This window comes from uncultured Lacinutrix sp. (assembly GCF_947500325.1).
Taxonomy (GTDB): domain Bacteria; phylum Bacteroidota; class Bacteroidia; order Flavobacteriales; family Flavobacteriaceae; genus Lacinutrix.
Genome location: NZ_CANMRQ010000010.1, coordinates 1 through 57671, shown reverse-complemented (window position 1 = coordinate 57671; position 57671 = coordinate 1). Strand labels below are relative to the sequence as shown.

Annotated in this window: 55 protein-coding genes (1 of these 55 running past the window's edge); 39 read left to right on the top strand and 16 right to left on the bottom strand. The window is 31.4% G+C overall.

Annotation, left to right across the window (positions count from 1 at the left end; all coding sequences use genetic code 11):
* The 3 genes in view from Q0997_RS12825 to Q0997_RS12815 are tightly spaced (at most 11 nt apart) and all read right to left on the bottom strand, a layout consistent with a single transcriptional unit that may run on beyond the window.
* Positions 1 to 242, bottom strand: partial view of a LemA family protein gene (locus tag Q0997_RS12825; RefSeq protein WP_299889485.1) — the 5' portion only. Its footprint begins 349 nt before the window's first position; 242 of the gene's 591 nt are visible here — the first part of the coding sequence; its start codon is at positions 240 to 242; the stop codon falls past the left edge of the window.
* 11 nt (positions 243 to 253) lie between these two features.
* Entirely contained in the window at positions 254 to 583 is a 330-nt protein-coding gene (locus tag Q0997_RS12820; protein ID WP_299889484.1) for a MerR family transcriptional regulator, read from the bottom strand.
* Positions 583 to 1554, bottom strand: coding sequence for a M23 family metallopeptidase (locus tag Q0997_RS12815; protein ID WP_299889482.1), 972 nt, complete (start codon positions 1552 to 1554; stop codon positions 583 to 585). The genes Q0997_RS12820 and Q0997_RS12815 overlap by 1 nt, the downstream gene beginning before the upstream one ends.
* Positions 1555 to 1683: 129 nt before the next feature.
* On the opposite strand from Q0997_RS12815, the gene alaS reads away from it, so the two are divergent.
* From alaS to Q0997_RS12800, 3 genes are all read left to right on the top strand, one after another.
* Positions 1684 to 4299: an alanine--tRNA ligase gene (gene alaS / locus Q0997_RS12810; protein WP_299889479.1), complete on the top strand. Its 2616-nt coding sequence runs from the start codon at positions 1684 to 1686 to the stop codon at positions 4297 to 4299.
* Between the two features lie 33 nt (positions 4300 to 4332).
* The gene (locus Q0997_RS12805) at positions 4333 to 5298 is read left to right on the top strand and encodes a GSCFA domain-containing protein (RefSeq protein ID WP_299889477.1); all 966 of its coding nucleotides are present in this window, start codon (positions 4333 to 4335) and stop codon (positions 5296 to 5298) included.
* Positions 5299 to 5568: 270 nt separating this feature from the next.
* Positions 5569 to 6174, top strand: coding sequence for a DUF4230 domain-containing protein (locus tag Q0997_RS12800; RefSeq protein WP_299889475.1), 606 nt, complete (start codon positions 5569 to 5571; stop codon positions 6172 to 6174).
* Positions 6175 to 6180: 6 nt separating this feature from the next.
* Here Q0997_RS12800 and Q0997_RS12795 read toward each other — a convergent pair whose 3' ends face one another.
* Positions 6181 to 6990 carry a hypothetical protein gene (locus Q0997_RS12795; RefSeq protein ID WP_299889473.1) on the bottom strand — a complete coding sequence of 270 codons (810 nt, stop codon included), beginning with the start codon at positions 6988 to 6990 and terminating at the stop codon, positions 6181 to 6183.
* Positions 6987 to 7541, bottom strand: coding sequence for an RNA polymerase subunit sigma (locus Q0997_RS12790; RefSeq protein WP_299889471.1), 555 nt, complete (start codon positions 7539 to 7541; stop codon positions 6987 to 6989). The genes Q0997_RS12795 and Q0997_RS12790 overlap by 4 nt, the downstream gene beginning before the upstream one ends.
* Before the next feature lie 171 nt (positions 7542 to 7712).
* Here Q0997_RS12790 and Q0997_RS12785 point away from each other — a divergent pair, with 171 nt between their 5' ends.
* The 3 genes from Q0997_RS12785 to Q0997_RS12775 all read left to right on the top strand — a co-directional run bounded on the left by Q0997_RS12785 (position 7713) and on the right by Q0997_RS12775 (position 14351).
* Complete coding sequence (locus Q0997_RS12785; protein ID WP_299889469.1) at positions 7713 to 10085, top strand: T9SS type A sorting domain-containing protein; 2373 nt, start codon at positions 7713 to 7715, stop codon at positions 10083 to 10085.
* A 77-nt stretch (positions 10086 to 10162) separates the two neighbouring features.
* Positions 10163 to 11422 carry a S8 family serine peptidase gene (locus tag Q0997_RS12780; RefSeq protein ID WP_299889467.1) on the top strand — a complete coding sequence of 420 codons (1260 nt, stop codon included), beginning with the start codon at positions 10163 to 10165 and terminating at the stop codon, positions 11420 to 11422.
* A 223-nt stretch (positions 11423 to 11645) separates the two neighbouring features.
* A complete protein-coding gene (locus Q0997_RS12775) occupies positions 11646 to 14351 on the top strand; it encodes a CHAT domain-containing protein (RefSeq protein ID WP_299889466.1) in 2706 nt (901 codons plus the stop codon).
* Between the two features lie 57 nt (positions 14352 to 14408).
* Here Q0997_RS12775 and Q0997_RS12770 read toward each other — a convergent pair whose 3' ends face one another.
* Entirely contained in the window at positions 14409 to 14720 is a 312-nt protein-coding gene (locus tag Q0997_RS12770; RefSeq protein WP_299889464.1) for a rhodanese-like domain-containing protein, read from the bottom strand.
* A gap of 2 nt (positions 14721 to 14722) precedes the next feature.
* Positions 14723 to 16486, bottom strand: coding sequence for an aromatic amino acid hydroxylase (locus Q0997_RS12765; RefSeq protein ID WP_299889462.1), 1764 nt, complete (start codon positions 16484 to 16486; stop codon positions 14723 to 14725).
* A gap of 125 nt (positions 16487 to 16611) precedes the next feature.
* Between Q0997_RS12765 and Q0997_RS12760 the strand changes: the two genes are divergently transcribed.
* The 19 genes from Q0997_RS12760 to Q0997_RS12670 all read left to right on the top strand — a co-directional run bounded on the left by Q0997_RS12760 (position 16612) and on the right by Q0997_RS12670 (position 31704).
* The gene (locus Q0997_RS12760; protein WP_299889460.1) at positions 16612 to 17181 is read left to right on the top strand and encodes a TetR/AcrR family transcriptional regulator; all 570 of its coding nucleotides are present in this window, start codon (positions 16612 to 16614) and stop codon (positions 17179 to 17181) included.
* A gap of 59 nt (positions 17182 to 17240) precedes the next feature.
* The gene (locus Q0997_RS12755; protein WP_299889458.1) at positions 17241 to 18308 is read left to right on the top strand and encodes a 2Fe-2S iron-sulfur cluster-binding protein; all 1068 of its coding nucleotides are present in this window, start codon (positions 17241 to 17243) and stop codon (positions 18306 to 18308) included.
* Positions 18309 to 18349: 41 nt separating this feature from the next.
* Positions 18350 to 19306: a 1,2-phenylacetyl-CoA epoxidase subunit PaaA gene (gene paaA, locus Q0997_RS12750; RefSeq protein WP_299889456.1), complete on the top strand. Its 957-nt coding sequence runs from the start codon at positions 18350 to 18352 to the stop codon at positions 19304 to 19306.
* An 84-nt stretch (positions 19307 to 19390) separates the two neighbouring features.
* Positions 19391 to 19681, top strand: coding sequence for a 1,2-phenylacetyl-CoA epoxidase subunit PaaB (paaB, locus tag Q0997_RS12745; RefSeq protein WP_299889454.1), 291 nt, complete (start codon positions 19391 to 19393; stop codon positions 19679 to 19681).
* Between the two features lie 27 nt (positions 19682 to 19708).
* Positions 19709 to 20059, top strand: coding sequence for a four helix bundle protein (locus Q0997_RS12740; protein ID WP_299889452.1), 351 nt, complete (start codon positions 19709 to 19711; stop codon positions 20057 to 20059).
* Between the two features lie 61 nt (positions 20060 to 20120).
* Positions 20121 to 20873 carry a 1,2-phenylacetyl-CoA epoxidase subunit PaaC gene (gene paaC / locus Q0997_RS12735; RefSeq protein WP_299889450.1) on the top strand — a complete coding sequence of 251 codons (753 nt, stop codon included), beginning with the start codon at positions 20121 to 20123 and terminating at the stop codon, positions 20871 to 20873.
* A 109-nt stretch (positions 20874 to 20982) separates the two neighbouring features.
* Entirely contained in the window at positions 20983 to 21483 is a 501-nt protein-coding gene (gene paaD, locus Q0997_RS12730; RefSeq protein ID WP_299889448.1) for a 1,2-phenylacetyl-CoA epoxidase subunit PaaD, read from the top strand.
* A 22-nt stretch (positions 21484 to 21505) separates the two neighbouring features.
* Complete coding sequence (locus Q0997_RS12725) at positions 21506 to 22285, top strand: enoyl-CoA hydratase-related protein (protein ID WP_299889446.1); 780 nt, start codon at positions 21506 to 21508, stop codon at positions 22283 to 22285.
* Positions 22286 to 23221: a threonine/serine dehydratase gene (locus Q0997_RS12720; RefSeq protein ID WP_299889444.1), complete on the top strand. Its 936-nt coding sequence runs from the start codon at positions 22286 to 22288 to the stop codon at positions 23219 to 23221. It begins immediately after the preceding gene.
* A 9-nt stretch (positions 23222 to 23230) separates the two neighbouring features.
* Positions 23231 to 24400, top strand: a complete 1170-nt coding sequence (locus Q0997_RS12715; protein WP_299889442.1) for a 3-hydroxyacyl-CoA dehydrogenase NAD-binding domain-containing protein — start codon at positions 23231 to 23233, stop codon at positions 24398 to 24400.
* Positions 24384 to 24698, top strand: a complete 315-nt coding sequence (locus Q0997_RS12710) for a hypothetical protein (protein WP_299889440.1) — start codon at positions 24384 to 24386, stop codon at positions 24696 to 24698. Before Q0997_RS12715 ends, Q0997_RS12710 begins: the two co-directional genes overlap by 17 nt.
* A 4-nt stretch (positions 24699 to 24702) precedes the next feature.
* Complete coding sequence (locus tag Q0997_RS12705; RefSeq protein WP_299889438.1) at positions 24703 to 25116, top strand: hotdog fold thioesterase; 414 nt, start codon at positions 24703 to 24705, stop codon at positions 25114 to 25116.
* 103 nt (positions 25117 to 25219) lie between these two features.
* Positions 25220 to 26425, top strand: coding sequence for a 3-oxoadipyl-CoA thiolase (pcaF, locus tag Q0997_RS12700; RefSeq protein WP_299889436.1), 1206 nt, complete (start codon positions 25220 to 25222; stop codon positions 26423 to 26425).
* 2 nt (positions 26426 to 26427) lie between these two features.
* On the top strand, positions 26428 to 27030 hold the full coding sequence (locus tag Q0997_RS12695) for a short chain dehydrogenase (RefSeq protein ID WP_299889434.1): 603 nt from the start codon (positions 26428 to 26430) through the stop codon (positions 27028 to 27030).
* A gap of 7 nt (positions 27031 to 27037) precedes the next feature.
* Entirely contained in the window at positions 27038 to 29584 is a 2547-nt protein-coding gene (paaZ, locus tag Q0997_RS12690; protein ID WP_299889432.1) for a phenylacetic acid degradation bifunctional protein PaaZ, read from the top strand.
* Between the two features lie 93 nt (positions 29585 to 29677).
* Positions 29678 to 29962: a GIY-YIG nuclease family protein gene (locus Q0997_RS12685; protein ID WP_299889430.1), complete on the top strand. Its 285-nt coding sequence runs from the start codon at positions 29678 to 29680 to the stop codon at positions 29960 to 29962.
* A gap of 52 nt (positions 29963 to 30014) precedes the next feature.
* Positions 30015 to 30767 carry an enoyl-CoA hydratase/isomerase family protein gene (locus Q0997_RS12680; RefSeq protein WP_299889428.1) on the top strand — a complete coding sequence of 251 codons (753 nt, stop codon included), beginning with the start codon at positions 30015 to 30017 and terminating at the stop codon, positions 30765 to 30767.
* The gene (locus tag Q0997_RS12675) at positions 30768 to 31106 is read left to right on the top strand and encodes a n-acetylglutamate synthase (protein ID WP_299889426.1); all 339 of its coding nucleotides are present in this window, start codon (positions 30768 to 30770) and stop codon (positions 31104 to 31106) included.
* Position 31107: 1 nt separating this feature from the next.
* Positions 31108 to 31704, top strand: coding sequence for a transferase hexapeptide repeat family protein (locus Q0997_RS12670; protein ID WP_299889425.1), 597 nt, complete (start codon positions 31108 to 31110; stop codon positions 31702 to 31704).
* Between the two features lie 3 nt (positions 31705 to 31707).
* On the opposite strand, the gene Q0997_RS12665 is transcribed toward Q0997_RS12670, so the two are convergent.
* A complete protein-coding gene (locus Q0997_RS12665; RefSeq protein WP_299889423.1) occupies positions 31708 to 32181 on the bottom strand; it encodes an Lrp/AsnC family transcriptional regulator in 474 nt (157 codons plus the stop codon).
* Positions 32182 to 32421: 240 nt separating this feature from the next.
* Here Q0997_RS12665 and Q0997_RS12660 point away from each other — a divergent pair, with 240 nt between their 5' ends.
* The 5 genes from Q0997_RS12660 to Q0997_RS12640 all read left to right on the top strand — a co-directional run bounded on the left by Q0997_RS12660 (position 32422) and on the right by Q0997_RS12640 (position 38551).
* Positions 32422 to 32739, top strand: a complete 318-nt coding sequence (locus Q0997_RS12660; protein ID WP_299889421.1) for a GIY-YIG nuclease family protein — start codon at positions 32422 to 32424, stop codon at positions 32737 to 32739.
* The gene (locus Q0997_RS12655) at positions 32732 to 34066 is read left to right on the top strand and encodes a dihydrolipoamide acetyltransferase family protein (protein ID WP_299889419.1); all 1335 of its coding nucleotides are present in this window, start codon (positions 32732 to 32734) and stop codon (positions 34064 to 34066) included. Before Q0997_RS12660 ends, Q0997_RS12655 begins: the two co-directional genes overlap by 8 nt.
* Positions 34067 to 34078: 12 nt before the next feature.
* Positions 34079 to 35146: a branched-chain amino acid aminotransferase gene (locus Q0997_RS12650; protein ID WP_299889418.1), complete on the top strand. Its 1068-nt coding sequence runs from the start codon at positions 34079 to 34081 to the stop codon at positions 35144 to 35146.
* A 218-nt stretch (positions 35147 to 35364) separates the two neighbouring features.
* The gene (locus tag Q0997_RS12645; protein WP_299889416.1) at positions 35365 to 37416 is read left to right on the top strand and encodes a thiamine pyrophosphate-dependent enzyme; all 2052 of its coding nucleotides are present in this window, start codon (positions 35365 to 35367) and stop codon (positions 37414 to 37416) included.
* A gap of 31 nt (positions 37417 to 37447) precedes the next feature.
* Positions 37448 to 38551 (top strand): bestrophin family protein, encoded by a 1104-nt coding sequence (locus tag Q0997_RS12640; RefSeq protein WP_299889414.1) that lies wholly within the window; start codon positions 37448 to 37450, stop codon positions 38549 to 38551.
* A gap of 59 nt (positions 38552 to 38610) precedes the next feature.
* On the opposite strand, the gene Q0997_RS12635 is transcribed toward Q0997_RS12640, so the two are convergent.
* The 3 genes from Q0997_RS12635 to Q0997_RS12625 all read right to left on the bottom strand — a co-directional run bounded on the left by Q0997_RS12635 (position 38611) and on the right by Q0997_RS12625 (position 41440).
* On the bottom strand, positions 38611 to 39156 hold the full coding sequence (locus Q0997_RS12635) for a DUF4136 domain-containing protein (RefSeq protein ID WP_299889412.1): 546 nt from the start codon (positions 39154 to 39156) through the stop codon (positions 38611 to 38613).
* 18 nt (positions 39157 to 39174) lie between these two features.
* A complete protein-coding gene (locus Q0997_RS12630) occupies positions 39175 to 41160 on the bottom strand; it encodes a urocanate hydratase (protein WP_299889410.1) in 1986 nt (661 codons plus the stop codon).
* Positions 41161 to 41287: 127 nt separating this feature from the next.
* Positions 41288 to 41440: a DUF5522 domain-containing protein gene (locus Q0997_RS12625; RefSeq protein ID WP_299889408.1), complete on the bottom strand. Its 153-nt coding sequence runs from the start codon at positions 41438 to 41440 to the stop codon at positions 41288 to 41290.
* A 49-nt stretch (positions 41441 to 41489) separates the two neighbouring features.
* Here Q0997_RS12625 and Q0997_RS12620 point away from each other — a divergent pair, with 49 nt between their 5' ends.
* On the top strand, positions 41490 to 41819 hold the full coding sequence (locus tag Q0997_RS12620) for a hypothetical protein (protein ID WP_299889406.1): 330 nt from the start codon (positions 41490 to 41492) through the stop codon (positions 41817 to 41819).
* A gap of 98 nt (positions 41820 to 41917) precedes the next feature.
* Here the strand turns inward: Q0997_RS12620 and Q0997_RS12615 are convergent, their stop codons facing one another.
* Positions 41918 to 46468: a GEVED domain-containing protein gene (locus tag Q0997_RS12615; protein ID WP_299889404.1), complete on the bottom strand. Its 4551-nt coding sequence runs from the start codon at positions 46466 to 46468 to the stop codon at positions 41918 to 41920.
* A gap of 312 nt (positions 46469 to 46780) precedes the next feature.
* Here Q0997_RS12615 and Q0997_RS12610 point away from each other — a divergent pair, with 312 nt between their 5' ends.
* The 3 genes from Q0997_RS12610 to hemL are packed head-to-tail and all read left to right on the top strand — an operon-like array spanning position 46781 to position 49788.
* Positions 46781 to 47671 carry a 1-aminocyclopropane-1-carboxylate deaminase/D-cysteine desulfhydrase gene (locus Q0997_RS12610; RefSeq protein ID WP_299889582.1) on the top strand — a complete coding sequence of 297 codons (891 nt, stop codon included), beginning with the start codon at positions 46781 to 46783 and terminating at the stop codon, positions 47669 to 47671.
* 7 nt (positions 47672 to 47678) lie between these two features.
* Positions 47679 to 48491 (top strand): glucosaminidase domain-containing protein, encoded by an 813-nt coding sequence (locus Q0997_RS12605; protein WP_299889402.1) that lies wholly within the window; start codon positions 47679 to 47681, stop codon positions 48489 to 48491.
* A gap of 7 nt (positions 48492 to 48498) precedes the next feature.
* Complete coding sequence (gene hemL, locus Q0997_RS12600) at positions 48499 to 49788, top strand: glutamate-1-semialdehyde 2,1-aminomutase (RefSeq protein WP_299889400.1); 1290 nt, start codon at positions 48499 to 48501, stop codon at positions 49786 to 49788.
* A gap of 72 nt (positions 49789 to 49860) precedes the next feature.
* Here the strand turns inward: hemL and Q0997_RS12595 are convergent, their stop codons facing one another.
* From Q0997_RS12595 to Q0997_RS12585, 3 genes are all read right to left on the bottom strand, one after another.
* Positions 49861 to 50229: a hypothetical protein gene (locus tag Q0997_RS12595; protein WP_299889399.1), complete on the bottom strand. Its 369-nt coding sequence runs from the start codon at positions 50227 to 50229 to the stop codon at positions 49861 to 49863.
* Between the two features lie 140 nt (positions 50230 to 50369).
* On the bottom strand, positions 50370 to 50849 hold the full coding sequence (locus tag Q0997_RS12590; protein ID WP_299889397.1) for a hypothetical protein: 480 nt from the start codon (positions 50847 to 50849) through the stop codon (positions 50370 to 50372).
* Between the two features lie 78 nt (positions 50850 to 50927).
* On the bottom strand, positions 50928 to 52439 hold the full coding sequence (locus tag Q0997_RS12585) for a hypothetical protein (protein WP_299889395.1): 1512 nt from the start codon (positions 52437 to 52439) through the stop codon (positions 50928 to 50930).
* A gap of 150 nt (positions 52440 to 52589) precedes the next feature.
* On the opposite strand from Q0997_RS12585, the gene yiaA reads away from it, so the two are divergent.
* From yiaA to Q0997_RS12565, 4 genes are all read left to right on the top strand, one after another.
* A complete protein-coding gene (yiaA, locus tag Q0997_RS12580; RefSeq protein ID WP_299889392.1) occupies positions 52590 to 53072 on the top strand; it encodes an inner membrane protein YiaA in 483 nt (160 codons plus the stop codon).
* Between the two features lie 88 nt (positions 53073 to 53160).
* On the top strand, positions 53161 to 53457 hold the full coding sequence (locus Q0997_RS12575) for a hypothetical protein (RefSeq protein ID WP_299889390.1): 297 nt from the start codon (positions 53161 to 53163) through the stop codon (positions 53455 to 53457).
* Positions 53458 to 53479: 22 nt separating this feature from the next.
* Positions 53480 to 54769, top strand: a complete 1290-nt coding sequence (locus Q0997_RS12570; RefSeq protein WP_299889388.1) for a DUF2157 domain-containing protein — start codon at positions 53480 to 53482, stop codon at positions 54767 to 54769.
* A gap of 2 nt (positions 54770 to 54771) precedes the next feature.
* Entirely contained in the window at positions 54772 to 55338 is a 567-nt protein-coding gene (locus Q0997_RS12565; protein ID WP_299889386.1) for a GDYXXLXY domain-containing protein, read from the top strand.
* An 83-nt stretch (positions 55339 to 55421) separates the two neighbouring features.
* Here Q0997_RS12565 and Q0997_RS12560 read toward each other — a convergent pair whose 3' ends face one another.
* Entirely contained in the window at positions 55422 to 55709 is a 288-nt protein-coding gene (locus Q0997_RS12560; RefSeq protein ID WP_299889384.1) for a hypothetical protein, read from the bottom strand.
* Positions 55710 to 55896: 187 nt separating this feature from the next.
* Here Q0997_RS12560 and Q0997_RS12555 point away from each other — a divergent pair, with 187 nt between their 5' ends.
* Entirely contained in the window at positions 55897 to 57537 is a 1641-nt protein-coding gene (locus tag Q0997_RS12555) for a Zn-dependent hydrolase (RefSeq protein WP_299889382.1), read from the top strand.
* Positions 57538 to 57671 lie beyond the last annotated feature (134 nt).

Here is a 57671-nt window from a genome sequence, read left to right as displayed (position 1 = left end):
ACAGAGGTTGCTTTAGCTCTAGCATTTATTACAGCTTCTAATGTGCTTTTTTCAAAATCGGCAGCACCTTTTACTGTTTTTACTAGGTTTCCTATAAGATCGCTTCGTCTTTGATAGCTACTTTCTACATCTCCCCATGATTTAGTCGCGCTTTCTTTTAAGCTTACAGCAGAGTTGTTTACATTCATTGCCCATAAAGCAACTAGTACAAGTAGTACTATTGGTACAATCCATTTTTTCATAATGATATAGTTTAAAGTTGGTTTTTTAGTTTGATAAGTTGTGATTTAACACCTTCTAATTTACTAATAATTTCAAAATTAGTGAGACTTTTCTTTTTTTCTTCTTTTAAATGTGTCTTTGCGCCTTCTAATGTAAAGCCACGTTCTTTAACTAAATGGTATATAAATTTAAGGTTTTTTATGTCTTCTGGTGTAAATTTACGATTACCTTTAGCATTCTTTTTTGGTTTTAATACATCAAATTCTTTTTCCCAAAAACGTATTAATGATGTATTTACACCAAAGGCTTTTGCAACTTCGCCAATAGCATAATAACGTTTTTCTGGAAGTTCAATTTGCATTAATCTAAAGATTGGTTTTCTAGAGAAGCGTGCTCTAAGAGTTTACTATATTCTTCAGCTGTTAAACTACCATAATAGAAGTTTATAGGGTTTATGCGCTCTCCATCTTTAAAAATTTCATAGTGTAAATGTGGTGCTTCAGAGCGCCCTGTACTACCAACAAAACCTATTAAGTCTCCACGTTTTACTTTTTGATTTTTACCAACATTATATTTATATAAATGGGCATATAACGATTGGTATCCATAACCATGATCAATACGAATATGGTTTCCATAACCAGAAGAGTTACTGTCTGCTCGTGTAACAATACCATCACCTGCAGCATAAATTGGTGTGCCTCTTGGAGCAGTAAAGTCCATACCCCAATGTTTTTTTCTAGCTTTAGTAAATGGATCTGTACGCATTCCAAAACCAGAAGCCATTCTAGTTAAATCTTCATTGTTAACGGGTTGAATAGCTGGAATTGTAGCTAGAAATTTTTCTTTTTCTTCAGCTAAAATTTTTATTTCATCTAGAGATTTAGATTGTACCACGATACGTTTTTGAAGTATATCTATACGTTTATTACTTTCCTTGATTAATTTTGAATTATCAAAACCTTCAAAAACCTTATAGCGATTAATACCTCCAAAGCCAGCTTTTCTTTGTTCTTCAGGTATAGGGTTAGATTCAAAATATAAACGATATATATTATTATCTCTTTCTTCTACATTGGCAAGAACAGTTTCAGCTTCATTCATTTTCTTATTAAGTAAATCGAATTGAAATTGCATGTTCGTTAACTCGCGTTTTAAAGCTTTTTCCTTTGGAGATTCTAAAAACTGGCTAGCAAGAAAGAAAGTAAGGATGCCAAATAAAGCAGCAGAAAATAAAAAGGCCATAGCGTACTTAAAAGTACGACGTTTTTTTCGTGTTATTTTGCGATACGACAGCGTATCTGAATCATAATAATATTTTACCTTACTCATTATCTAATTTATACTATTTTTGCAGTTAAATACAGTATAAAAACATACTGCATTAATAAAAACGTAAAACAAATATATAAATTGTTTTGTTAAGCCCTATGCAGACCAAAACAAGATTAACATAGTTATATGAAATCTCAAGATATTCGCTCTAAATTTTTAACTTTTTTCGAAAGTAAAAAACACTCAATTGTGCCTTCTGCGCCAATGGTTTTAAAAGATGATCCTACATTAATGTTTGTTAATTCTGGAATGGCACCTTTTAAAGAATATTTTTTAGGAAATGGAGCGCCTAAAAACACAAGGTTAACAGATTCTCAAAAATGTTTACGTGTCTCTGGAAAACATAATGATTTAGAGGAAGTTGGTTATGATACTTATCATCATACTTTGTTTGAAATGTTGGGTAATTGGTCTTTTGGAGATTATTTTAAAAAGGAAGCGATTGCTTGGGCTTGGGAGTTATTAGTTGATGTTTACGGTATAGATCCAGATATACTTTATGTTACTGTTTTTGAAGGAAGTGATGATAAAGATAATCTTGAAATGGATCAAGAAGCATACGATATCTGGAAAGATATTATTCCTGAAGATCGTATTCTTATGGGGAATAAGAAAGATAATTTTTGGGAAATGGGAGCACAAGGACCTTGTGGACCATGTAGTGAAATACATGTAGATATACGCTCTGCTGATGAGAAAGCAAAAGTACCTGGTAAAGATTTGGTGAACATGGATCATCCACATGTGGTAGAAATATGGAACCTTGTATTTATGCAATATAATCGTAAGGCAGACGGCTCATTAGAAAATTTACCTAATAAGCATATTGATACAGGAATGGGTTTTGAACGTTTATGTATGGTATTACAAGATGTAAAGTCTAATTATGATACTGATGTTTTTACACCAATTATTCGCGAGATAGAAACTATAACAGATAAGGATTATGGTAAAAATGAAAAAATAGATGTTGCTATTCGAGTAATAAGTGATCATGTTCGTGCTGTAGCATTTTCTATCGCAGATGGGCAATTACCAAGTAATAATGCAGCTGGTTATGTAATACGAAGAATTTTACGCCGTGCTGTACGTTATGGATTTACTTTTTTAGATAAAAAAGAGCCTTTTATCTATAGATTAGTTGATGTGTTGGCTAAGAAAATGGGAAAAGCGTTTCCTGAATTAAAAACACAAAAGCAATTAATAGAAAATGTAATCAAAGAAGAAGAAACCTCTTTTTTAAGAACTTTAGACCAAGGTTTATTATTACTTGATAGGATTATAGAAACTACTAAAAGTAAAGAAGTTTCTGGTGTAAAAGTTTTTGAATTAAAAGATACTTATGGGTTTCCTGAAGATTTAACAGGCTTAATCTTAAGGGAAAGAGGATATGTATATAACGAAGCTGAATTTAAAACAGAACTTGAAAAGCAGAGAGGTCGAGGTCGAGAATCATCAGCGCTTAAGTCTGACGACTGGACTGTTTTAGTTGAAGATCAAGAACAAGAATTTATTGGTTATGATTCACTTGAAGCAGATGTGAAATTAACACGTTATAGAAAAGTTACCTCTAAGAAAGATGGTGAAATGTTCCAGCTAGTATTTAACATGACACCTTTTTATGCTGAAGGTGGTGGACAAGTAGGAGATAAAGGCTATTTAGAAGTCCCTAATGGAGATGTTGTTTATATTTTAGATACTAAAAAAGAGAATAATGTTATTATTCACTTTGCTAAAAATTTACCAAAGCATTTAAATGAAACTTTAAAAGCTGTAGTAGATGAAAAACAACGTTATAGAACTGAATGTAATCATACAGCAACACATTTATTACACCAAGCGTTACGAGAAGTTTTAGGAACACATGTAGAACAAAAAGGTAGTGCAGTGCATTCAAAATATTTGCGTTTCGATTTTTCACATTTTTCTAAAGTTACTGTAGAGCAATTACGTGATGTTGAAAATTTTGTAAATGCAAGAATTGAAGGCAAATTATCTTTAGAAGAAAATAGAAATGTTCCAATGGGGCAAGCAATAGAAGATGGAGCTATGGCTCTATTTGGAGAGAAATATGGAGATGCCGTAAGAACCATTCGTTTTGGTCAATCCATAGAGCTTTGTGGTGGAACTCATGTTAAAAACACTGCAGATATATGGCATTTTAAAATTACATCTGAAGGTGCAGTAGCAGCAGGTATTCGTCGTATAGAAGCCATTACAAATGATGCAGTAAAAGATTTTTATTTTGAAAATAACCGCGCATATTTTGAAATGAAAGACTTATTGAATAATGCAAAAGAACCAGTAAAAGCATTGGTGTCTTTAAAGGATGAAAATGTAGCTTTAAAGAAGCAAATAGAAAGTTTGTTAAAAGACAAAGCTAAAAACATGAAGGGAGAATTGGCCAATAATTTAACCGAGATTAATGGCGTTCAGTTTTTAGCACAAAAAGTAGATTTAGATGCTGGAGGAATAAAAGATGTTGCATTCGAACTTGGTAGTAAACACAAAAACCTATTTCTTTTATTTGGAACCGCAGTTGGTGAAAAAGCAATGTTAACGTGTTACATATCTAAAGAATTAGTGGCTGATAAAGGGTTAAATGCTGGAACAGTAGTAAGAGAGTTAGGTAAACTAATTCATGGCGGCGGCGGCGGACAGCCATTTTACGCTACTGCTGGTGGTAAAAATCCTGCAGGTATTGATCAAGCATTAAATGAAGCCAAAAAGTATATAGAGTAAATAAGTGTTTTTATACTTGATGTTACGTCTGATATGAAATTACAAACAGAAATAAAACTAAAGAAGCAAGAGGATAATTTAATAGATTATAACTCAAAACTCTTGCTTTTTGGGTCTTGTTTTTCAGAAAATATAGGTGATAAATTAGATTATTTTAAATTTCAGCGTTTTTCAAATCCTTTTGGAATTTTATTTCATCCTAAAGCAGTAGAGGTTGTAATAGAGCGTGCTGTTTTTAAAAAAGAATATTTAGAACAGGATGTTTTTTTTTATAATGAGCAATGGCATTGTTATGATGCACATTCAAAGTTAAGTAATATCTCAAAAGAAAATTTGCTTCAAGAGCTTAATGCTAATTTAGAGGCTGTAAATAATTATCTTAAAGATGTTTCGCACGTAGTAATTACTTTGGGAACAGCATGGGTGTACAGTTTAGTTGAGAACAATGTTATTGTTGCCAATTGTCATAAAGTACCACAAAAAAAATTCAATAAAACATTACTTTCTATTGATGAAATAGTAAAAAGTTTGCAAAAGAGTATTGAGTTAATTCAATCTGTAAATAAAAAAGTATCTATAACTTTTACAGTATCACCAGTTCGACATATAAAAGATGGTTTTATAGAGAACACTCTAAGTAAATCACATTTAATAGCTGCAATTCATTTGTTGTTAAAGCAACAATCATTAATCAAAAAGAAAGGATTAACATATTTTCCTTCGTATGAAATTATGTTAGATGAATTAAGAGATTACCGTTTTTATAAAAATGATATGTTACATCCTAGTGAAATAGCAATTCAATACATATGGGAAAAATTTAAACAAACTTGGGTAAAACAAGAGATTTATAAAACAATGGATCATATAGACACAATTCAAAAAGGGTTGAAACATATTCCAAAAAACAAGAGTTCTCATGCTCATCTTAAATTTATCGAAAAGTTAAACCAAAAAAAAGAAGTAATTCAATCTCTGTACCCTCAAATTATATTTTAATCTCTACTAAGTCACTAGACTTAAGTGAAAGATTTTCAAAAGGTTACCAATTTGTGAAATGAAAAAATTGAATTTTCACTTAGTCTAATATAATAATAATTTAATCGAATATATATAGCAGTATAGAATTTCATGTCTATATTTATAATGCTATTAATCAATACTATTTGTTAAACATCAGTTACCGATAAAGATATTCTGCTTTATGGTGATTGATGTTTTTTTTATTATACTTATTAATAATATCTAGTTTTTATTTACCTTAGAATTATGAGAAAAATTCTATTTGGAGTTATTATAACTTTAGTCATTTTGTTTGCATATAAATATTGTGGAGACAAGAGGAAAGATGAAATAGTACTTAAAGAAAGTTCTGTTTTAATTCAAGAGTCATTAAAAAATGTAGGGAAACTTGTAGTTACAGAAGGGCATTTTAGCGAAGTGTTTAACTATAAAAACTCGAAAGCTATTTTTTCAGATTATTTTTCTGCTGAAAAAAAAGCGTTAGTCGTTGTTAATGCAGATGTAACTATTGCCTATGATTTAAGTAAGATTGAATATAAAATAGATGAAGAGAAAAGAGTGTTAACAATTTTTAGTATTCCTAAAGAAGAAATAAAAATAAACCCAGATTTTGAATATTATGATATTCAGGCAGATTTTTTAAATCCTTTTGAAGCTAAAGACTATAACGCTATAAAAGAAACAGTAAACAAATCATTAATGGCTAAAATTGAAGCATCACAATTAAAATCTAATGCAAAAAACAGATTAATTAGTGAATTGTCTAAATTTTATATACTAACAAATTCTTTAGGTTGGACTTTAGAATATCAATCTCAAGCTATTTCTAATTTTGATGATATTAAATTATAGCTATTTCTAGTTTAGTTTTTTTAATAACTCTTTAGCATTTTTGTAGTTAAAATGCTTCTCATCTTTTACAAGTAATTGTAAAACTTCTCTAGCTTGACTTTTATTACCTTCTTTTAAGTAAGTTAGACTTTTAAACCAATAAGCTTTATGAAAATCTAGAGTATTACTTTGTAATAATACATCTAGTTTTTTAAGAGCTAAATCATAATGATTAAGCTCTAAATAACAAATAGCAATGTACAAATTTAAATTGGGGTTATATGTGTTTTTATTTTTGCTTTCTATTGCTATAAACATTTCTAAAGCTTCTTTGTAATGTTTCGTTTTGAATAAATTCTCTGCTTTAGATAAACTATTTTCAGTATTACTTTTTGTTGTAAAAGAAGGTAGGTCTTTTAGGTTATAATAGTCATTATATAAATCGAGAGAAGTAGGTGCTTTATTAAGAAAGTAATATCCTGAAAAAAGAATTAAAACAGCAGCAGCAATAGAAGAAGCATATTTAATAAAACTCTTAAACTTTTTTCTATCCGGTTGATAGTAGTTAGATTCTGCAGTTTTAACTTGGTTAGAGAAAGCAGTAATGTCTTCTCCTTTAAATAAATTACTAGTTTCTTTTAAATCTGATAAATTACCACTGTATAAATCCCAATCTGTATCACTATAAACAGTATCCATTTTTTTTAATATAGATACAGTGTCCATTAATTCTTGATTGTTTGATAGTTCTTTTTCAAAATTCAATCGTTCAATACTGCTCATTTCATTATCGAGATAAGCTCTGATTCTTTTAGATATGTTATCGTCTAAATTCATTTGTCTAACTTGAGTTTAGAAAACCTAAGATCTTCTTTTATTAGCTTGGCAAGCCTAGATTTACATTTAAAAACACGTTGTCTAGCTACAGTTTGAGAAGCATAAGAATACTTAGAAACAATTTCAGTATATGGTTTTTTTTCAAAAACCATATTCAATATATCTTTACATTGTTTTGAAAGTAATTCGAACTTTTCTTTATACAATTCCCATTGACTATGTTCTAAATAAAATGCAGCTTTGTCGAGTTCTTCATTAACTAGAGGGATTATGTTAGTTTTTGTTACCCTATATTTTGTGTTTTCTCTTTTCCAAAGATTTTTGCATACTGTAAATAGGTAATTATCAAACGACTGAATGTTAATTGAATCTTCTTTTAATTTAACGTAAATAAGTAGTAAGGCATTGTGAAAAATATCTTCTGCATCTTTTATAGAGCCATCTCTACTAGTAATATAATGTGAAACATATTTAAAAGAGTTCTTGTATATGTTATTTAAGAGCTCTGTATTTCCTTCTAAAAACTGACGAACAAAATCATCATTTTTCATATAGATTTTAATCTGTGTTTAATTTAAATCTAAGATAGTTCAAAAAAACTGGGTAACAAAAAAGCTAATTCTCCTCTTAATTGTGAATTAATTCAAAAAAAAGGCGGTATCCGAAAAGCCTATTTATAAAATAGAGTAGGAATTTAATTAATCAATTTAAACCCTTTAATTATGAAAAAAGTATTATTATTTTTCTTGATTATGTTAAGCTATGTAACAGTTCATGCGCAATGTAATCAAGGTGATTGTCAAAATGTTCAAGTAGCAAATGGGCAACAGTGGAGCGATTCACATGGAACACCTTCATGGAGTAATGGATCTGTATGGTTGTGGTCTTACTTCTCAAATTTTGCGCAAGGTATAACTGGTGAAGGAGTAAATTATTCTGGTTTCAATTTTGTTCAAGGTCAACAATATTGTGTTTCATTTAACTTAGCGGCAGCAACTAATACTGGACAAATACCCAATGCTAATTCTTCAATGAATGTTGTTTTAACTCAAAATGCTGTTATTGGTAATACAGGAACCAATGTAAATAATACAATTCCTCCAACCCCAAATCCTAATCAAGCAATAATGGGGCAAAATATATGGGCTAATGGGAATAATAGTCAAACATATACTTTTAATTTTACAGCAAGTCAAAACTTTAATAACATTTGGTTTTATCCTAGTAACCCATCTGCGCCAAATCCACAAATTGAGGTTCGTATATCTAATTTAACTATTTGTCAGCCTTGTGTTGCTCAACCAACAGTAATTACTGTAGATGGTACGGATGTTACAGATAGTTTAACATATACTATTCCTTGTGATACAAATTGTATAAATATTAATGCTACCAATATTCAAAATGCAGTATATAATACATCTAGTCCGGTATTTACAAATTTAAATGGGCTGTTTTGTTTGCCAAATGGTTCGACTTTAACGTCCTTTATTGCTAATATAACTGGTACAGATTCGTGTGGAGATCCTTACAACGAGAATATTACAATTAATATAGAGCAAGATTGTTGTAATGATGAACCATATATAGAACCATATTGGGATTTTTGCGATAGTTATAATGTGTGTGAATTAGATGAGTGGCCAATTCGTGTTTTAGATGCAGGAAATCCATTATTATTATTAGATGGATATACTTTTTCATGGACCTTAAATGGTAATGTGGTAGGCACATCAGATGCCTTGTTTGGAGTGCAAGCTGGACAAGAATATGAAGTTACGATAACTTATCCTAATGGATGTGTGTATACGTTAACATATTTAAAAGAATGCTGTACAGATGAAGTATCTGTAGAGTTTGTAGAATGTCCTCAAGACGTGAATAATCTAAGAGAATATTCTGAAAGTCAATATGATGTAGTTAGTCAATCAGATATAGAAAAAGCGATAGCTTTTTATAATGAAGTATCAGGAAATGGAGAAGATTGCGATCCATGTGATGCAGATGTGCCTGTTGTTTATACTAATGTGTTATTAAATGGAGCGCCAATAACTAGTTTTCAATCAGTAGTCTTATCTTGGGCAGGGAATCCAGGTGGAGTACCTATTAATATGTCTGGATTCTTTGTTTATACAGATGTATTATATACAGTAACTGTAACAATATTAGATCCTGAAGGACATGAATGTGTTTATACTTATGAGTTTATATATGAGTGTGAAACTGAGTGTGAAGTAACTGCGCCAACAAATTTACAGGTAGTAGGTAATACTTTAACTTGGGATCCTGTTCCTGGAGCTGTTGGTTATATAATTACTTCGCCAGGAGGTAATGTACCTCAGATAGACTGCGGATGTAGAGGTAATAATGGTGTGTCTATAGCTCCAGTAACAGTTAGCACAAATAGCTACACTTTACCAGCTTCATTAAGTGATAAATGTTTTGTGTGGCAGGTTACTGCAATTTGTGAAGATGAATCACAATCACCAATATCTTCACAAGCATGTTACACTCCTCAGGTTAAGGAGGATTGTGAAACAACTGCGCCAACAAATTTGCAAGTAAGTGGAAGTACGTTATCTTGGAATCCTGTTCCTGGTGCTTTATATTATACTATCTCTTCGCCAGCTGGTAATGTTCCACAAATTGATTGCGGATGTAAGTTTGGTGTGTCGATTGCACCAATATCTCCAATATATACCAATAGCTATACTTTACCAGCAAACCTAGCTGACAGATGTTTTGTATGGCAAGTAACTGCTGTGTGCAAGAATGGTGAAATGTCTCCTGTGTCATCCCAAGCATGTTATGGTGGCGATGGAGATATTAAAGACGTTAAAGAAAAAGTGTCTATTTATCCTAATCCTAATAATGGTGTTATGGATGTGAAAGTAGAAATGGATGGGCGTCAAGAAGTGACTTTAAGTATTCACAGATTTGATGGTACATTGGTTAAAACCATAGAAAACAGTAAAATAACTAATGGGGAGTTAAATTTAAACCTAAATTTAAAATCATCACTACAAAAGGGACTGTATTTCTTCACTTTTACTAGTGGAGATAAAACAATAACTAAAAAAGTTATGATAGAATAAAAAGTATAAGTAGTTTCAATTAGGCTAAACCTAATTGAAACTACTTTTTTAAAATCCTAAACCTAAAATTAAATATTATGAAAAAACTAAATAACATAATGATGTGTTTCATGTCATTATTAATGGTCTGTTGCAGTCAGGATTCTTTATCAGATATTGAGGTAAAAGAGACTAATAAAAAAGAGATTCAAAATAAAGGAAGTCTAAAAGAGAATAAAGGATTTATTATAAGATATAATGTGGGGACAACAGATGAAGAGAAAACAATAATAAGAAGTGAGTATGGTGTAGAAACATATAAGCAATGTTCTTGCTTCGATGAGGAATTAGAATTGTGGAATTTTGCTCAAAGTTTAGAGCAAACAGTAATAGAGGAGAAAAAAAATACGGCTAGTGACGATCCAGATTTAGACGGCTTAGGTGATAACGATCAAATACAAGTTCAGAACAATATTTTTGGAGCAGATTTTTTAAATGGTAATTTAAACCAGGCTTTAAGTTTGCAAGTTGATCAAAATGAAAATGTAACAATTGCTATTTTAGATACTGGAGTTAATTACATTGAAGGTGGATTCACTGAGCCATTTTTATATAATAATAGAAAGAATGAGCAATGTGAAACTATGGGTTCTCAAGATTTTTTTGGATGGGACTTTGTTAATGGGGATAATGATCCTTATGATGATAATAATCATGGGACATACATGGCAAGAATAATAAATGATAATTTAAAGGAAAAAAATATACCTCATCAACTTTTAATAGTTAAAGTTTTTGATGAAGAAGGTAAGACCGATGTGTTTACGATTTTATGTGGACTAAAATATATTTTGAGCAAGCCAGATGTAGATATCATAAATATGAGCTTTGGTATTTATTCATATCAAGAGTTGTTTGATAGGTTTTTAGGTGATTCTATTGATAAGACATTAATAGTTACGTCTGCAGGTAATGAAGAAAATAACAATGATTTTTTGCCACATTATCCTTCATCTTATGATCATGAAAATATACTTGCCGTTGCTGGTCTTAAGGATATTTTAGAAGAAAATATAGAAAGCCAAAATAATGCAAATCTTTTAGCTTGGTATTCTAATTATGGTGTAAACAGCGTAGATGTTGCAGCGCCAAGCGAAAATTATTCATTTGTTATAAATGGGCAAAATTTAACTGCACAAGGGACTTCTTTTTCAAGTGCATTTGCAACGTATAAAAGTGCAGAGTTATATACTAATAATATGCATCCAATTACATTAAAAAATATTGTTATAAATAATAGTGTAGTATTTGCTTCAGGATTAGAAACTATAAAATATAGATCTGCGTTGTTGGATTAAATATTAGTTTAATTTAGGTTTAGGTAACTTTGTTAAGCTGTAAACAGAGAGTGTGTTATATGCTCTCTGTTTTAAATTATAAAAAATATATAATTTGTAATTAGATTTTAATTAAATTTAAATAGAATACTTAATCTGTTTTAAAATTCTATGAAGTAGTATTAAAATCAATTGAACAATGTATAAAAGCATATTTTTTTTATTGTTAATATTTTTTAATAGTTTGATTTATGCTCAGGGAATTAGCTCTGCAAAATGTGATTCAATATTAAAATTAAATTCACTAACTAAGCTTCAAAAAGTTAGAGCTATAGAAGAGATAATAAATCAGGTAGCAGATGACGATATAGAACTTTCATTCATATATCATGATTTATCTAAATATTTATTTTTAAAAAAAATAGATATAGAAAAGGCAATTCTTTATGCAAAAAATGCTTCAGTTATAAGAAAAAAATATTATAAAGAATATCCTTCCTTTTTTAAAGCTAGTTTTAATAATTATGCAAAATTTCAATATGAAAATGGGAATTATTTAGATGCTCTAAAAACTTGTGATAGCTTGTTAGGGTTTTGTAGTAAAACTGAAGAGAGAAGAGCTAAAGTAAATTGGTTAAAAGCTAGAATTTATGAAGCTAAAGGCGACTTTAAAAATGCATTAAATAGCTATGCCATAAGTGAAGCGATTTATAAAAACAATGGCAATTATAAGAAGCTATTAAGTATTTATAAGAATATCTCGGCTATCTACGCAATATTAAGTGATGAAAAATATAAAAATGCTTTTTTTGATAATAACAATAAGATAAAAGTATTAGCAGAAAGATATTCTATACCCAAGGAGCAAGTAATAGGATTAAAGCTTAATATTGGTCATTTTTACGACACACTTAAGGAGTATGATTTAAGTTTGAAAAGCTATAACGAGGCATTGGAATTAAGTTTTGAACTTGAGGATTCTTTATCTATTTCAAAAGGGTTGAATAATGTTGGAGTAGTATATAAAAAAACGAATAATATAGATAAAGCTGCTAATTCTTTTAAAGCGGCATTAAAATATTCAAAAGGTATATCTATTCAAAGAGCGAAAGTTTACGATAATATAGGAGATATTCAACTCATAAAAAAAGAATACAAAAAAGCATTGCAACTTTATCATAAATCAATTTGCTTAATTACTTATGGTACAAATGAAGATTATAAGTCTTTGCCTAATTATAAGGAAATAGAATTGTCAACAAAAAAAATAGACATATTAGATTATTTAAAAGATAAAGCGAATGCTTGGGTTCAACTTTATAAAACAGAATTTAATAGTGAAGATTTAAAAAAAGCTCTTAAAACTATAGCATTGGCAGATAAAGTTGTTGACTTGATTTACTTTGAAAGTAGAGCAGATATATCAAAGCTCTTTTGGAGAGAAAAAGGCGCAGATTTATATCAAAAAGCAATAGAGGTCTCTTACTTATTAGATTTACCCGAAAGAGTATTTTATTTTACAGAAAAAAGTAAAGCACTATTACTTCTTGAAAATGTTACCAATATAAATGCTAAAACACTAGCAGGATTGCCTGGAGATATTGTTGAAAAGGAAACTAAATTATTAGAAGAAATAAATAGTTGTAGACAAAAAATAATACAAGTTTCTAAAGTTGATGTTAAAGAGAAGAAGCGTTTGGAAAACACTTTTTTTTCTAAAAAAAACCACTATAATAAATTTATTGATTCTTTAGAGTTAGTCTTTCCAAAATATCATAATCTTAAAAAAGGAATTCAGATTTATGATGCCAAAATGACTCAAAAGCATTTAAATGAAAAACAATTAGTATTACAATATAAAATAGATGAAAAACAATCCTACGTTTCTTTAATCTCTAAGAAGAAGATAAGTGTATATAAAATAGAAGAATCAAATCTTTTAAAGAGTAGAATTGCGCGGTTTCAAGAGTGTTTAAAAAAGCCATTTTTAAACCTTGATGATCAAGAATATTTTAAAAAAAATGCTCTTGAATTATATAAGCAGTTATTTCCTTTCGATGAGAATGATCCAAGTATTATAGAAAATAAACAATTGCTAATTATTCAAGATGGAATATTGCAAAACATTCCTTTTGAGCCTTTAATAGTGAAAAATAATAATCAGCCTATTAATGAATTGTTTATGCTTAACTTTAATACAATAAGTTATGCCTATTCATTTTCATCTTTAATAAGCTCTAGTAAAATAAAAAGAAAATATGCTAATGATTATTTGATAATGAGTCCAACATATTTTAAAAAAGAGCTAGGCTTGTTGCCATTAATAATAAGTAAAAATGAAGTAAGATCGTTAGAAAAAGAACTATATACGGAAGCGTTAATAAATGAAAAAGCTACAAAGCAAAAATTTAAAGAATCTTATGGAGATCATAAAGTAATACATGTGTCTACTCATGGTATGGGTTCAGAAAAAGGAAAACCTTGGTTAGCATTTTATGATGATAAATTAGAGTTAGACGAAATGTATTTTACTAATCAATATACGGATTTAGTCGTTCTTAGTGCCTGTAAAACATCTCGAGGAGAATTAAAAAAAGGAGAAGGCGTTATGAGTCTTGCTCGTGGGTTTGTTAATTCAGGAGCCCAAAGTGTTTTAGCTTCGCTTTGGGATATAGATCAAAAATCTAATAACGAAATAATTTATCAATTTTATAAAAATTTAAATGAAGGACAATTAAAAAGCGAAGCATTAAACAATGCAAAATTAGGCTATATAAACAAATATAAATATACAAGTGAAGTATCACCTTATTATTGGAGTGCAATTACGTTAACGGGTAATGATAAGGCAATTTTTAAAAAGGATAAAAAGATTTATAGAATGTTCTTTTTGTTGGTTCCTATATTTTTACTTTATAAGTATATAAAGGTAAGAAAGAATTCTGCTTAATATTATAATGAGTTGTTTTTAGTGTTATAAAGGCTATTAAATAATTAAGTTATAGGTTTAAAGATTTAGTTTTTTACTTAATTTATACCAGCCACCGCCATTAATAGCTTCTATATTGTTGCTTTTAAGTATGCTTGCAGCGCTAGCAGAACGAACACCACTTGCACAGCATGTAATAATTGGTTTGTTGAGTTTTTTTACGGTATCAATTTTTTGAGTTAATTGTTGTAATGGAATATGTTTTGAGCCTGGAATAGCTCCAGAATCATATTCGGTTTTTGATCTTACATCTAGAATAATGGCGTCTCTTGATTCAAAATCTTTAATCCTCTCTGTTTTATTGCCAAAAAAAATGTCTAAAAGTCCCATGGTTATGCTAAAATATGTTCTTCTGTTAAAGCTAATCCATCATTAATTAAATGTGCTATTTTTTTATTATCATATTTAATGTTTTCTAAATGATTTAGAATAGATGTTTTTAATTCGTTTGCATTAAAAATACAAGATAATTCATAAAGTTCTAAAGATAGTAGCCAATCTTTAGGATGATTATTTTTTACTAATTCAAAAAGTTGAGCTACTTTTTTAGGATTAGTTTTTTTAGTTTCTCTCAGTTTTCTGGTTTGGCTATAAAGGTGATCTAATTCTATTTGACCTTTACTTTTTTCTAGTTTAATAGTTTCTGTAGACGATACATGATACAAATTATTGAAAGATCTATAGTCTGCAGCACCAGCAAAAGCAGATGTAATATTAGAGCCAACAGCTAATTGAAATATACCTTGTTCAGGAGAAAATAGCACTCGATCTTTGTATGTTACCGTGCAGTCTTCAAATTCAATAAGGATTAGTTTGCCATAAATGTTTCTTATACCAGTTATGTTTAAACCTTCTATATTTATTCCACTTTCATATTCAAAAGCAATACGTTTGCCATCATAAAAATTATAAGCTTTTAAATCGCGTGGTCCCATATCTTCAATAGCTAAATTAATGCCTTTTAGTTTTCCAATAGGTGAGCTAATACCATTAGGGTTAGCTTTAGTACCATGACCAATAAGTTCTTTTTCTCTATTGGCTAATGCTGTTGGTCCTTCAGTTTTAAAAAAAACGACATTGTTGTCTTCGTCAGTAATCATTTCGGTGAAAGTTCCAGAAATTTGTAAGCCAGTATTTAACTCTATAGTTCCAATTTTTTTCGAATCAATTAATTTTTGTAACCCTCTAAAACCACCTTTTCTTAATGCCATGGTATTAGAAAACTCATCTAAAACTTGCATTAAATATGAGAAATCGGGAGTGACATATAATTGGGGTTGAGGTTTTGTGATGTCAAATTCTTGCTCGGCGGCGTCTATACTGTAGCGTATTTTTTCAACTTCTTCAGTCATACACCACTTACTCTCTCCAATTGAAGATAATAATCCCGCACCATATATTTTTGGGTTTTCAACTGTGCCAATCATTCCATATTCAACAGTCCACCAATGTAAATTTCTAATTTTTGCCATTTCAGAAAGTGGCACTTTTTTGTTTTGAAGGGTATTTACTAAATCTTCGGCAGTTTGTATCTCTTCTTTTTTAGAGTTAGATGCCTCTTTTAAAATAGATAAACTTCTAACAGCTTCGTACATGTCATTATCATGAGATGATAATATTGCTTTAGCTCCAATTTCTCCAAAACGTCTTAAATATTCTGCATAATCTGGATTTGCTATAATTGGAGCATGGCCAGCTGCTTCATGAATAATATCTGGAGCAGGTGTATACTCCATGTTTTCTAATTGACGAATATCACTGGCAATAACTAAAACTTTATAAGCTTGAAATTCCATAAAGGCATTTGGAGGAATAAAGCCATCAACAGCAACTGCTGCCCATCCAATATCTTTTAAAATACGATTCATTCCATACATACTTGGAATAGCGTCAATAGAGATGCCCGTTTTGTCTAATCCTTTAACGTAAGATTCATGTGCTACTCTACTTAAATAAGAAACGTTTTTGCGCATTACATAGCGCCAAACTGCTTGATTAATTGGAGAGTAATCGTTATAGTTTTGCGGCTTAATAAACTGTTGTAAATGTGGTGGTAATCTATCAATTAGTGGATTAGTTTCTATAGATGTATTCATGTATTTAGATAAGACTCTTTTTTATTAACCTAGTAAACAAAGTTATGAATTTATAAAATGAACTCTTAGTAAGTTTAAATAATGTTTTTCCTAGTCTAAATTGAATCTGTATATTAGTAACTTGTATGAAGATAGAAACAAGAAAACAACAAATTATAAATGCTGCAGCAACCCTTTTTAAAGAAAAAGGATATAGTGCGGTAACCATGAGAGATATTGCTAAATCGATGGGGATTAAAGCGTCAAGTCTTTATAATCATATTAGTTCTAAACAAGATATTTTAACAACTATAATTATTTCTCTAGCAGAGGAGTTTACTAATGGGATGGATGTTATAAAAACGTCTCAAATTGATAGTATTGAAAAACTAAAACAAATCATCTCATTACACATAAGTATTACTACATCTAATACTTTTGGTATGTCGTCTTTAAATAGCGACTGGATGCATTTAGAAGAACGACTTGATTATTATTTGAAACTAAGAGATGATTATGAAGAAAATTTTAGATGTATAATTATTAACGGGATAAAAAATAAAGAGATAATTGATGTTAATCCTGAAGTTATGCTGTTTTCTATATTATCTACCTTGCGTTCTCTATATCTTTGGATCCCTAAAAAAGAAGATTTAAAACAAGAAGAATTAGTAGAAAATTTAAGCCAAGTTTTAATTAGTGGTGTACAGAAATAATTCTTTTAAAATTTGTATATTTGTACAGTAAACTAACAATTGTTAGTTAAATTATACAAATGGCAGAATTTCATAATATACAAGTTAAAGATATTTATAAAGAGACTAAAGATTGTTCTGTAGTCACTTTTAATATTCCAGATAATCTTCAAGACGTATTCAGTTTTAAGCAAGGACAACATCTAACATTAAGAAAATTTATTAATAATGAAGATATTCGTCGTTCCTATTCGTTATGTTCTAGTCCGCTTGAAAAAGAATGGAAAGTAGCAATTAAACAAATTCCTGGAGGTGTTTTTTCTACCTATGCAAACACAGAATTAAAAGCTGGAGACACTATAGAGATAGCAGAGCCAACAGGACATTTTTATATAGAAACAGAAGCTAATGCATCAAGAAATCATATTGCATTTGCAGCAGGAAGTGGTATTACACCAATGTTGTCTATAATAAAGACGCATTTAATAGCGGAGCCTAATAGTACATTTAAATTGTTTTATTTGAATCGGACTGTAAAATCGATTATCTTTAAGGAGGAAATAGAACAACTTAAAAACCAGTTCTTTGGACGTTTTCAAGTGTTTTATTTTTTAACAAAAGAGCAGCGTGATATTCCATTATTAAATGGGAGATTTAATAGTGAAAAACTTCAAATTTTATCTAAAACGTTTATAGATATAGAAGATACTAATAGCTGTTTTATTTGTGGTCCGCAAGATATGATTTTCTTAATTCGTGATGAATTAGAAAAGGCAGGGTTGGCTAAAGAAAAAATACATTATGAGTTGTTTTTCTCAGGAGATGCAGATGATAATAAAATTGCAGAAGTTTTAGAACATAAAGTTGATGGTACAGATGTAACAATTATTGATGGCGGAAAAGAATTTCATTTTATTATGGAAGATGAATATGATAATATTTTAGATGGCGCTTTGGCAGCTGGAGCCGATTTACCATTTGCTTGTAAAGGAGGAGTATGTAGTACGTGTAAATGTGAAGTTAAAGAAGGAACTGTAGAAATGAAAATAAATTATGCTTTAGATGATAAGGAAGTAGCAAGAAACTTAGTGTTAAGTTGTCAAGCAGTGCCAACATCAGAAAAAGTAGTAGTCGATTTTGATGTATAATTGACTAAAAACGAATTACTATTCACTAAATACTATAAATTATGAGTGAAGAACAGATAAAAAATTTAGAAGCACAATTCGAAGCACGTATAGCACGTGATGAAAAAATTGAGCCTAAAGATTGGATGCCAGAAAAATATCGTAAAACGCACATTAGGCAGATGTCGCAGCATGCACATTCTGAAATTGTTGGAATGTTACCTGAAGGGAATTGGATAACACGAGCACCTTCATTAAGACGTAAAGTCGCTTTATTAGCAAAAGTACAAGACGAAGCGGGCCATGGATTATACTTATATAGTGCAACCGAAACTTTAGGGATTTCTAGAGACGAGTTATATGAGCAATTACATACAGGTAAAGCTAAATATTCAAGTATTTTTAATTATCCAACGGTTACTTGGGCAGATATGGGTGCTATTGGTTGGCTAGTAGATGGAGCGGCTATTATTAATCAGGTGCCATTATGTAGTACGTCTTATGGACCATATGCAAGAGCAATGATTCGTGTGTGTAAAGAAGAAAGTTTTCACCAGCGTCAAGGTTTTGAAATAATGATAAAGTTAGCTGAAGGTACATCGGAACAAAAAGAAATGGCACAAGATGCTTTAAATCGTTGGTGGTGGCCAAGTTTAATGATGCTAGGGCCAACAGATTCAGAGTCTGTGCATACAGAGCAATCAATGAAATGGAAATTAAAACGTAAATCTAATGACGATTTGCGTCAGCAATTTATAGACCAAACAGTGCCACAAGCAGAGTTAATAGGTTTAACTATTCCAGATCCAGATTTAAAGTGGAATGAAGAGCGCCAGAGTTATGATTTTGGCGAAATTAATTGGGATGAATTTTGGCAAGTTGTAAAAGGTCATGGACCTTGTAATAAAGAAAGAATGAAAGCAAGAGTAGGTGCTTGGGAGCGTGGAGAATGGGTTCGAGATGCAGCAATGGCTTATGCAGAAAAACAACAAACAAGAAAAGAAAAACGAGCTATATAAATGAACTTGAAACTAAATTTGAAGTTGAAACCCAAGTGGATTTAATTTTAAATTCGATTTCTACTTCAATTTAATTAATAAATTATGTCAACAAAAAAAAACTGGCCACTTTGGGAAGTATTCGTTAGAAGTAAAAACGGATTAGAACATAGGCACTTTGGAAGTCTCCATGCAGCAGATGCCGAAATGGCATTAGAAAATGCTAGAGATGTATATACAAGAAGAAATGAAGGTGTGAGTATTTGGGTTGTAGAATCTAAAGATATTACAGCGTCAAACCCTGAAAATAATGGGGAATTATTTGAGCCGGCTCAAGATAAAGTGTATCGTCATCCTACATTTTACGACTTGCCAGACGAAGTAAAGCATATGTAAGAACAAAGTTGAACTTGAATTTGGAAAATGAACGATAAAAAGTTTGATTTAAGTGAAAGATTAGAAGACTTTGCAGCAGGTATCATTTTATTATATGATAAAAAAGTATTGTCATTTGCAGGAGAATATTTAGCAAAACAATTAATACGTTCATCATGCTCTTCAGCTTTAAATTATGGAGAAGCATTAGGAGCAGGAACGGATAGAGATAAAATAAACAAATTGAGGATTTCATTAAAGGAATTAAGAGAGAGTCAAAGAAATTTGAACATACAATCTAAAGCTCAATTGTTTTTAGAAGATGATCTTTTAAATTTAAAAGATGAAAATGACCAATTGATTAGGATAATGGTCACACGAATAAAAAATATAAAATAAGAACTAATAATTTGAAACGAGTATTAAACTTCGATTTCAAGTTCAAGTTCAAGTTCATTTTATGAAAAACAACTTATATAAATACATTCTAGGTATTGCAGACAATTCTTTAATTCTTGGTCAAAGAATGGGATCGTTAACTGGTCATGGGCCAAGCCTAGAAACCGATATAGCATGCACAAATATTTCATTAGATTTATTTGGTCAAGTACGTAGTTATTATCAATATGCAGCAAAAATAGCAGGAGATAATAGAACAGAGGACGATATTGCAATGCTACGTAAAGAACGCGAATATCTTAATGTACTACTAGTAGAACAGCCTAATACAGATTTTGCATATATAATTGCACGTCAATTTTTATTTGATGTGTACCATTTTATGTTTTTAACAGAGTTACAGAAAAGTCACGATGTTACTTTATCTGCTATTGCAACAAAGTCAATAAAAGAAGTAAGTTATCATCAACGTTTTTCTTCAGATTGGATTAAGCGTTTAGGAGATGGTACTGAGCTTAGTAAAGCTAAAATGCAAGAGGCAATTAATGGATTATGGACGTATACCGATGAATTGTTCCACCAAACGGAAGCAGATAAAGCAATGGTTGCTCAAAGTATTGGAGTAGACGTTACCAAATTAAAAGAAGGTTATTATGAAGTTGTAAATACGATTTTAAATGAATCTACTTTAGAGGTTCCAGAATCTAAATGGTTTCAAAAAGGAGGAAAAGTAGGTATTCATACAGAACATTTAGGATATTTATTAAGCGATTTGCAATTTATGCAACGTACATATCCAAATATGGATTGGTAAATAAAAATGAAATCGAATTTAAACTAGGAGTTAGAAACAACAGATAAAAGTTTACTACAGGTTAAGCTTTTTAAATTCAGTTTCAATTTCAAGTTCAGTTTCAAAAAACATGACAACAACCGAACAAAATATAGACCAAAAACTCTTTCCTATTTTGGAACAAGTTTCAGACCCTGAAATTCCAGTCTTATCAATAATGGAAATGGGTGTTGTGCGTTCAGCGGTTATTCAAAATAACATTGTAAAAGTTCAAATTACACCAACTTATAGTGGATGCCCAGCAATGGATGTTATTGGTGATGATATAAAAAAAGCTTTAAAAGAAAATGGATATAATTCAGAAGTAGAGTTAATATTAGCGCCAGCTTGGACTACAGATTGGATTACACCTAAAGGTAGAAAAGCACTTGAAGATTATGGTATTGCTGCGCCTTTGGATACTGAAGCAGATAAAGCTGTGTTGTTAAACGGAAAACGTATGGTGAAATGTACAAATTGTAGTTCCCAAAACACCCGATTAGTTAGTCAATTTGGCTCAACAGCATGTAAAGCACAATTTCAGTGTGATGACTGCCAAGAACCGTTCGATTATTTTAAATGCTTAAAGTAATTATTTAACAGAAATAATATAGATGAATTCAATTGAATTAAAAATAGAAAATAAAGTCGCTCGTATTACATTAAACAGACCAGAAGTTTTTAATAGTTTCAATCGCGAAATGGCATTAAAACTTCAAGATATATTTGATGATTGTGAAACAAATGATGAAGTAAGAGCGATAGTTTTAACAGGAAATGGAAAAGCATTTTGTGCAGGGCAAGATTTAAAAGAAGTCACAGATCCAGATTTAAATCCAGGATTTAAAAAAATATTAGAAGAGCATTACAATCCAATAATTACTAGAATTCGTTCTATTAAGAAACCCGTTATTGCAGCTGTAAATGGAGTGGCTGCAGGAGCAGGAGCAAACATTGCATTAGCTTGTGATGTTGTAGTTGCCCATGAAAAAGTGAGTTTTATACAAGCGTTTAGTTTAATTGGTTTAGTGCCGGATAGCGCAGGAACATTCTTTTTACCGCGATTAATTGGTTTTCAAAAAGCATCTGCTTTAGCAATGTTAGGAGATAAAATATCAGCTCAAGAGGCAGAAAGACTAGGTATGATATATAAATATGTGTCTTTAGAAGAATTTGAAGAAACAATAAATAAATTGGCTTTAAAAATGGCAAACATGCCTACGAAAGCATTAGGACTGATTAAAGAATTATTTAATCAATCTATGACAAACGATTTAGAAGCTCAATTAGCTCTAGAGTCAAAATTACAAATAGAAGCAGCGCAAAGTAATGATTATGCTGAAGGCGTTGCGGCATTTATAGAAAAAAGAAAACCAAATTTCAACGGGAACTAATTGAATAAAAACACCCTAATACAAGCTCATGATAGAATAAAGCCATTTATTCATAAAACACCTGTGTTAAGTTCAAACTTATTAAATGAAATGATAGGTGCAGATATTGTATTTAAGTGTGAGAATTTTCAAAAAATGGGAGCTTTTAAAATGAGAGGAGCTGCCAATGCTATTTTATCACTTTCTGAGGATGAGAAGAAACGTGGAGTGGTAACGCATTCTTCAGGTAATTTTGCTCAAGCTGTTTCACTAGCTGCGCAAAAAGTTGATGCTAAAGCTTATATCGTTATGCCTGAAAATGCACCTCAAGTTAAAAAAGATGCTGTAAAAACATACAAAGGCGAGATTATAGAATGCGAATCTACACCTCAAGCCAGGCAGGCAACAGCTAATAAAATAAAGGACGAAAAAGGAGCCTCATTTTTGCATCCATCAAATCAAGATGAGGTTATTTATGGTAATAGTACAGTTGCTATAGAATTACTAGAAGAGCATCCAGAATTAGATGTGATTTTAACACCAGTTGGTGGTGGTGGATTAATTGCAGGAACAGCTTTAGCTGCGCATTATTTTTCAAATAAATGTAAAGTCATAGGAGGCGAACCAATGGAAGCAGATGATGCTTACCGTTCTTTAATTTCTGGTAAAATAGAAACTAATAATAGTTTTCATACTGTTGCAGACGGATTAAGAACTCACTTAGGTGATAGGAATTTTCCAATTATTCAAAAGTATGTAGATAAGATTATTCGTGTTGAAGAAGATGAGATAATAAATGCTATGCAACTTATCTGGGAGCGTATGAAGGTTATTATTGAACCTTCATGTGCAGTACCTTTTGCTGCGGTATTAAAAAATAAAGAAGAATTTAAAAATAAAAACGTTGGAATCATTTTATCTGGCGGTAATGTAGATGTGAAAAATCTACCATTTTAATAAAAAAATATGAACGTAGGAATTATAGGTGGCGGAACAATGGGAAGTGGTATAGCTCAAGTAGCTGCAACTTCTGGTTGTAAAGTAAAGTTATATGATACTAATCAGGATGCATTAGATAAAGCCAAAGCGGCTTTAGAAAAAATCTTATCGCGTTTAATAGTAAAAGGACGTATTGATAATGATGAAAAATTAAGAATTCAAGGCAATATATCTTACGTGGATAGCTTGAAAGATTTAGCAGATTCAAATTTAACTATTGAAGCTATTATAGAAAATCTTGAGATTAAGAAAAAAGTGTTTTCTGAATTGGAAAGTTATGTGTCAGAGGATTGTATTATAGCATCTAATACATCAAGTTTATCAATAGCATCTATAGCTGCATCTTTAGAAAAACCTGAGCGTTGTATAGGAATACATTTTTTTAATCCGGCACCATTAATGAAATTGGTAGAGGTTATTCCTGCTATTCAAACATCGCAAAGTGTTTTAGACAAATCAATAGAAACCATTTCTAATTGGAAAAAAGTGGTTGCAGTAGCGAAGGATACACCAGGGTTTATTGTTAATAGAGTGGCAAGGCCATTTTATGGTGAAGCCTTACGTATTTATGAAGAAGGTTTGGCAGATTTTGCAACTATAGATTATAGCTTAAAAACAATTGGTGGTTTCCGTATGGGACCATTTGAATTGATGGATTTTATAGGGAATGATGTAAATTATACTGTGACTGAAACTGTGTTTACTGCTTTCTATTTCGATCCAAGATATAAACCAGCATTTACACAAAAACGTTTTTCTGAGGCTGGTTATTTAGGAAGGAAATCAGGAAAAGGATATTATGATTATTCTGAAGGAGCTATAAAACCAGAGCCAACTAAAGATAGTGAGTTGGCAGAGCAAATATTTAATCGTGTTTTAGTCATGCTAATAAATGAAGCAGCAGATGCTTTGTTCTTAAATATAGCATCAGCAGAAGATATCGATAATGCTATGACAAAAGGCGTTAATTACCCAAAGGGATTATTGGCTTGGGCAGACGAAAAAGGAATAGATTGGTGCGTGTCTAAGTTAGATGAGTTATATAATGAGTATCATGAAGATAGATACCGTTGTAGTCCATTATTGCGTAAACTAAATAGAGAAAATAAAACATTTTTTAGTGAAGAAGTTTCTTGATATAAATATTGAAGATAAATTTAAAGTTAAAACAGAATTAGTTCTTACAGGAATCATAAATTCTAAATACTATGGAAAGATAGAATCTGGAAATTATCTTAAGTTTAATTTTAAAGAAAACGTTATAACAAGAAAAATCATTGGTGTAGATTATTTTACAATCCCATTTTATTTGTCACTTGATGAGGTGAAAACTAGAAATGTTGGATTACTTATTGAATTTGAGAATGAAAAAGAATTAAAAGGGATTTTAGATTCAAAAACATTAAGACAAGTAGCTGAAATTTATAAAGATTAAAAAATTGAAAGGAGAACAAATTCCATACAAAATGTTATCACAAGATGCTTATAGCTCTTGGTTGGGTATAGAAATTCTTGAATGCGAAATAGGACGTTGTAAAGTCGCAATGACTATTAGAAAAGAAATGCTCAATAGTATGAATAAAGCGCATGGAGGTATAAGTTATTCGTTAGCAGATACTGCTTTTGGTTTTGCGGCAAATACACATGGTAAATATGCGGTTTCCATTGAAACAAGTATTAACCATATTGAAGCATTAAATGAAGGTGATTATATAGTAGCAGAATCCATCATTGAAAAAGTAAATAATAAACTAGGCTTTAATATTATAGAGGTAAAAAGAGGTGAAGAATTAGTAGCACTGTTTAAAGGTGTGGTTTATAGAACTCAAAAAGAATGGGAAGATAAAGATTAGCGACTTTAGAAATCAAAAATCGTTGATTATTAATAAAAAATAAAATATTAATTTGAAATAGAAGATTCGATTTTCGACTTCAATTTCAGTTTCAATTTTAAAAATGGAAGCATACATAATAGATGGCATCAGAACGCCAATAGGAAACTACAAAGGAACTTTATCAGCTGTACGTACAGATGATTTAGGAGCATTAGTTATTTCAGAAATAGTAAAACGTAATCCAAGTATTCCAAAAGAAGCATACGACGATGTTATAATGGGGTGTGCTAACCAAGCTGGAGAAGATAATCGTAATGTGGCAAGAATGTCATCATTATTGGCTGGATTACCATTTACAGTTCCTGGTGAGACAGTAAATCGTTTATGTAGTTCAGGATTATCAGCAATCATTCATGCTAATCGAGCAATTAAAGCTGGAGATGGAGATCTTTTTATTTCAGGAGGAGTTGAAAACATGACACGTGGTCCGTATGTAATGGCAAAACCATCTACTGCATTTGGTGGCGATTCTAAAATGTACGACTCTACATTTGGTTGGCGCTTTGTAAATTCTAAAATGCATAAGTTATATGGAACAGATGGAATGGGAGTAACCGCAGAGAATTTAGTGGAGAAATATAATATTTCACGTGAAGATCAAGATAAATTTGCACATTGGAGCCAAATGAAAGCGTCTAAAGCACAAGAGAATGGACGTTTGGCAAAAGAAATTGTAACAGTTGAAATACCGCAACGTAAAAAAGATCCAATACAGTTTTCTAAAGACGAATTTGTAAAACCAACAACATCTTTAGAAGTTTTAGGTAAATTAAGAGCAGCCTTCAAAAAGGAAGGTGGTAGTGTAACTGCTGGGAATTCTTCAGGATTAAATGATGGTGCTGCTGCGACAATTATTGCTTCAGAAAAAGCGGTGAAACAATATAATTTAAAGCCTATTGCTAGAATAGTAAGTTCTGCAGTGGTTGGTGTAGAGCCAAGAATTATGGGAATTGGTCCAGTACAAGCGTCTAATAAAGCTTTAGAAAAAGCAGGTTTAACTATGGATGACATGGATGTTATTGAGTTAAACGAGGCTTTTGCGGCTCAGGCATTGGCTTGTACTAGAGCTTGGGGATTAGCAGATAATGATGCGCGATTAAATCCAAATGGAGGTTCAATTGCTATTGGTCATCCATTAGGGGTTACTGGAGCTAGAATAGCTTATTCTGCGGCATTAGAATTACAAGAACAACAAAAGCGTTATGCGTTAATTACTATGTGTATTGGCGTAGGACAAGGTTATGCAGCAATAATTGAACGTGTATAAATATGAAGGTATTAGTAATAGGAGGAAACGGAACTATTGGTAAAAAAGTAACCGAAAGACTATCTCAAAAACATCAAGTTATTGTTGCAGGAAGGTCATCAGGAGATGTTACTGTAGATTTTTCAGACTCAAAATCTCTAAAGACCATGTTTGATCAGGTTGGTATACTTGATGCTATTGTTTCTATTGCTGGTGATGCTAAATGGGATAAATTCAATAATTTATCTGAAGATGATTTTTATATAGGCATTAAAAGTAAATTAATGGGACAAGTTAATGTTGTACGTATTGGTAAAGATTATCTTAATCATAATGGATCTATTACATTATCTACTGGCATTTTAGCAGACGACCCAGTAGATATGACTACAAGTGCTGCTATGGTAAATGGAGGTATTCATAGTTTTGTGAAAGCAGTAGCTTTAGAGCTAGAACATGGAATTAGAATTAACACAGTTAGTTCAGATTTGGTTGAAGATGCTTATGAAAAATACAAAGATTATTTCCCTGGAAATACACCAGTGCCAATGCATAAAATTGTAGATGGTTATATAAAGTCTATTGAAGGAAAAATTACAGGAAGAATAATAAGAATAATGGCATAATAACATTATGAAAAAAATACAACATTACGTCCAAGGACAATGGACAGAAGGAAAAGAAGAAGGTGTTCCAGTATTAGATGCTATAACAGGAGATGCATTTACAAGTGTAGCTATTGAAGGTCTGGATATTCCGGAAATTTTAAACTACGGAAGAACAAAAGGAGGAGAAGTACTTAGAAAAATGACCTTCCAAGAGCGTGGAAATATGCTTAAAAGTTTGGCGCTGTACTTAACAAAGCGTAAAAAAGACTTTTACGAATTAAGTTATAGAACAGGAGCAACAAAAGTAGATAGTTGGATTGATATTGAAGGTGGTTTTGGTAACCTATTTGCTAATGCTTCTTTAAGAAAATTGTTTCCTAATCAATCGTATCATGTAGAAGGTGATGCTATAGATTTATCGCGTGGCGGACGCTTTATGGCACATCATATAATGGTACCTAAAAAAGGAGTTGCGGTTCATATTAATGCTTTTAATTTTCCAGTTTGGGGCATGTTAGAAAAATGTGCGGTAAATTGGATGGCTGGAGTGCCTGCAGTTGTACTACCAGCACCATCTTCGTCTTATCTAGCAGAAGCTGTAGCAAGAGAAATTATAGCCTCAGGAATTTTACCTGAAGGTGCTTTGCAAATTATAAATGGTACCGTTCGTAATATTTTAGATACAGTAGAATCTCAAGATGTTGTTACCTTTACTGGTTCAGCATCAACAGGGCGTTTATTAAAAGCACACCCTAGAATTATTCAAGAAGCAGTACCTTTTACAATGGAAGCCGATTCTTTAAATGCATCAATTTTAGGAGAAGACGGAGTGCCAGGAACGCCAGAGTTTGATTTGTTTATAAAAGAGGTAAGAAAGGAGATGACGGTTAAAGCAGGGCAAAAATGTACTGCTATTAGACGAATCATTGTTCCTGAAGATAGAGTAGAAGATGTTCAAATTGCTTTAGGAAAAGCATTAGATAAAGTTACTATTGGAGATCCAAGACTAAAAGAAGTAAGAATGGGATCTCTAGTAAGTAAACAACAAGTTGAAGCAGTTAGAGATTCTGTTAATGACTTAGCTAAAGAAGCGCAAATTGTTTATGGTAGTTTAGATAGAATAGAAACTATTGGAGCCGATGCTAAAAAAGGAGCTTTTATTAGTCCAATATTATTAAGAGCAGATCATCCTTTTCAAAATACTATTATTCATGAACGTGAAGCTTTTGGTCCAGTAAGTACCATAATGCCATATAAAAACTTAGATGAAGCCATTACATTGGCACAAATGGGTAAAGGATCATTAGTGTCTTCAATAGCAACAAATGATGATAAAATAGCTAAAGATTATGTTGTAAATGCAGCAAGTCACCATGGACGTATTATGGTTATTAACCGTGAAATGGCAAAAGAAAGTACAGGACATGGTTCTCCATTACCAAGTTTAGTACATGGTGGACCAGGACGCGCAGGCGGCGGCGAAGAAATGGGAGGAATGCGTGGTATTAAGCACTATTTGCAACGTACAGCTATTCAAGGGTCACCAACGACTTTGACTGAAATAACTGGAATGTATCAGCCAAAAGCAGCATACAAAGCATCTCCAAAACATCCTTTTGCTTACCATTGGGAAGATATTCAGCCAGGAATGTCCTTAAAAACGCATAATAGAACAATTACAGATACAGACATTGTTAACTTTGGAAATATTACATGGGATCATTTTTATGCACACACAGATATAACTAGTTTAGACGGAAGTATTTTTGAAAAGCGAACAGCTCATGGGTATTTTATTATTTCTATGGCAGCAGGTTTATTTGTGTACCCTAATAAAGGCCCAGTTGCTGCAAATTATGGTTTAGAAGAAATAAGATTTTTACGCCCTATTTATCATAACGATACTTTATATGTACGATTAACATGTAAACAAAAGGTAGATAGAGATAGTAGAGGTAAAGAACACCCTAGCGGAATTGTAAAATGGTATGTAGAGATTTTTGATGCTAATGTAGATGCAGCTAATGCTGTTTTGCCAGTTGGAGCAGAAAAAGAAGATCCATTAGTATGTATAGCTACTATATTAACAATGGTAGAAAAGAAACAAGAGGTGTTTGCAGAAATGACTTCAGAAGTTATAGAAGCTTGTTTAAATAAACTCTCGGACGATAGTAAGCCTAAATGGGGCATCATGACTCCGCAGCATATGCTAGAACATCTAGAGTATACATACAAAATAGCAGGTGGAGAAATCCAAGATTTCGAAATTGCTACACCTGAAAAGATATTAGAGAAAGTACATGACAGTTTGTATAATTTTGAAAAATTCCCTCAAAATTCAAGTTTCCCATTATTAGAGAAAGATACCTTAGCACCTTTGGTGTATCCAGATTTGCAAACGGCAAAAGATAAATTTATAGAACAACGATTTAAATATTTAGCATTTTTTCAAGACAATCCTGATGCGGTTTTAAAGAATTTAGTTTTTGGAGAGTTAAATAAATACGAATCGTATTTGTTGGAACGCAAGCATTTGAATCACCATTTCGAGCAGTTTGATTTACTACAGTAAATCAAACTGCTCGAAACTCCCGAGAAATCGGGAGTCTTAAAAATTGAAAGAAAAACTAAATTGCTAACTCTATTGTTTTAGAGGAAAACAAATATGAAACATTGCGTCTATATAATAACAAATAAAAAAGACGGTGTTTTATATATTGGAGAAACAAAAGATTTAAAAAGAAGAATATATCAACATAAAAATAAAGTGCATCCAACTACATTCTCAGCAAGATATAATTTAGATAAATTGATTTATTTTGAAGAATTTGAAACTAAAAAGGAAGCTAGATTGAAAGAACGACAGATGAAGAAATGGAATAGAGGTTGGAAAATTGAATTAATAGAAAAGAATAATCCAGATTGGATAGATTTGCATAAAGAATTATAAATTAAGTTTAACATTAAAAAGCTTCCCGTTTTCACGGGAACACGTAAACGTGATGACAGACCCATACGTTAAAATAGATATAGAAAACGAAGTAGGATATATAGAGTTTTTTCATCCTGCTCATAACTCTTTGCCAGGAGATATATTGGCGAAATTAGCACAGACTATTACTGATGCTGGAAATAATAATAGTATTAAAGTTATTGTTTTAAAAAGCGGGAAAGATAGAACATTTTGTGCTGGAGCCAGTTTTAAAGAGTTGATTAATATAAATGATGCAGCAACAGGGAAAGTGTTCTTTTCTGGTTTTGCAAATGTTATTAATGCGATGCGAAAATGTCCAAAATTTATTATTGGTCGCATTCAAGGAAAAACAGTTGGCGGTGGCGTAGGTTTAGCAGCTGCAACAGATTACTGTATGGCTTCTAAATATGCAGCAATAAAACTAAGTGAATTGAATATTGGAATTGGACCATTTGTAGTTGGGCCTGCAATAGAACGTAAAATTGGTTTAAGTGGTATGTCGCAAATTGCAATCGATGCGAATTCTTTTTATCCTGCAGAATGGGCAATGCAAAAAGGGCTGTTTACTAAAGTTTTTGAAAGTAACGAGGAATTAGATGAAGCAGTTAAGGCTACAGCAGAACATTTGTGTACTTATAATACAGAAGCAATGTTAGAGATGAAAAAGGTATTCTGGAAAGGCACAGATGACTGGGATGACTTGTTAGCCGAACGTGCTCAAACTAGTGGGCGATTAGTGCTTTCAGAATTTACTAAAGAAAAATTAAAAGGATTTAAATAAATGTTTAATTATAATGATAAAAAATTTAAAGCTGTAAAAAACACTAGTAATGGTGAGACTTCAGATGATACTATTTTTCATTATAATCAAACTGAAAATATACTAACAGCTAGATATTCAGGAGGGAGAATTGTAGAAGGACATCTTATAGGATTGGTTTCACCTAATGGTGATATAGATATGAGATATCATCAGATAAATGATCAAGGTAATATAATGACAGGTATATGTAAATCTACTCCTGAAATATTAAAAAATGGAAAAATTAGATTACATGAAGAATGGCAATGGACATCTGGAGATAAAAGTAAAGGCAATTCAATAATAGAAGAATTATAATATGATTTACAGTTTTAAAGGTTATACACCAGTCGTTCACGAATCTAGTTTTGTACATCCATTAGCTGCAGTAACAGGTAATGTTATTATTGGTAAAAACTGTTACATTGGTCCGGGTGCTGCAATTCGAGGAGATTGGGGACAAATTATTTTAGAAGATGGTGTTAACGTCCAAGAAAACTGTACAGTACATATGTTTCCTGGGAAATCGATAACACTTAAAGAAAGTGCTCACGTTGGTCATGGAGCAATAATTCATGGTGCTAATTTAGGTCGAAATTGCCTTATTGGGATGAATACTGTTATTATGGATGATGCTGAAATTGGAGATGAAAGCATAGTAGGTGCAATGGCTTTTGTAAAAGCAGAAACTATTATTCCTAAAAGAAGTTTAGTAGTTGGTAATCCAGCAAAGATTATTAAACAAGTGAGTGATGAAATGATTACTTGGAAAACGAAAGGCACAGAGTTATATCAGCAATTGCCAACAGATTGCCATGAAACATTAAAAGAAGTTGAACCCTTAAGAGAAGTGCCAGCTAATTTACCTACTCAAGAAGAAGCTTATAAAACTTTGAGGGATACTTTTAAAAAGTAGTGCTTAAACCCGGCTCAAATCAATTTCATTAGTTTCTTTTCCGGTAGATAAAGCAATTAAACTTTGCACATTCCCTAAATAAGGTAATAGTGTTAATTTTGAAATAATAAAAGTTTCATAAGCTTCAATATCTTCAACAACTAATTTTAGTAAATAATCAAAGTTGCCACTTACTCTGTGGCATTCAATTACTTCAGGGAAGTTATTAATTTGCTTAACAAATTTCTCAAGATAACTTCTTGTATGACCCTGTAGTGTTATACCAATAAAAACAGTTTGTTTTAAACCTATTTTTTTATTGTTTAATACCGCTACGTACTTTTTAATATAACCTTGTTTTTCCAATTTTTTAATACGCTCAAAAACTGGAGTTGTTGTCATTCCTAATTCAGTAGCAATACTCTTTGTTGTCCTATTGCTATTCTGTTGAAGTAGAGATAGGATTTTTGTGTCTATTTTATCAAGATTATGCTGCATAAGAAAATAGTTATTTATATGGCTGTAAATGTATGTAAAAAAGAATTAAAAACTTAATTAAAGTAATTTGTAAGAATAATATTCTATATATAGGTTAATATGAAGATATTAACGTATTTAAAAGCTAAAATTGATTAATTTTAATTCTTTAAAATTAAAAATATTGGCAGAATTTCAACTTTAAATGCCCAAGATGGGAGAAACATTCCTGCTTTCGCAGGAATCTCTAAATAAATAAAAATGAAACACTGGTATGTCTATATAATGGCAAATAAACCAAATGGAACGATTTATATTGGAGTAACAGATAATATTGAAGAAAGAGTAAAAGAGCATAAGTTGAAAATATACCCCAAATCATTTACAGCTAAATATAATTGTGATAAACTAGTGTATTTTGAAGAGTTTGAAAATGATGATGAAGCAAATATTAGAGAGAAAAGATTCAAAAAGTGGAAACGAGATTGGAAAATCGAGTTAATTGAAGATATGAACCCTAGTTGGATTGATATTAGTATGAATTGGAATTTAAACTTAAAAAAGTTTAGAAATGAGTGAAAAAGAGATTCCTGCTTTCGCAGGAAATTATGAACTTAAAATGCCCAAGATGGGCGAAAGTATAACAGAAGGAACCATCATCAATTGGTTAATTTCAGAAGGCGATAGCTTCAATGAAGGCGATATTATTCTTGAAGTTGCAACAGATAAAGTGGATAATGAAGTCCCAGCACCAGCTTCAGGAACGTTGGTTAAAACATTATTTCAAGCTAAAGATGTTGTTCCTGTTGGAGAAATAATGGCAATTCTTGAGGTTACGGAAGAAGTGAAAGCATCAAAAAAACAAGATGTCAATAAGAGTGGTAGCCAAGAATCTCAGAAAAAGAAGAAAGCTATTAAAAGACCAAAACCTGTTTCAAATTCAAATGAAGCATCTAAGGCATTTAGTGTTTCAAATTCTAATACTTTTTTTTCGCCATTAATTATAAAAATTGCTCGGGAACATCATATTAGTTTTGAAGAGCTAGCACGTATTCCAGCAACAGGAAACGAAGGACGTTTACGTAAAAGCGATGTATTTCAGTATATAGAAGAAGGACGGCCATTTAAGTTTGCACAGCCAATTGCAGAAAAAGATCCAACAGCATATCGAATTCCTCAATTGAGTTTTGATAAAGGAAAAGGCAAAGTAATAGAAATGGACAGAATGCGCCAAATGATTGCAGATCATATGGTGTATTCTAAGCATACATCACCACACGTTACAGCATATGTTGAAGCAGATTTAACTAATATGGTTAATTGGAGAAATGCTAATAAAGTCCCTTTTCAAGAAAAATATGGACAACGTTTAACCTTTACACCATTATTTGTTGAAGCCGTAGCAAAAGCAGTTAAAGATTTTCCAAATATAAATGCATCTGTTGATGGTAATAATATTATCGTAAAAGAAGATGTAAATATAGGTATGGCTACAGCATTACCAAGTGGAAATTTAATTGTTCCTGTGGTAAAAAATGCGGATACTAAAGATTTAAAAACAATTGCTGCTAATGTAAACGAATTGGCTGGAAAAGCCAGAGAAAATAAATTAGGAGGCGATGATATTAAAGGGAGTACGTTTACTATTTCTAATGTAGGTACTTTTGGAAGCGTTATGGGAACCCCAATTATTAACCAACCAGAAGTTGCTATACTAGCTTTAGGAATTATAAAGAAAAGACCAGAAGTTATAGAGACAGAGAAAGGAGATGAAATTGCGATTCGAAGTATGATGTATTTATCATTGTCATTCGATCATAGAGTCGTAGATGGTTTTTTAGGAGGAAGTTTTGTACGTCGCGTTGCAGATTATTTTGAGCAATTTGATACTAATAGAAAAATATAATATAACATAGTTATGTCACATAATATATCAATAAGTAGAGTCACACAATCTAAAGTTGATACTTTAGATTTTAATAACATCCCATTAGGAACCACTTTTACAGATCATATGTTTATATGTGATTATGATAATGGAGAGTGGATAAACCCAAGAATAGAACCTTTAGCATTAATTCCTACACACCCAGCAGCAATGGCATTGCATTATGGGCAAGCAATTTTTGAAGGGATGAAGGCTACAGTAGATGGAGAAGGTAATCCAATGTTATTTAGAGCTAATAAAAATGCTACTAGATTAAACACAAGTGCAGATAGAATGGGAATGCCTGATTTTCCTGAGGATTTATTTGTAGAAGGTTTAAAACAATTAGTAGATATAGAACGAAGTTGGATTCCTCCTGCAGATGGGAGCGCTTTGTATTTAAGACCGTTTATGTATGCAGATGAACCATTTATAGGTATGCGTGCAGCTACACATTATAAATTTATTATTATGGCTTCACCAGCGGGACCATTTTTTAGTAATCGTATTAAATTATGGGCAGAAAAAAAATACATAAGAGCTGCTAATGGAGGTACTGGAGAAGCAAAAGCTGCTGGGAATTATGCTGCAGCTATTCGTCCAACAGAATTAGCGAAAGCAAAAGGATACGATCAAGTATTATGGTTAGATGCAATAGAACATAAATACATTCAAGAAGTTGGTACTATGAATATTTTCTTCAAAATTGATGGAAAAATGATAACACCAAAACGTGATGGTTCTATATTAGATGGTATTACCCGAATGAGTGTGATAGATGTGTTAAGAGATAAAGGCTATGAAGTTATTGAAAAAGCTATAACCTTAGATGAGATAAAAGAAGCTAGTGAAAATGGTGTTTTAGAAGAAGCTTTCGGTACTGGAACTGCGGTTGGTATAGCTTACATTCAAGAGATTGGAGTAGAAGGTAAAACTATACATGTCTCTAATGAAAGTCCAGTAGGATTAGATGTTAATAATACTTTAAATGCTATAAAGACTGGAAAAGTAGAAGATAAGTTTGGTTGGATGATAAAAGTAGAAAAAGAATTAGCTTAATATAATTTGGGCGTTACCTAAAGGTCGGGCTTTCACTACTCGCTCTCTGCGAGGAGCTCAAGCAGACCGTTTAATCCCTAACGCTTAAAGAAAACCATTAAAAAACGTCACTTCGAGTGATTCGACGAAAGGAGAATTGTATCGAGAAGTCTTTTAAAAGGTTCTCGATACAAAATTACAAAAAGTAATTTCACTCGAACTGACGCATAAATATAAAGATGAAAAAAAGTATTTTAGAAAAAGGATTTTCAAAGCTCTGTACTGCGAAAGCAATGGCAGAATTATATGAAGCTAATTTTAAACAAGTTTCGAAATATGTCCATGCAACATCTAGAGGACATGAAGCGATTCAAATAGCTTTAGGATTACAATTATTGCCTCAAGATTATGCTTTTCCATATTATAGAGATGATGCTATGTTATTATCATTTGGCTTAGAGCCGTATGATTTAATGTTGCAGTTATTAGCAAAAAAAGAAGATCCATTTTCGGGTGGGCGTACTTATTATTCTCATCCTAGCTTGAAAGATGATGACAAGCCAAAAATTCCACATCAATCATCTGCAACTGGTATGCAAGCAATTCCAGCAACAGGAGTTGCTATGGGAATGCAATATAAAGAACTACAAGGTCTAGATGATAAAACGCTTAAGGAGTTACCTTTTGTAGTGTGCTCATTAGGAGATGCTTCAGTTACCGAAGGAGAAATAGCAGAAGCATTTCAAATGGCCGCTTTAAAGCAAATGCCAATTTTATATCTAGTACAAGATAATGGCTGGGATATCTCTGCAAATGCAGCAGAGACTAGGGCGCAAAATGCTTTTGAATATGCAGAAGGATTTAAAGGATTAGATGCTATTTCAATTGATGGCGCTAATTTTACCGAAAGTTATAATGCTCTAGAAAAAGTAATAGAAACAATACGTACAGAACGTAGACCTTTTTTAGTTCATGCTAAAGTACCATTATTGAATCATCACACATCTGGTGTGCGAATGGAATGGTATCGTGATGATTTAGATGAAGCAAGGTCTAGAGATCCATATCCAGTTTTAAAACAACAATTAATAGCTGCGGGTTTTTCAGAAAAGGAAGTGGATGCTATAGAAGATTCTGCAAAAAGTAAAGTGCAATCTGATTTTGAAAAAGCATTAAAAGCAGAAGATCCAACACCTAAAGATTTATTCACACATGATTTTGTGCCTACTCCAATAACGGAAGAAAAAGGAGAACGTTCACCAAAAGGTGCTGAAAAAGTAGTTATGGTTGATTGCGCATTATTTGCAGTCGAAGAACTAATGAAACAACATAAAGAATGTTTGCTATATGGACAAGATGTAGGAGGTAGGTTAGGAGGTGTATTTAGAGAAGCAGCAACTTTAGCTCAGAAATTTGGAGACGATCGTGTGTTTAATACACCTATTCAAGAAGCCTTTATTGTTGGGTCTACTGTAGGTATGAGTGCTGTTGGTTTAAAACCTATTGTTGAGGTACAGTTTGCAGATTATATTTGGCCAGGTTTAAATCAATTGTTTACAGAAGTAAGTAGAAGTTGTTATTTAAGTAATGGTAAATGGCCTGTAAGCATGATTCTTAGAGTGCCAATTGGTGCATATGGCAGTGGCGGACCATATCATTCATCTTCTGTAGAAAGTGTTATTACAAATATTAGAGGAATTAAAATAGCGTATCCAAGTAATGGCGCCGATTTAAAAGGTTTAATGAAAGCTGCTTATCACGATCCTAATCCAGTTGTTATTTTAGAACATAAAGGGTTGTATTGGTCTAAAGTTCCAGGAACTCAGGGAGCAACATCAGTCGAGCCAAGCGAAGATTATGTGCTACCTTTTGGAAAAGCTTGGATATTGCAAGAAATATGGAAACAAGAAAATGTAGAAACATTAACTATTGTTACCTATGGAATGGGAGTACATTGGGCTATGAATGCGTCTGAAGAGTTAGGAATGAAAGATCAAATTGAAGTGATAGATTTGCGTACTTTATTTCCTTTGGATGAGGATGCTATTATGAAATCTGTTAAGAAAACTGGGAAATGTTTAGTGGTTACAGAAGAACCTTCTAATAATAGTTTTGCAAGAGCATTGTCTGGAAAAATTCAAGAGGAGTGTTTTAGGTATTTAGATGCACCTATTATGACAATTGGTAGTGAGAATATGCCAGCTATTCCACTAAACTCAACTTTAGAGCAAACCATGATTCCTTCTACTGAAAAAGTGAAAAATAAAATAGAGACATTGCTTAATTATTAGTTTTCGTATATTTCATTAATAATTTAAACTAATGTATATAAAACGCATATTTCCAGTTTCGGGTGTTTTAAAATGGACACGCCGTCATATTCTATTATTTTTTATACTTGCTACAATTCCTGTAATTTTATTTGATGTTTTGCATTGGAAATGGTTGCATATTCCATGGTTACCAATGGGTGTTTTAGGTACTGCTGTAGCTTTTTTAGTAAGTTTTAAGAATAATGCGTCTTATGATAGATTATGGGAAGCACGTAAAATTTGGGGAGGTATTGTAAACACATCGCGTTCTTGGACCATTATGGTAAAAGATTTTATTACTAATACTCATGCTAAAGAAGTTGTAGCAGATGAAAATTTGAGGTTAATAAAACGAGAATTAGTCCATCGTCACGTGGCTTGGTTAACAGCGCTACGTTATCAAATGCGTGTAGATAAACCATGGGAAATGCACAATAAAAGTGCTAAATCTAATGCAGAATTTAGAGAGAATTTTTACTTAGTTTGTGAAGATACAATACCTTTTAAAGAGGCAATAGAACCATATTTATCTAAAGACGATTATAATGAGATTCTTCCTAAAGGAAATAAAGCATCACAAATTCTTGGAATTCAGTCGAGACGTTTAAAAGAACTTATGGATCAAGGGCTGATCGAAGATTTTAGACATATGGAGATGGCGAATGTTCTTGTAGAGTTTTATGGGTTACAAGGAAAATCTGAACGTATTAAGAATTTTCCTTACCCTAGGCAATATGCTACATTAAATTATCTTTTTGTTTGGAGTTTTATTCTATTATTGCCATACGGTGTTATGGAAGGATTTGAAGTTATTGGAGACCGTGTTTTAGAAGAGCTTGCTTTGCATGAAGTACAAACAGATGTAATGCATCGTGTGCAGGAATTTATTGCAAGACATTTTGTATGGTTCTCAATCCCATTTAGTGCTTTGCTATCATGGGTATTTCATACAATGGAGAAAATAGGGGAAAATACAGAGAATCCTTTTGAAGGCGGACCAAACGATGTGCCAATTACAGATTTAAGTAGAGGTATTGAAATAGATATTAGAGAACTAATTGATGATACAGATATTCCAGATCCTTATGTTTGGAGAAATGACATAGTAATGTAGCTGTATTTATTATAAAAGAAAAGGCGACTTAATGAAGTCGCCTTTTTTTGTGATGTATTTTATTTTTGTTCTGGAGGATATTTAGTCATTATCTCGGTAACAAACTCTTTAATTCTAGCTTCTTTTTTATCTATATTACTAGAAGAGCTTAAGTAGCCTTCTCCTTTTCCTTGCCATACTAACTCTTTCTTTTTAGCATCTATTAAATCTATATATAAAGAGCCTTGGGTAGATGTGCTTACGTTACTTCTGTTTCCCCAGTACCATGGACTCCATCCCCAGCCATATCCAAAACCATTCCAGCCATTATTATTATAAATATTTACCTGTTCTCGAGATTTAGTAAATATACTAACAAGAACATCTGGATTTTCAGATTTAGTAAAGCCTTTTGCTAGCATTTCAGCTTCTATAGCACGAAGAATTCTTCGTTTGTCTAAATCACTAATCTTAGCTTTATCTATTCCTGTTTTAAAAAAAGCAAATGTTTTGTATGAATCAAAATTAGCGTCTCTATCATAGTCTGAAGCAACACGTACAGAAGTACATGAGCTAGCTATTATAAATAATAGTAAAATGGGTAATGTTTTAAATAGTCTTTTCATTGCAATGTTTTTTTATAGTTATAACGAGTCTATTAAAGCATCATCTACAGTATTTGGCAATGTTACTTTTAAATTTGGTTCAATATCCATGGCGCGTTTTATAGCGAAAATAGCGCCTTCATTTCGAGCCCAACTTCTTCTAGAAATACCGTTATTAACATCCCAGAATAACATTGATTTTAAGCGTTTTGATGCTTCTTTACTACCATCAAGAACCATACCAAATCCACCATTTATTACTTCGCCCCAACCAACGCCACCACCGTTGTGAATACTAACCCAAGTGGCACCACGAAAACTATCACCAATTACATTGTGAATAGCCATATCGGCTGTAAAACGCGAACCATCATATATATTACTTGTTTCTCTATAAGGCGAATCTGTACCAGAAACATCATGATGATCTCGACCTAATATAACCGTTTCTATGTCTCCTTTTGCTATTGCTTGATTAAAAGCTTCAGCTATTTTTGCTCTTCCTTCTGCATCTGCATATAATATTCTAGCCTGTGATCCTACTACTAATTTATTGTCTTGGGCGCCTTTTATCCATTGAATATTATCAGCCATCTGCTGCTGAATTTCTTTAGGAGAATTCTTTTTCATTTCCTCTAAAACTTGACAAGCTATAGCATCTGTTTTTTCTAAATCTTCAGGTTTTCCTGAAGCACACACCCATCTAAAAGGACCAAACCCATAATCGAAACACATTGGCCCCATAATATCTTGAACATAGCTTGGGTATTTAAAGTCTATCCCATTTTTAGCCATAATATCTGCTCCTGCTCTTGAGGCCTCTAAAAGAAAAGCATTTCCATAATCAAAAAAATAAGTGCCTTTTGCAGTATGTTTATTTATAGCCTTGGCATGACGACGAAGCGTCTCTTGCACTTTAGTTTTAAATAATTCAGGATTATTTGCCATCATTTCATTGGCGTCTTCAAAAGAAATATCTGCCGGGTAATATCCACCAGCCCATGGATTATGAAGCGATGTTTGATCACTACCTAGATCTATATGAATATTTTCTTGATCAAATTTCTCCCATACATCAACAATATTTCCTAAATATGCAATAGAAACTATTTCTTTATTTTCTTGAGCTTTTTTTACTCTAGTAACTAGTGCATTTAAATCTGTGATTTTCTCATTTATCCATCCTTGATCTAAACGGACTTGTGTTATTTTTGGATTTACTTCTGCGCAAACAGTAATGCAACCTGCAATATTTCCTGCTTTTGGTTGCGCTCCAGACATACCACCTAATCCAGAAGTTACAAATAAATGCCCTTTAGGTGTTTTTCCTATTTTTCTAAAACCATTTAATACAGTAATAGTTGTTCCATGTACAATGCCTTGAGGTCCAATATACATATAACTCCCTGCTGTCATTTGCCCATACTGGGTTACACCTAATGCATTGAATTTTTCCCAATCATCAGGTTTAGAATAATTAGGTATCATCATACCATTTGTGACTACTACTCTTGGCGCTTCTTTATGAGAAGGGAATAATCCCATTGGGTGACCAGAATACATAACAAGTGTTTGCTCGTCGTTCATTTCTGCTAAATATTTCATAGTCAATCTATATTGAGCCCAATTTGAAAATACAGCTCCATTGCCTCCATAAGTAATTAATTCATGAGGATGTTGAGCTACTGCATAATCTAGGTTGTTTTGAATCATTAACATGATTGCTGCTGCCTGTTTAGATTTTGAAGGATATTCATCTATTGGCCTAGCATACATTCTGTAATCTGGTCTAAAACGATACATGTAAATTCTTCCATAGTTGTCTAATTCTTCTTTAAACTCTTTTATTAAAGTGCTATGGTGTTTTTTGTCGAAGTAGCGAAGCGCATTTTTAAGTGCTAATTTTTCTTCGGTAATTGTTAATATAGCCTTGCGTTTTGGAGCATGGTTAATACTTGTATCGTAAGGTTTAATAACAGGTAGTTTTGAAGGAATACCCTCTAATATTTGTTTTTTAAATGACATTATTTTGCTTTTAAGATTAATATTTTAGTTGTTCAGGACTAAATATTAACTATGGATAGCGAATGTCTGCGCGATGATATGTTGTCGCGATTAGTACTTTGTATGTTTTAAAATAAGTGTCCAAAGTTTATTTCTTTTTTTTGTTAAAGCCATAAGGGCAATGTCTACAGCCACTTTCACAACAATACCCTCTTTTTAAATGATATTGCTCGGTGAAACATTTGTATCCTTCAGGTGTAAGATAATAGTCTCCTTCTTCTATTGGAATATATTTCTTCATTAATGACAAAGATAATGTAAATTGGAGTGATTTTTGAAAGTAGTATTTTATGATTTTAATATCTAAATATATCGTTCCAAAAGGGTACACAGGAATTACTATTTTTCCATTTGTGTTTTTAAGAAATAAAGCTTTAAAAGCAGATGTCGTTTTAGTTAACCATGAAAAAATTCATTTAAGACAACAATTGGAGCTTTTTATTTTTCCATTTTATATGTTCTATGGTATAGAATTTCTCATTAGACTAGTTATATATAAAAATTGGTATATGGCTTATAGAAATATTTCTTTTGAGCGTGAAGCCTATAGGAATCAATGTAATCTTAATTATATAAAATCAAGACCGTATTGGGGGTTTTATTCTTATATGTTTAATTAATAGTTAGAAATTTATTTTATATAATTGATAGTAGTAGAAAAACAAAACCCATAATATGATTATTATGGGTTTTGTTTTTGTAAAGCTTTGATTAATTATTAATAGAGTGCTTTCTTGTGTAAGAATGTGTCGTCCGTAAATACTATTTTTAGTAATAAACCTCTATTTCCTTTTTCTACACCATTTAATTCTATAGTGTTAGCTTCTATATTATCATAATTTATTAGGTTTCTTCCTAAAATATCAAACACTTGAATACTTTGTATTGTTTTTGAATTTGATATAACGGTTAATTTATCTTTAGAAATTACTTTTATTGAATTATCATCTGCAAGATAATCATCAACAGATAATGTATTATTTGTATATACAATTTCAAATCTATTGTCAAATGTACCTTCGTTAGTGTTAAAAATATAAGGTGAAGATTTTATATCATGTACAATATTTAAATCTTTATCTTTTAAAAAGATATCTTGATTAGTAAATAATGGATCAACATGATCAATCCCTATTCTATATTCTCCTTGATTTACAGCTTTAAAACCTAATGGTACTATATCTGTAACCTCGAAAGGCAGAGGTTTACCTTGAATTGTAAGGTTGTTGTCTGGAGTTACAAAATAAAACTTAACATCATTCCCTCCAAAAGACAGCGCATCTATACCACGATCCCAGCCTAATGTAGCGCCTTCTGCATAGCCAACTAGTATTTGACTAAATGCACCATTGTTATTACTTAAATTTAACCAAAACCTGTGTTTTTCAAATTCTGTATTAGAACTACTAGGGTTTGAACTGTTTGCAGTTCTAAAGAAATTGTTATTGTCGTTTTTTACACGCATAGTATTGTCAAAAGTAGCAGTACCATTGCCTATACCTAATACAAAGAATCCTTGGCCAGAAGCAATGTGTTGTGTTGGTGTTTGACCACCAGTAGCAGCAGTGTTTGTTGCTCCTAGAGAATTTACAGAAGCATAATCATTAGAAGTGTAATTTGCTACAAAATTTGCATAAAATGGATCTGGAATACTAGTGCTTGGAGCTGTATTATGCGTCCATAAATAAGCAGTACCATCTAATAAAGTTGCATTTCCAGCATCATTAAGGAAACTTATAATATCGATAGCAGATGGATATGGATTACCTATTAAATTCCATTGGTCATCATCTGCAGCTACAGCTGTATCTCCTAGAAATACTCCAATATTAGCATCAGTCCCAATTGAAACAGGGATATTTACATCTCCATTGGTTGGTGTGCCTTCAAAAACCGCATTAAATATGGTCTTTATCGATGGATCTGGACTAAAAGTGCTTGGCGCTCTAACAGCGTAACCTATACCTGAAGTCATTACAGAAGATGTAGGGTTTTCGTATGCCCAATTCCCATTCCCATTGGCTACTGTTGGTGTCCAACTATAGAAATTTCCACCTCCAGGAGTATTAGGTGATAAATCGCCTAAAAGATATCCTGAAGCTGTAGTTAATGGAGAGCTCCAATACGTATAATCCAATCTAAACATAGCTTGGCTATCTTTTTCAATTTTTACTATTCCACTATTTGCATCATTATCTATTTGAACCAAGCTTGCAGTGTTTCTTATATCAAAGTTGCCATTTGTATTGACGTCAATCCATTCTGTAACAATAAGATTGTTGCCAGATTGTAACTCTAAATCACCAGTAGAGTTTATAATTATATTTTTAGCGTAAGCATCATATCCAGTTCCAGATATTATAGTTTGATCTGGTATAATTACACAATTGAGAGCGGTTGGAACTCCAACTGGTAACCAGTTTGAAGAGTCATTCCAATCTGTGGATGTGGCACCTGTCCAATATTTTGTCTTATTTGTAATGTCTACATCTATGCTAACATCACAACCATTGGTTAATGTTGCGGTAGCTACAAAAGAAAAGGTGTCTTGTTGTAGTTGAGTTAATGTAGGTTTTATGAATACGGTACTTACAGTGGATCCTGGGGTGTATGGTATAGTCGCCGCTGCATCAGTATAAGCATCAATCGTTGTAGGGCTAGTCCAAGCAAAAGATGATGTTATAGGTCTTGAGCCATACAGTTCTATATTATCTATAGCTACACCATCACACCAGACATCAGCAAAATAACGTATTCTAACTTTAAAATCATTTTCATTGACATAAGTATCTAAATTAAAGGATAGATTAGCCATATTTGTGCCATATCCAACATCATTATCATAAGTTTGTATAGTAGTCCAGTTTAAACCGCCATCTGTAGTTACTTCTATATTTACATTTTCAGGAATAAGAGCATTATATAAATAGCGCGAAAAATACATATCAAAACTTAGGGTTAAATCTGTAAAATCAGAGGTGTCTAATGTTCCTGATTCTAATGCATTTTCTGTGATATTAAATGTCCCAGCATCTGATGTGGCCATAACAAATTTGTTATTTCCAAAACCAGAAGAAATAGCAGGAAACCATACTTGTTCAGATGGGACAAATGTACTTGTGCGTTGTTGCCACATTGTTATAGCATCCTCAGCTGCACTATAGCTACGGATGTTATTATTTGTAAAAGAACCTAAACCAGAGCCTTCAAAATCTTCATCAATTAAGTGCGCAATTTCACTGCTTCCAGTTGCAGAAACCTCAATAATATCTCCTTCTCCACATACTTCTGGTACAGATGGAGTAAATGTTAATGTGGTGGTTGGCCTTATATTTGCTATAATTTTTGTCCTTACTAAAGATTCACAAGAACCATTGTCTGCTGTAACATAATAAGCGGTAGTTGTTGTTATACTTGGCGTAATCCAATCCCCGGTGAGTGTTGTAGCTAATGGCGTAACTGCGACATCACTTGCATACCAATTGTACTGTATTGTACCAGGACTTCCTGTTACAGATAAGTTTACTGTCCCATCTCCACAATTTGCTCCTTCAGTAATAGAGTCTATAGTGGCATCACAACTTTGTATTACTGTAAAAGTATAGTCTTCAGTCTCTCCATATTCTCTATAAGAACCATTGTTTTGAAAATCTTCACATGAATCAAAATCATAACCGTAAGATTCAGTACCAAAATTATTAAAGCTATTGTATATTTTTATACGTATTCTATATTCTCCAACGGCTTGATTTTCTGGTATAATAAAACCAAAAGTAGTACTTGAAGTTGCTATAAAACCAGTATCATATACTAATTCTGATGCGGTTTCTTCAAAAAGACCATCTAAATCCCAATCTACCCATGCTTTGATATGACCTCTATATGATTGCGATTCTAAAAAGACATTAATACCTTGTCCTTGAGCTTGTATACTGTTTGTTAGACCTGAGAAGTCCTGATATCCAATTGTAGCAACAGATGAGTAGCCGTTATTTAAGTTAGAAACATCATTTAATGTTCCTATAAATTCTACATCATCTATATAAAGACTAGCCTCATTATTTGTAGATTCAGGCTCGCAATAAGTTCCAATGTTAGAGGTTGTTGCACTGCTGGTTAATGGAGTTGCCCCATTGTATACAGGTCCTCCAGTACAGGCTATATTGTTATATGAAAAGATGAAAAAATGATAAGTTGTTGTTATGCTAAGACCAGAAGTAGAAAAAACTAAATTATTATCATTATCTATAACTGTATTGCCTGCTCCAATAGTATCGCCTATATTGTAGTTTGTGGCATTCACTGGAACTGGAGTTATACCTGTTGTATTTATAACAATTAAATAATTGTCTGGTGTTGGACTTGCGGCTGTAAAAGTACCAGCAATTGTACTACTTGTGATAGTATCAAAAGTTAAAGCTGTTGGTTGTGCTATTGGAGTTGCACAAACTGGAGGTGATCCAACAATTAATGTATAATCTTCAGCTTCACCACGATCACCAATATTAAAGAAGCAAGAGTCTGGATTTGTATCATAGTTATCTATTAAAATGCGCATTCTATAACTACCAGTTGGAGTTGTTCCAGGAATAACAAAACTGTCATTAATATTTGTTACATAACTACCAGATCCATATACTTGTTCTCCCAAATCTGAGAAATCTAAATCATTATTCCAATCTACCCAGATATTAACTCCAAAATCATTAAAAACTCCAGCTCCATTAAATGTTCCACTAAAATTAACTGTACCACCTGGGATTTGAGTTACAGCTAAGCTAGTAAAATCACCATAGCCTGCAGTAGAAAGACCTGAACCATTATTAGTAATGTTTGTTGAGCCTCCTGTAGTACTGAAATCATCTATGTAAAATTGGGGATGGCCATCCGAAACAGGTATACAATATGTCATAGCTGAGCTTTTGGCATTATTGTTTGATACGCTAGAAGAAGAGCTATTAGTATTATGTTTATTAGCGGTTTTAAAAGATTTTGTACTTTTATTATTTGTACTCCTTAAAGGTGTTAATACATTAGTTGATTTTACTGTTTTAACAGATTTGTTATTTGTTTTATGATTGGATTCAATTTTTTGAATTTTATTATTTTGAATGGAAATGTCTACTCCTCTTTTTAAATTGTTAACTTTGTTCTGAGCATTACTACTTGTTACAAATAATGTGAAGAGTGATATTATAGAATAAAAGATAAAAGCTTTTAAAGAGAACTTTTTAGATGGGTTTAGTTTAAAGCGTAATTTTTTAACCATAGCTATGTAGTTTAACGTTTATAAGGGATACATATTAGTATGTCTAAAAAAGCCTATTTAGATAGAGGTAATGAGTAATGTCTTTTTGAATATTACTTTAGCTTAAATTGTAGGTTTTAATAGTCAAAATAAATATTAATAGATTTGAGGCTATTATAATTTTTTAATGTAAAATTAGAAAAATAACCAATAAATACACGTGAAAGGTATATTTTTTAGATGAAATACATTATTTTTTAACACTTGTAGTTTTTTTCTTTCGTAAATAAAACATTTTTTAACTTGAAACCTTTCGTTTTACAGCAGTCAGTTATTAATCAACAAGTTATTGTTGTTGGTAATTCTTATTTGATAGAGTTAGAGATTAAAAGGGAAGATGAGATTCATTCGATTATCTCAGGTAATAAATATAGAAAACTTAAATACAATTTAATTGCTGCAAAAAATGAAGAAAAAAATGTGCTGCTCACATTTGGAGGAGCATTTTCTAATCATATAGCGGCTACTGCATCAGTAGGAAAAGCTTTTGGTTTTAAAACGATAGGTATTATTAGAGGAGAAGAGTTGAAAGATAAAATTGAAGGAAATTCTACTTTGAGTTATGCTAAGCAATGTGGTATGACTTTTAAATTTATTTCAAGAACAGATTTTAAAAAGAAGGGTGATTCTTATTTTATTGAAACACTAAAAAATGAGTTTGGTGATTTTTACCTCATCCCAGAAGGAGGTACAAATGCATTAGCAATAAAAGGTTGTGAAGAAATTTTAACAGAAGGGGATAGTGATTTTAATTATGTATGCGCACCTGTTGGAACAGGAGGAACATTAGCCGGGTTAATAAATTGTTCAAAACCTAGTCAACAAGTTTTAGGATTTTCGGCTTTAAAAGGAGACTTTTTAAAACAAGATATTAGTAAATTTGCAATTAAGAATAATTGGGAATTAATAACTGATTACCATTTTGGTGGTTATGCAAAAATAAATAGTGAATTAATAACGTTTATTAATCAGTTTAAAAAACAAAATAATATTCAGCTAGATCCAGTATATACAGGGAAGATGATGTTTGGTATCTTTGATCTCATTAAAAAAGGATTTTTTCCTAAGGGATCAAAAATTTTAGCAATTCATACTGGAGGTATTCAAGGTATTCAGGGAATGAATACTTTATTAAAAAAAAGGCAATTACCATTAATACAATAAATAATTAATGAAACATATTTTTACAATATTTTGCATAGTGACACTTTTATTTAGTTGCGGTTCTTCTAAAAAAGTAGTGACAAAAAAAACGAAAGATAAAACGGTAAGAGTTTCTAAGCCATCAAAATCTAAACCTGTTGAAACAAAAAAAGAGGCGCCTAAAGTAGAAGTAACTATAAAAGACACTCCAGAAGTTTATGCTAGTCCTACAGACGAGTATATTGCAATTTATAGTGATATTGCTAAGGATGAGATGGCTAGTTATGGTGTGCCGGCAAGTATTACTTTAGCGCAAGGTATTTTAGAATCTGCTTCAGGAAGAGGGCGATTAGCATCTGAAGCTAATAATCATTTTGGAATTAAATGTCATAGTGGATGGACCGGAGGTAAGATTTACCATGATGATGATGCTAGTCAAGAGTGTTTTCGCAAGTATAAAAATTCAAAATACTCTTTTAGAGATCATTCATTATTTTTAAAAGAAAGAAAACGTTATTCAGCTTTATTTAATCTGTCTAAAGGGGATTATAAAGGTTGGGCAAAAGGATTAAAAAAAGCGGGCTATGCTACAGATAGGAAATACCCACAAAAATTGATTAGTTTAATAGAGCGTTATCAATTATATCGTTTTGATAATGAAGTTTTGGGTGTTGATACTGGAGTGAACGATAAGCACACTGTAGTTGCTGGTGATACTTTGTATTCATTGTCAAGAAAGTATGATGTGTCCGTTCAAACTTTAAAAGAACTAAATGGCTTAGAAAGTAATTCGTTATATATAGGCCAAATATTATACATAAAACCCTTACCAAAAGATTAATTAATTAATGATATATAAACGTAGTAGTGCTTTGTTCGCGCAAGCAGAAACAGTAATTCCTGGTGGTGTAAATTCACCGGTTAGAGCTTTTAAAGCTGTTGGAGGGACTCCAATTTTTGTAAAAGAAGCTAAAGGAGCTTATTTGTATGACGAAGATGGAAACCAATTAATAGATTATATTAATTCTTGGGGGCCAATGATATTAGGTCATGCTTATGAACCTGTTGTAAAAGCAGTTATTGATAAGGCTAAAAAAGGTACCTCTTTTGGAATGCCAACAGAAATTGAAACTCAAATAGCAGAACTAGCAGTCTCAATGGTTCCAAATATAGATAAAATTCGTTTTGTAAATTCTGGAACAGAAGCTTGTATGAGCGCAGTAAGATTAGCAAGGGGTTTTACTAAAAAAGATAAAATTATAAAGTTTGCTGGTTGTTATCATGGGCATAGTGATTCTTTTTTAATCCAAGCAGGAAGTGGAGCAGTAACATTTGGTACTCCTAATAGTCCTGGTGTTACAGCTGGAACTGCAAAAGATACATTACTTGCTAGGTATAATGACCTAGAAAATGTTGAAGAACTAATTGCTGCTAATAAAAATGAGATTGCATGTATTATTGTTGAACCTGTAGCAGGGAATATGGGATGCATACCTCCAAAAGATAATTTTTTGCAGGGGCTAAGAAAATTATGTGACGCAAATAACATTTTATTAATTTTTGATGAGGTTATGACTGGTTTTAGGTTGGCTAAAGGTGGTGTACAAGAATTATATAATGTAAAAGCAGATATTGTTTGTTTTGGAAAAGTTATAGGTGGAGGATTGCCAGTTGGAGCATTTGCTGCTAGAAATGAGATTATGAATTATTTAGCGCCATTAGGTCCAGTATACCAAGCAGGAACATTAAGCGGGAATCCGTTAGCAATGGCTGCTGGATTAGCTATGTTAAAAGCTTTAAATAATGATGCGGATATTTATAATCGTTTAGCTAAAAAAACTGAATATCTGCATAAGGGTATTGAGCAAGTATTATCTAAATATAATATCTCACATACAATAAATAGGGTGGGCTCAATGATTTCTGTGCATTTTAGTAAAACAGAAGTTGTAGATTTTGAGACGGCTGCTGAAGCAAATAATGAAGTTTTTAAACAGTTCTTCCATGGTATGCTAAAAGAAGGTGTTTATATTGCTCCTAGTGCTTTTGAAACGTGGTTTATTACCGATGCATTAAGTTATGCAGATTTAGATAAAACTATTACGGCATGTGATACCTTTTTTGCTAAACATAATTAATAAATGAATGTATAAAAAAAACGGCTTATTAGTAAGCCGCTTTTTTTATGATTTAGAATAGTGATATAATTACTATTGTTTTGTTTTAAGTTCTATTATCTCTTCTTGATTAGTAAGAATTAAATATCTAGCAAAAAGCTCAGGACTCATAGCGCCTTTAATAGATTTTTGTAGCTTTAAATCTGTTAAATCAATAGCGTCTTTATATGCTCTAGTTCCAGGTTTTAAATTTTCTTTTATAGATAACGTTTTTAATTCATGATCTCTAAAAGCATTATAGACGTCATCTAAAGCACTGTCTTCAAATTTTAGCTGTGAGCGTAATTCTTTTGTTTTATTAGCCGCTATTTCGTTAATGCTAACTTTGTCTTGAGCAAAAGCTGTTTGCGTTCCTATAAGTAAAGCAAAAGCGAATAAACAAAGTGTAAATACTTTTTTCATAGTTTATGTTGTTATAATGTTAATTCTCTCAAAGTAAAGCTATTTACATAAAAATAGCAAATAAAAAAGTGTAGATTAGATAACCTACACTTTTAAACTACTAACTACCAATCCAAAAAAAATACGTTATATTTTACTTCTTAATTTTTCTCAATGTTTTTTTCTTTTCGCATAGTTTTTTTACGTTTCTTTTTTCCGCGTTTTTTATGCATACCTCTTTTTCGTTGTAATTTTTCCCATTTTTCCATCTGTTCTGCATTCAAAATGGCTTTCATTTCTCTTTTTGTTGCAATTTGTGCATCTAATCTTTCATTCATTAACTTTAAGCGTTCTTCTTGAGAAGGTTTTTCTGTCTTATCAATATTCTTTAATCGTTCTTTTGCTTTTGCTAAACGCATTTCAGCATTTTTTAAGTTGATTGCATTAACTTTTTGCTGTTGAGCATCGGTTAAATCTAAATGCAATGTCATTTTTTTTGTTTCAAGTTGAGCTCTTTCTTTTGCGCTAATACTAGTTATCTTTTCTAGCTTTTCTTTTTTTAATTCAGCTCGCTTTTCTTTTTTTTGAGCAGTAACTTGGAATGTTATAAGAGCTACAGCTATAAATAATAAATTTCTCATTGTATGTTTTTTTAATTATTGAACACTTTTATGACACGAGAAAATATAAAAGGTTTAAATGTCTTTTGTTTTTAACTTCTAATTAACAGTTTGAGCTTTAGCAATTAATTCAAGAGTAGTTGCGTATAGTGGTTTGTTTTCCATTTTACTTTTTAGCCAAGCAAAATAACTCATTACAAATATATCTTCTTGTTTAGCTTCTATCCAGGTAAATGAATTTTCTACTTTATTATAAAAAGCCATAGTATTTATAATCTCTGGGGTTTTATAGTATGATTCTATTAATTGTAAATACGTAATAACACGTTCTTGTTTTATGCTTTTTAAATAATTAAAATGGTTTCTTTTAAAACTTAATAAGCGAGACTCTACTAAGTTTATATTTTGCAGTTCAATGTGCAGAATAATTTCGATTAAGTTTTTTTTAATAACCCATTCTTTACTTGATTTAGTTTCGTAATAACGGTCAGTGTGGTAAAATGACTTGAAAAGATTGTGTGCCTTTTTGTAGTCTTTAGATTGAATATAATACATGACTAAACTTAAATGAATGTCTAGTAAAGATTCTATGTCTTTATGTTTTTTTAATAGAAGTGTTTCTAACAAGGAAATTGCTTTTTCTTGCTGATTAGAATAGTTGTAATTTAAAGCTAATAATAAGTTGTATTTTAATTTGAATGTAGAATAGTACTTTTTGTTCTTTTCTAGCATATGTATGTGCATTAACTCTAAATGCTGTATGGATTTTTTAAATTTTTTATTCCTAAAAAATGTGTTTGCTACTAAGTATAATACTTGAATGTGGTAGTATAATTGTTTGTTTTTATCTTTTCGAGCTTGTAGTTTTTGATAAGTATTAATTAAAAAAGGCTCTATTTTTAAGTAGTTACTAGTTATAAAAGCAGAAAGACTTACAATTGTAATAAGTTGATACAGAGATTTAAATGACATAGAATCGTTAATACTAACGTTATATGTTTTAAATGTGTTTTTTAAAAATTGTTCAAAATCTAAACCATCACTTGTGAATGTCTCGTTTTTAATGGTTTGTCTAATTTTTGCATATACAATATTAAGTTGGTCTTCTAAGAGATAATTTTTTTGATTGATTTTATACTTTTTAATTAATTGATCTATAGAGATAGCTTGGTTTGTGTAAGCGTATTGAATTTTTGTATGGTAGATTTCATTTAAAATTGCGAACATGAAATGTTCGCTAGCTATAGCTTCTGCTTTGTCTAAAATTTTATAGGCTACTTTATATTGTTTATGAGCTAAGAAGGTTCTTGATGCTAGAATGTATTTAATAATCTGCATATCTATAGAGTTTTCTTCTTCTAAATTTGTGTTTGCTATAAAGTCTATTAAAGATTGGTATAAGCGTTTTCTTAAAGCATGGTAAGCATCTCTTTGAGTTGACTTATATAATTTTTGTTGAATTTCCTTTATATCTAATTCATCTCTGGTTAGTAATTTAAAAAGAGCAATGTTTTTGGTGTCGTTTCTTTTGTTCTTTTTTTCAAGATAATTAATGAATTGTTGTTGTTCATCTGTATTAAATGTAGAAACGATTTCTTTTAAATTGTTCATTTAGTCGTCAGTATTTTTATTACTAATACTTTAAATATAGTATTATTTGTGTTATTAAAATATAAAATATCGTCAGTTTTTATTAAATATTGTTTTTCTGAATACAGTATCATATTACATTTTTGCATTGTAATCATTAAAACAAAAAATATGGATTATCAAACAACTGTTTCTTTAAAAGAAGCCGAGAAAACAAAAAAAAGTAAAAAACTAGAAAACGTTTTTGATCAAAAACCCACAGCAGCCTTTGTTGGTGCATCTTGGACCGCTTTATTAATTGGAATGACCGCTTATTGTATTGGATTATGGAATGCTACAATGGCGTTAAACGAAAAAGGATATTATTTTACCATTTTATTGTTTGGGTTATTCTCCGTTATCTCTGTTCAAAAAGCAGTAAGAGATAAAATGGAGAATATTCAAGTAACCGAAATGTACTATGGTATAAGCTGGTTTACGAGTATTGCCGCAATAGTTTTACTTGTTATAGGTTTATGGAATGCAGATCTTGAATTAAGCGAAAAAGGCTTTTACGGTATGTCTTTTACATTAAGCTTATTTGCTGCTATTGCAGTACAAAAGAATACTAGGGATATTACATTTATTGATAACAACAAAACAGAAAACCTTTAAAGGTTTGTTTTGATGAAAGGTTAACAGGGTTAACCATAAAATGGCGTAATTATTTTGCGCCATTTTAAAATAATTTTAAATGACTAATATGAATTTAAGAACCATATCATCAGAAAAAATAATTTTAACTTTAAGCATATTTACTGCTTTGTTTTTAGTCTTATTATATTTAAATAATACTATTTTTCATTTCAGTTTTGTATTAATTGGTGTGTTACAAGAAATGTTAACAATACCTTGTATATTAGGCCAACCTCTTTTATTATTTTTTGCAGCAAGAGGTATTTATAATAATAGATTCAGAGAAAAAAAATATGTATATGCTGCTATCGCATTGCTTATTATAGGAATAAGTTTTTCTGTGACTATGTTTATTACTTCTTAACCAATTTAAATATCTAAGTTATATGAACTCAAAACTCACAAAAGAATTACCAGAATTGGTTGAAAACGGAGTGATATCTCAAGATGTTGCTTTAAAAATAGAACGTTATTATCAATCTAAAAGCAACGAAAACCCTAATAGATTATTTACTGTTTTTGGTGTTTTAGGCTCTGTTTTAGTTGGATTGGGTATAATTTTAATATTAGCTCACAATTGGGATAACTTCTCGAAAGTAATAAAAACAATTTTTGCCTTTGCTCCATTAGTAATTGGGCAAGTATTAGTTGGTTTCTCTCTATTAAAAAAGAAAAGTGCAACATGGAAAGAAGCTTCAGGAACATTTTTGTTTTTTGCTGTTGGTGCATCTATGGCAATTGTAAGTCAGATATACAATATTCCTGGAAATTTTAATAGCTATATGTTAACATGGATTATATTGTGTTCTCCTCTAATATATCTTTTAAAATCTCATGCGTTAGTGCTATTACATATAATATTCACTACTATTTATGCTTGCGAATATGGTTATGCTTTTGGTAGCAAAACACCTTGGATGTATTTAGTGTTAATTATATTAATAATACCTTATTACATTAAATTAATACAAAATAGGTCTAAAGCAAATATAACCTCTGTTATTAATTGGTTATTGCCTTTAAGTTTTATTATTGTTTTAGGTGCATTTATAACAAAGTTCGATGAGTTAATTTTCTTATCCTATATTATTTTGTTTGGCTTGTTTTATAACTTAGGAAAAGGCCCTCGATTCGATAATTTAAAATTAAGACAAAACGGCTATTTAGTATTAGGCTCTTTAGGAACAGTTATTTTATTATTGATAGCTAGTTTTCGATGGATTTGGAAAGACGTATTAAGAATATCTTCATTTGCAACTACAGAAACTACATTAGTAGCTGTATTATTTATTACAACTGCATTTGTTTTAACCTACTTATTCCTAAAAAAACGAGTCAATAAATTAAATCTATTTCATTTTATATTTATAATCATGACTCTCTTGTTTTTTGTTGGTTTAACAAATGATATTACACCAACAATAGTTACAAATGTATTGTTATTAATTCTAGGAATAAATGCAATTAAAATAGGTGTAGATAAAATGCATTTTGGAATTTTAAATTATGGACTAGTAATTATTACAGCTTTAATATTTAGTAGATTTTTTGATACCAATATGAGTTTTGTTATTAGAGGTTTACTATTTGTAGTTGTAGGTGTTGGTTTTTTTGCAACAAATTATGTTATGCTAAAGAAGCAAAAATCTAAAGCCCAAAAAACATTAAAAAAATAGCTATGAAAAAAAAGAAATTACAATACGCATTTATGCTATTTATACTAGTAGCTATAGCACAATTATTTGTGCCAATACAAATGATTCTTGGTCAAGAAAAAGTTCTAAATGAAGGAGAAGTCTATAAGTTTAAAACAAGACCAATAGACCCAAGTGATCCTTATAGAGGGAAATACATCACTTTGAGATACGATATAAATACTGCAAACACAAAAGATACACTTTGGGAACGAAAGGAAGAGGTTTATGTGTATTTAAAAAAAGATAGTTTAGGTTTTGCTGAATTAGTAGAAGTTAGTAAAACGCCTTTAGCAATAGATAATGATTATGTTTTAGCTGAAACGAGTTGGTATAATAGAAATTCTAAAAAGCTAAATTTTAATTTACCTTTTAATCGTTTTTATATGGAAGAAACGAAAGCAAAACCAGCTGAAGATGCGTTTAGAATAGCACAACGAGATTCCTTACCAAATAATACCTATGGTTTGGTTTATATAAAAGATGGAGAAGCAGTTTTAAAAGATGTTTTAATAAATGATATGTCTATTGCAGATTATATTGAGGAGTAGTTAATATATTAAACATAAAAAAAGAAGATTGATAATATTTTCAATCTTCTTTTTTATAAACACTTCATTTCAAGTGCTTAATTTTAATTGGTGTATACAATTGACGTAGCACCATTATTTTGAACAATTTTCATGTTTCTTTTAGTAGCATAAAAATTTCTCCATCTACCGTTAAGTAAAGGATTGTTTTTTGCATCAAAAACGCTAATTTGTATAACAACATTTTCGTAAGCATCAATTTGTTGATGGCCTTTTGCTGATATTTTATATTTCTTAGCATATATTGGGCTTTCTTTACCGTCGTTCCAATCAAACCATCCTACAGTAACTTCTTCGTCTAGTGTGTTTTCCATGTTAAATGTGTACTTCATAATAAATATTTTAAGATTAATAGAACTGTAAAAGTATACTTATAGATTTGTTTGATTAAGCGTGGTAATACTGTTACTGGAAAATAGGTGTAACTACGTGATGGTTTATCTGCTGTATATGTGTTTAACGCAGAGTATCCAAAATTAACTAACTTTACCAAAACCAATATTAAATTCTATAATACTAATGAAAAAAGCGATATACTTTTTAGTGTTTGCTTGCCTATTATCTTGTAAAGAAGATGTAAAGCCAGTAGAAACCATTAAAACAGAAACTCCAAAAACAGAAATGCAAACCAATTTAGATAAATATGTTAGTGTCAAACTAACAAGCGATTTAAGTGTTTTAACAGAAAAGGAAAAGCAAATGCTGCCTATTTTAATTAAGGCTGCTAATAAAATGAATGATTTGTTTTGGTATGAAGCCTATGGAGATCGTGAAGCTTTGTTAAGTAAAATTACAGATCTTGATACTAAGCAATATGCAAAGATAAATTATGGGCCTTGGGATAGATTGGCTAACAACAAGCCATTTATTGATGGTGTAGGAGAGAAGCCAAAAGGCGCAAATTATTATCCTGCGGATATGACTAAAGAAGAGTTTGAAAAAGCAGAGATAACTAATAAAGCAAGCCTTTATAATTTTGTAAGACGTGATGACGATGGTAAATTATTTACAGTGCCATATCACAAACAATTTGAAACCGAAGTAAAAGAAGTATCTGCTTTATTATTAGAAGCATCTAAATTAGCGGAAGATAAAGGGTTAAAAAAATATTTAGAATTAAGAGCGGCAGCTTTATTAAATGATGAGTATCAAAAAAGTGATCTTGCTTGGATGGATATGAAAACAAACACATTAGATGTTGTAATTGGCCCAATAGAAACCTACGAAGATCAATTGTTTGGTAATAAAGCAGCACATGAAGGTTATGTATTGATAAAAGACCAAGGATGGAGCAAGCGATTAGAAAAATTTAGTAGCTTTTTGCCAGAATTACAAAAAGGATTACCGGTTGGTGATAAATACAAACAAGAAAAACCGGGGACAGATAGTGATTTAAATGCATACGATGTGGTATTTTATGCTGGTGATTGTAATTCTGGAAGTAAAACAATAGCTATTAATTTACCAAATGATGAAGAGGTACAATTAAAAAAAGGAACTAGGCGATTACAACTTAAAAATGCTATGCAAGCAAAATTTGATAAGATATTAGTCCCTATTTCTGGAGTATTAATAGAAGAAAGCCAGCGTAAACATATTACTTTCGATGCCTTTTTTGAGAATACTATGTTTCATGAAGTGGCTCATGGTTTAGGAGTTAAAAATACTATTAACGGTAAAGGTACAGTAAGAACATCGTTAAAAGAATATGCAAGTGCTTTAGAAGAAGGAAAGGCAGATGTTTTAGGATTATACATGGTACAGCAATTACACAAAAAAGGAGAGTTAACTAACGATTTAAAAGATAACATGGTCACGTTTATGGCAGGAATATTTAGATCGGTACGTTTTGGAGCTTCTAGTGCGCATGGAAAAGCAAATATGATACGCTTTAATTTCTTTAATCAAATGGGAGCTTTTACTAGAAATGCAAATGGAACTTATAAAGTAAATTTCTCTAAAATGGAATTAGCTATGGAAATGTTATCACAAGTTATTTTAGAATATCAAGGTGAAGGAAACTACGATGGTGTTGGTAAATTTGTTGCCAACTACGGTGGTATAGAAGAAGAACTTCAGAAAGACCTAGATAGATTAAGTGCTGCTAGTATTCCTGTAGATGTTGTCTTCGAACAAGGTACTTCAGTATTAGGTTTGTAAAATAAAATCATAAATAAAAAAAGGCTTCAGATACTTCTGAAGCCTTTTTTTATTCGGTTGTCCCGTCCTGAAATAAGTTGACAAAAAATCGACTTATTAATGAAAAGTAAAGAGAACAAAAGAGTTAAACGAAC

Excerpts from the sequence above, each read along its gene's own strand:
- Q0997_RS12820 (WP_299889484.1), bottom strand. The coding sequence starts at position 583 with ATGCAAATTGAACTTCCAGAAAAACGTTATTATGCTATTGGCGAAGTT.
- Q0997_RS12815 (WP_299889482.1), bottom strand. The coding sequence starts at position 1,554 with ATGAGTAAGGTAAAATATTATTATGATTCAGATACGCTGTCGTATCGC.
- alaS (WP_299889479.1), top strand. The coding sequence starts at position 1,684 with ATGAAATCTCAAGATATTCGCTCTAAATTTTTAACTTTTTTCGAAAGT.
- Q0997_RS12805 (WP_299889477.1), top strand. The coding sequence starts at position 4,333 with ATGAAATTACAAACAGAAATAAAACTAAAGAAGCAAGAGGATAATTTA.
- Q0997_RS12800 (WP_299889475.1), top strand. The coding sequence starts at position 5,569 with ATGAGAAAAATTCTATTTGGAGTTATTATAACTTTAGTCATTTTGTTT.
- Q0997_RS12795 (WP_299889473.1), bottom strand. The coding sequence starts at position 6,990 with ATGAATTTAGACGATAACATATCTAAAAGAATCAGAGCTTATCTCGAT.
- Q0997_RS12790 (WP_299889471.1), bottom strand. The coding sequence starts at position 7,541 with ATGAAAAATGATGATTTTGTTCGTCAGTTTTTAGAAGGAAATACAGAG.
- Q0997_RS12785 (WP_299889469.1), top strand. The coding sequence starts at position 7,713 with ATGAAAAAAGTATTATTATTTTTCTTGATTATGTTAAGCTATGTAACA.
- Q0997_RS12780 (WP_299889467.1), top strand. The coding sequence starts at position 10,163 with ATGAAAAAACTAAATAACATAATGATGTGTTTCATGTCATTATTAATG.
- Q0997_RS12770 (WP_299889464.1), bottom strand. The coding sequence starts at position 14,720 with ATGGGACTTTTAGACATTTTTTTTGGCAATAAAACAGAGAGGATTAAA.
- Q0997_RS12765 (WP_299889462.1), bottom strand. The coding sequence starts at position 16,486 with ATGAATACATCTATAGAAACTAATCCACTAATTGATAGATTACCACCA.
- Q0997_RS12760 (WP_299889460.1), top strand. The coding sequence starts at position 16,612 with ATGAAGATAGAAACAAGAAAACAACAAATTATAAATGCTGCAGCAACC.
- Q0997_RS12755 (WP_299889458.1), top strand. The coding sequence starts at position 17,241 with ATGGCAGAATTTCATAATATACAAGTTAAAGATATTTATAAAGAGACT.
- paaA (WP_299889456.1), top strand. The coding sequence starts at position 18,350 with ATGAGTGAAGAACAGATAAAAAATTTAGAAGCACAATTCGAAGCACGT.
- paaB (WP_299889454.1), top strand. The coding sequence starts at position 19,391 with ATGTCAACAAAAAAAAACTGGCCACTTTGGGAAGTATTCGTTAGAAGT.
- Q0997_RS12740 (WP_299889452.1), top strand. The coding sequence starts at position 19,709 with ATGAACGATAAAAAGTTTGATTTAAGTGAAAGATTAGAAGACTTTGCA.
- paaC (WP_299889450.1), top strand. The coding sequence starts at position 20,121 with ATGAAAAACAACTTATATAAATACATTCTAGGTATTGCAGACAATTCT.
- paaD (WP_299889448.1), top strand. The coding sequence starts at position 20,983 with ATGACAACAACCGAACAAAATATAGACCAAAAACTCTTTCCTATTTTG.
- Q0997_RS12725 (WP_299889446.1), top strand. The coding sequence starts at position 21,506 with ATGAATTCAATTGAATTAAAAATAGAAAATAAAGTCGCTCGTATTACA.
- Q0997_RS12715 (WP_299889442.1), top strand. The coding sequence starts at position 23,231 with ATGAACGTAGGAATTATAGGTGGCGGAACAATGGGAAGTGGTATAGCT.
- pcaF (WP_299889436.1), top strand. The coding sequence starts at position 25,220 with ATGGAAGCATACATAATAGATGGCATCAGAACGCCAATAGGAAACTAC.
- Q0997_RS12695 (WP_299889434.1), top strand. The coding sequence starts at position 26,428 with ATGAAGGTATTAGTAATAGGAGGAAACGGAACTATTGGTAAAAAAGTA.
- paaZ (WP_299889432.1), top strand. The coding sequence starts at position 27,038 with ATGAAAAAAATACAACATTACGTCCAAGGACAATGGACAGAAGGAAAA.
- Q0997_RS12685 (WP_299889430.1), top strand. The coding sequence starts at position 29,678 with ATGAAACATTGCGTCTATATAATAACAAATAAAAAAGACGGTGTTTTA.
- Q0997_RS12680 (WP_299889428.1), top strand. The coding sequence starts at position 30,015 with ATGACAGACCCATACGTTAAAATAGATATAGAAAACGAAGTAGGATAT.
- Q0997_RS12675 (WP_299889426.1), top strand. The coding sequence starts at position 30,768 with ATGTTTAATTATAATGATAAAAAATTTAAAGCTGTAAAAAACACTAGT.
- Q0997_RS12670 (WP_299889425.1), top strand. The coding sequence starts at position 31,108 with ATGATTTACAGTTTTAAAGGTTATACACCAGTCGTTCACGAATCTAGT.
- Q0997_RS12665 (WP_299889423.1), bottom strand. The coding sequence starts at position 32,181 with ATGCAGCATAATCTTGATAAAATAGACACAAAAATCCTATCTCTACTT.
- Q0997_RS12660 (WP_299889421.1), top strand. The coding sequence starts at position 32,422 with ATGAAACACTGGTATGTCTATATAATGGCAAATAAACCAAATGGAACG.
- Q0997_RS12655 (WP_299889419.1), top strand. The coding sequence starts at position 32,732 with ATGAGTGAAAAAGAGATTCCTGCTTTCGCAGGAAATTATGAACTTAAA.
- Q0997_RS12650 (WP_299889418.1), top strand. The coding sequence starts at position 34,079 with ATGTCACATAATATATCAATAAGTAGAGTCACACAATCTAAAGTTGAT.
- Q0997_RS12645 (WP_299889416.1), top strand. The coding sequence starts at position 35,365 with ATGAAAAAAAGTATTTTAGAAAAAGGATTTTCAAAGCTCTGTACTGCG.
- Q0997_RS12640 (WP_299889414.1), top strand. The coding sequence starts at position 37,448 with ATGTATATAAAACGCATATTTCCAGTTTCGGGTGTTTTAAAATGGACA.
- Q0997_RS12635 (WP_299889412.1), bottom strand. The coding sequence starts at position 39,156 with ATGAAAAGACTATTTAAAACATTACCCATTTTACTATTATTTATAATA.
- Q0997_RS12630 (WP_299889410.1), bottom strand. The coding sequence starts at position 41,160 with ATGTCATTTAAAAAACAAATATTAGAGGGTATTCCTTCAAAACTACCT.
- Q0997_RS12625 (WP_299889408.1), bottom strand. The coding sequence starts at position 41,440 with ATGAAGAAATATATTCCAATAGAAGAAGGAGACTATTATCTTACACCT.
- Q0997_RS12620 (WP_299889406.1), top strand. The coding sequence starts at position 41,490 with ATGATTTTAATATCTAAATATATCGTTCCAAAAGGGTACACAGGAATT.
- Q0997_RS12615 (WP_299889404.1), bottom strand. The coding sequence starts at position 46,468 with ATGGTTAAAAAATTACGCTTTAAACTAAACCCATCTAAAAAGTTCTCT.
- Q0997_RS12605 (WP_299889402.1), top strand. The coding sequence starts at position 47,679 with ATGAAACATATTTTTACAATATTTTGCATAGTGACACTTTTATTTAGT.
- hemL (WP_299889400.1), top strand. The coding sequence starts at position 48,499 with ATGATATATAAACGTAGTAGTGCTTTGTTCGCGCAAGCAGAAACAGTA.
- Q0997_RS12595 (WP_299889399.1), bottom strand. The coding sequence starts at position 50,229 with ATGAAAAAAGTATTTACACTTTGTTTATTCGCTTTTGCTTTACTTATA.
- Q0997_RS12590 (WP_299889397.1), bottom strand. The coding sequence starts at position 50,849 with ATGAGAAATTTATTATTTATAGCTGTAGCTCTTATAACATTCCAAGTT.
- Q0997_RS12585 (WP_299889395.1), bottom strand. The coding sequence starts at position 52,439 with ATGAACAATTTAAAAGAAATCGTTTCTACATTTAATACAGATGAACAA.
- yiaA (WP_299889392.1), top strand. The coding sequence starts at position 52,590 with ATGGATTATCAAACAACTGTTTCTTTAAAAGAAGCCGAGAAAACAAAA.
- Q0997_RS12575 (WP_299889390.1), top strand. The coding sequence starts at position 53,161 with ATGAATTTAAGAACCATATCATCAGAAAAAATAATTTTAACTTTAAGC.
- Q0997_RS12570 (WP_299889388.1), top strand. The coding sequence starts at position 53,480 with ATGAACTCAAAACTCACAAAAGAATTACCAGAATTGGTTGAAAACGGA.
- Q0997_RS12565 (WP_299889386.1), top strand. The coding sequence starts at position 54,772 with ATGAAAAAAAAGAAATTACAATACGCATTTATGCTATTTATACTAGTA.
- Q0997_RS12560 (WP_299889384.1), bottom strand. The coding sequence starts at position 55,709 with ATGAAGTACACATTTAACATGGAAAACACACTAGACGAAGAAGTTACT.
- Q0997_RS12555 (WP_299889382.1), top strand. The coding sequence starts at position 55,897 with ATGAAAAAAGCGATATACTTTTTAGTGTTTGCTTGCCTATTATCTTGT.